The following is a 57,671-nucleotide window of genomic DNA, read 5'->3' on the forward strand; positions in this document are numbered from 1 at the left end:
TCGCGCCGCCGGTCGTGGAGCTGGGCCGCCGCGCGGACTGGACGCCGCTGCCCCTGTCGGTGCGCGACGCCCGCCGCGCCGCCGCCCCGCTGCGCACCCGCCTCACCGGGGCGCCGATCCCGTCCGCCCGGCCGCCCGTTCCCTCGGCCGGGCAGCCCCGGCTGCTCGACGCGCACGGCGTGAGCGTCCGCTACCGGGGGCAGGCCGTGCCCGCCGTGCGGGAGGCCGACGTGGAGCTGCGCGGCGGCGAGACCACCGCGCTGATGGGGCGCAACGGCTCCGGCAAGTCGTCGCTGCTGTGGGCGCTGCAGGGGTCGGGGGCGCGTACGGACGGGACGGTGCGGGTGGTGCCGTGGGGTGCGGCGGGTGCGGGGGCGGCGAAGGGTTCCCGGGACCCGGGCGACGTGTCCGCCACCGAGGCGCGGCGCCTCGTCGGCCTCGTCCCGCAGACGCCGACGGACCTGCTCTACCTGGAGAGCGTGCGGCAGGAACTCGCCCAGGCCGACGCCGAGTCGGCCGTCGAGGGCGGCCCGCCCGCCCGCGAGATCCTGGACCGCCTCGCCCCCGGCATCGACGGCGCCACCCACCCCCGCGACCTCTCCGAGGGCCAGAAGCTCGCCCTGGTCCTCGCGATCCAGCTCGCCGCCGCGCCCGGCGTGGTCCTCCTCGACGAGCCGACCCGCGGCCTCGACTACCGCGCCAAGGCCCAACTGACCGCCATACTCGACGGGTTGGCCGCCGAGGGGCGCGCCGTCGTGGTGTCCACGCACGACGTGGAGTTCGTCGCCCGCACCGCCGACCGCGTGGTGGTGATGGCCGAGGGCGAGATCGTCGCGGACGGCCCGGCCGCCGATGTGATCGTGGCCTCACCGGTGTTCGCGCCGCAGGTCGCCAAGGTCCTCGCGCCGCTGCCGTATCTGACGGTGGAGCAGGCTTCGGAGGGGCTCGCGGCTGCGGGCACGGCGCTCGGGGTGGCGGCCGACGGGAGTGGTGGGCGGTGAGGTGGCGACCGACCGGGGACAGCGCGCGGCCGCAGGCCACTGCGCTCGCGCAGCCGCGCACCACCGCCATCCGGATCACTCCCCGCGCAGCGGTCGTGATCGCGATGGCCGCCTTCCTGGGCGTGGTGGCCTTCTTCTGGCCGTTCGTCGTCGCTCCCGGCACCTTCGGCTCCACGTACGCGCCGCTCTGCATCTTCGGCGTGCTGCTGGTGCTCGTCCTGTGCGTGGTGATCTCGGAGATCGCCGAGGGCGGCATCAACTCCAAGGCGCTCGCCATGCTCGGCGTGCTGTCCGCCGTGAACGCCGCGATCCGCCCGCTCGGCGCGGGCACGGCCGGCATCGAGACCGTCTTCTTCATCCTCGTGCTCGCCGGCCGGGTCTACGGGCCCGGCTTCGGGTTCACGCTCGGCTGTACGTCGCTGTTCGCCTCCGCCCTGATCACGGGCGGCGTGGGGCCGTGGATGCCCTACCAGATGTTCGGCTGCGCCTTCGTGGGCATGCTCGCGGGGCTCCTGCCGCGTGCCACCGGACGGCTCGAAGTGCTGATGCTCGCGGTGTACGGATCGCTGTCCGGCTATCTCTTCGGGTTCCTGCTGAACCTCTCCTTCTGGCCTTTCTCCCTCGACCCGAACAGCTCCCTCGCCTACCTCCCAGGGCTGCCCTTCACCGAGCAGTGGCAGCGCTACATCGCCTTCGACCTCGCCACGTCCCTGGGCTGGGACACGGGGCGGGCGGTCACGAACTTCGTGTGCGTCATGCTCGCGGGTCCCGCTGTGCTCACGGTCCTCAGGCGCGCGGCCCGCAAGGCCCGTTTCCAGGCGCCGGTCAGGTTCGCGGCGCCGCAGCCACGCCGTCCGGACGCGGGCGAGCCGGCCGACGATCGCTGAACGACCTCCTGGCTAAATAGAACGTTCGATCTACAGTCGAGGTATGCGCATCGTCTCCCTGCTCCCCGCGGCCACCGACATCGTGGCCGAACTCGGCCTGACGGCGGACCTGGTGGGCCGCACCCACGAGTGCGACTGGCCGCCCGCCGAGGTGGCCGCCGTGCCCGTGGTCACCTCGGCCGCCTTCACCTCGGACGCGCTCAGCAGCCGGGAGATCTCCGCGGCCGTCGGCGGCGGCACCCACAACGGGTCCTCGCTGTACGCCCTCGACGTCCCGGCGCTGTCCCGTCTCGCCCCCGACGTGGTGCTCACCCAGGACCTGTGCGACGTGTGCGCGGTGTCGTACGGCAGCGTCACGCGGGCCGTGCGCGTGCTGGACGGCGACGGGCCCCGGGTGCTCAGCCTGGAGCCGCGCCGCCTCGACGACGTACTGGACTGCCTCGTACGCGTGGGTGACCTGCTGGGCGTCGGCGCGGTCGCGCGCGAACGCCGGGAGGCGCTGCGGCGGCGGCTCGCGGCCGTACGACGGCTGACGGAGGGACGGCCGCGCCCCCGTACGGTCGCCATCGAATGGCTCGACCCGCTGTGGCCCGCCGGGCACTGGGTCCCCGAGCAGATCACCACAGCAGGCGGCGAACCCCTCCTCGCGGCCCCCGGCGAGCACACCGAGCCGATGGACTGGCAGGCCGTGCGCGCCGCCCGCCCGGACGTCGTGCTGCTGCTGCCGTGCGGCTTCGCCCCCGAACGCACCCTGCGCGAGCGCGACCTCCTCGAAGCGCTGCCCGGCTGGGCGGATCTGCCCGCTGTCCGCGCGGGACAGGTCTGGGTCCTGGACGGCCCGGCGTACTTCAACCGGCCGGGGCCGCGAGTCGTACGGGGCGCGGAGGTGCTCGCCCATGTCCTGCACGGGGTGACGGCGGGGGAGCCCGTACGGGACGGGGAGGCCCGCCGCCTCACCGCGCGGACGTAGCCGCCCTCAGGACGGCACGGGGCGCAGGCGCACCGGCAGTTCCGCGTGCCCGTTGGAGATGAAGGACGCCAGGGGGCGGAGTTCGTCGGCGGGGACGGCGAGTTCGAGCGCGGGGAAGCGGTCGAAGAGGGCGCGTACGGCCGTGGCGACTTCGAGGCGGGCCAGGGCGGAGCCCAGGCAGAAGTGCGCGCCGTGACCGAACGCCAGGTGGTCCTTGAGCGTGCGCGTGACGTCGAAGGTGTCGGCGGTCGGGCCGTGCCAGTCGGGGTGGCGGTTGGCGGCGGCGTAGGAGGCGAGGACGGCTTCCCCGGCGGCGATGGTGACGCCGCCCGGCAGCTTGATGTCGGTGAGGGCGTACCGCAGGGGGAGATGGGCGACGGCCGGCTCGTGCCGCAGGGTCTCCTCGACGAGGTCGGACCAGTCGGCGCGCCCGGCGCGGACGTGGTCGAGCTGGCCGGGCTGGGTGAGCAGGGCGGTGACGGCCTGGTCGATGACGTTGACCGTGGTCTCGTAGCCCGCGCTGATCATCAGCAGCAGGGTGTCGCGGAGTTCGGTGGCGGACAGGCGGCTGCCGTCGCCCTCCTCGTCGCGGGCGGCGATGAGCAGCGAGGTCATGTCGTCGCCGGGCTCGGCCCGCTTCGTCGCGATCAGCTCGCCCAGGGCCTCGTAGAGCCTGCCCGTGTTGGCGTTTGCCTCCTCGCCGGTGAGGGTGGTGTCGAAGACGGCGTCGACCAGGGCGCGCAAACCGGCGCGCTGCGGCGCGGGGACGCCCATGAGGTGGCCGATGACCGCGATCGGCAGCGGGTAGGCGAGGCGCTCGCGCAGATCGACGACCGCGCCTTCGGGCACCGTCGCCAGCTCGTCCATGAAGCCGGTGACGATGTCCTCGACGACCGGCTTCAGGTCGTTCACCCGGCGGGCGCTGAAGGCGGGCGCGACCATGCGCCGCAGCCGCCGGTGCTCGGCGCCGTACGCGGTGAACATGTTCTCCACCGCGACCCACAGCGCGAGCGGCCAGACCGGCACTTTCTTGTCGAACTCGGGCCAGTGGGCGCGGGCGTCCTTGGACACGTCGGGGCTGCCCAGGAGCTGCTTGAGCACGACGGGGTCCGTCACGGCCCACGCGGTCACGCCGAGTATGTCGACGAGGACCGCCGGTCCGTGGTCGCGCAGCCGCCGGTCCTCGTCGTGGCGCCGGACACCGCTGGGATCGAGCACGATCGGCCGGGATGTCATGCCGGTCTCCTTGAGTCGAGTCGAGTCGAGGGAAACGGGTGGTGCTGGGCATGGCAGAGCGGGGTGGTCCTGGTTCGCCGTACAACCTTTCGGTATCAGCGAGGGTCAAGTGACATGAAACGACGGTGAATTCCAGTGGGACATTCAGCCGTCGCCCTCCCTGAGCGAAGGAACCACGGAAGTCTATGTCGCGTGCAAGCCGTCGAGTCCGTCTCACCGCACCTCTGTTCGCCACCTTCCTGCTGACGGGCGGGTTCACCGCCTGGTCGCTCGGGCAGGGCCAGGCCGAGGCCGCCACCCCCGCCGCCCCTGAGGCCGCCGCGAAGGCGACCGACGACTTCAACGGCGACGGCTACGCCGACCTGGTCGCAGGAGCCCCCGGAGGCACCGTCTCCGGCAAGAAGAAGGCCGGGTACGTGGCCGTGACGTACGGCTCCAAGAACGGCCTCGACCCCGCCCGGAAGAAGATCGTCAGCCGCTCCACCAGCGGCGTGCCCGGCGCGGCCACCACCAAGCAGGAGTTCGGCCGCTGGGTCACCAAGGGCGACCTGGACAAGGACGGCTACACCGACCTCGTCATCGGCTCCGACGGCGTGGTCGAGCCCGGCGGCTCGGTGATCCTGTGGGGTTCCAAGGACGGCCTCACCGGCGGCACCAAGATCTCCACCTTCGGCTTCGCGCCGCAGGCCGGGGACTTCGACGGCGACGGCACCACCGACCTGGCCCTGTTCGCCAAGGTGCGCTATCACGGCGACGACCCGGTCGACCAGCAGGCCCGCCTGTGGAAGGGCCCCATCTCCCGCACCGGCAAGCCCACCGACACCCTCGACTTCATGGACAAGTCGCAGTGGTGGAGCTACAGCAGCGACGAGCGCCCCGACCTCAACTGCTCGCCGCTGCCGGACCTCCCCGAGAGCTGCATCGACGGCCCGCGCTCCGTGAAGGGCCCGGTCGTGCCGCAGGCCGTCGGCGACATCAACGGCGACGGCCGCGCCGACATCGCCATGAACGACTACTCCGGCGACGGCTCGTGGGGCAACAGCGTCCTGTACGGCTCGCCCACCGGCTTCAAGCGCGGCGACGCCCAGGGCGACGGCTCCATGGCCCTCGGTGACGTCAACGGCGACCACTACGACGACCTCGTCGTCGGCGACAGCGAGGACGAGTCCCGGGTCACGGTCTCCTACGGCTCGAAGGACGGCCTGAAGCTGGGCGAGGGCGAGGTCCAGAAGTTCAACCAGGACCTGCCCGGCGTGCCCGGCGCCGACGAGGAAGGCGACGGCTTCGGCGCGTCCGTGGCCGTGGGCGACGTGAACCGCGACGGCTTCGCGGACATCGCGGTCGGCGCCCCCGGCGAGGACGTGGGCAGCGTCGCCGACGCGGGCTCCGTCACCCTCGTCCGCGGCAGCGCGTCCGGCGTGACCGGCACCGGCGCGCAGGTCTTCCACCAGAACACGGCGGACGTTCCCGGAGTCGCCGAGAAGGGCGACCAGTTCGGGGCCGCGGCGGCGCTGCTCGATGTCACCGGTGACGGCCGCCGCGACCTCGCGGTCTCCTCCGTCCACGAGAACGCCGACGCGGGCGCCCTGTGGTCGCTGCGCGGCACCTCCACGGGCCTGACCGCCAAGGACTCCGTGGCCTTCGGCCCGAAGGACCTCGGGGCGCCGAACACGGCGGCGCTGTTCGGCAGCACGCTGCGCTAGTCGCTAGTCGCTAGTCGCTAGTCGCTAGTCGCTGGGCGCTGGTCGGCGCTGGGCGCCCGGCGCCGGGCCAGTACGGGGCGAGGACGGATCGCGCGGCGCACGCCGCCCGCCGATCCGTCCTCGCCCCGCGACCTCATTGACGTGTGCCCGCCAGCTCCTTAGCGTGCTGTCCCCCGGTCGGCGACGGACCAGGAGCGGACAGCTTGAGTCTCATCGAACAGGAACAACCCCTGCTCGACGCGTTACGGGCGCAGGACCGAGCGGCCCTCCTCGCGCTGGGCGTCCGGCGTGACTACGAGGGCGGCGACGTGCTCCTGCCCGAACGCGCCACCACTTCGTACGTCGTCGCGATCCTCCGTGGCTGGGCGGTGGTCTCCGTGGAGACCGAGCGCGGCCAGCGCCTCATCCTCGCCCTGCGCGGCGCCGGAGAACTGGTCGGCGAACTCGCGGCCGTGGACCGCAGGCCCCGCAGCGCCACGGTGACGGCCCTCGGACCCGTGGCCGCCGTGGTGATCCCCGGCGACCGCTTCCGCGGATTCCTCGGGTCCAACCCCGCGGCCAGCGCGCTTGTGCTCAAGCAGCTCAGCTCCCGGCTGCGCAGCTCCGACGGCGAACGCCGCTCGCTGGCCTCGGAGAACGTACTGCAACGCCTCGCGGCTCGCCTCGTGGAACTGGCCGACCGCACCGGCCGCCGCAACCCCGACGGCAGCGTGACCATCGACCTTCCGCTGCCCCAGCACGACCTCGCCGCCTCCGTCGGATCGACCCGCGAGGCCGTCGCCAAGGCCCTGCGGCTCCTGCGCGAGCAGGGCATCGTGCGCACCGCCACCAAACGCCTCGTCGTCACCGACGCGGAGCCGCTGCGCCTGCTCGCGGGAGACGGTCCCGCGACCGCGCGGCCGGGTGTGTAAACGGCTACATACGCCGCGGCCTTACGAGGCCATCCTGGGTATGGCGCAACGACGTTCAGGGGGTTGGAGTGAGCAGTCACGAGGCCGTCCACCGGCTGGTGGTGAGCGCGGACGTCAAGGGGTCGGGGCGCCTGGGGCACCAGGCCAAGCTCCGGTCGCGCAGGGGCATGTACGGCATCTTCGAGTCGGCCTTCGACGCGGTGGCGGTGGGCGGCGGCCAGGTGCACCTGGAGGACCGGGGCGACGGCGTGCTCGCCGCGCTCGCCCCGGAAGTGCCGCCGGTGGACCTGGTGGGGCTGTGGCTCGAAGAGGTCTACCAAGGCGTGCGCGCCCACAACACGGGACTGAGCGACCGGCTGCGGTTACGGATCGCCATGCACGCGGGCCCCGTCAGCCACGACGGCAGGGGCCTGGTGGGCCGGGCGGTCGACCTGACGTGCCGGCTGTGCGACAGCCGGGAGGCCAAGGAGATCCTCGCGGCGGACGACGCCATCGACCTGGTCTTCGTGGTCTCCGACGGCCTCTACCGGTCGGTGGTCGTCGAGGGCGGCAGGTTCGTGGAGCCCGAGCACTACCGGCCGATTCCCGTACAGGCCAAGGAGACCGACGAGGTCGCGTGGTTCCACGTGCCCCGCCGCACCCAGCCGCCCGTGCCCCGGCCCAGACCTCCGGCACGCCCCACGGGGGTGGGCGTGCCGGAGCCCCCGGCCACCGCCGCCACGGGGGCGACCGGAGCGGAACCCCGCGGCCCGTGGACGACGAAGTACTCCATCAACGTCAACGGCATCAACCAGATCGTGGACGGCGCGGAGGTGCACGGCGACATCGTGGGTTCCCGCGGCACGCCCGACCTGCCGGATGACGACGGCGTGGAAGGGGCGGGGCCGCGGTGAGCGACGACGGAGGGGGCAAGGGCGCGGGGGGTGGAGGGGGCGGCGGTCAAGGTCCGCAGGGCGGTGGCGGCGGTAAGGCGGGGGGCGACGGAGGAGGAGGCAAGGCGGGCGCCGGCGGGCCGGGCCGTGGGGGCGGCGCGGGCGCCGGGGCGGCAGGCGGACCCGACGACGGCCGCAGGCACGACACGGCGCGCACCGGACCGATCGACGGCCAGTCGGCGGCCGGCGGACACGACGCGGCACAACAGGCGCGCGCCAACTTCGTCGTCAACGGCCGCAACGTCATCCTCGACGGCACCCAGGGCGATGTGGACCTGGGCGACCACCACCACTACCACGGAGCCCGTGCGGGCGTACCCCGCCTGGTGTCCGGCACCGTGCCCCACGAGGAACTGCAGCGGCTGCGGCTGGTCTTCGAAAAGCCTCCCGGTTACGCGGAACTGCTCGGCCTCCTGAAGCGGCAACGGCTGATCGCGCTGTGCGGCGACCCGGGCACCGGGCGCGGCTACGCGGCCCTGTCGCTGCTCGACGAGGTCACGCACGGGGAGGTCGAGCGGATGGACCCGCGTACGGAACTGGACCGGATCGACGAGTCGGACCTGGAGGAGGGCCACGGCTATCTGGTGAAGATCAGCGGTGCGGAGCTGATCAGCAGGGGGCGGCGTCCGAGGCACGACGAGCGGGACAGCGAGGACCGCGAGGAGTGGGACCGGAGGTGGGCCGCCGAGCCGCCCGCGGAGCTGCATCTCGACCGGCTCGGCACGCTGCTCGACCGACGTGGCGCGTACGCGATCCTCGTGGTCGGGGGCGGCGGATTCGCCGACGAACTGCTGCGCGGGCGCTACGGTCAGCTCTTCAGCATGCCCTCGGCCGACGGCGTACTGAACAAGCACCTCGAGGATCTGCTGGACCACAGCGAACGCCACCTGGTCGACCGGGCGCGCACCCTGGCGCGACGGCCGGACGTGGCGGCGGCCATGGGGCTCGACCCGCTGCGCCCCCACGAAGTGGAGTCGCTCGCCCGCCTCGTCGTCGGGCGCGTCAAGGACGAGAACTCCGAGGACGAACTCCTCGCCGAACTGGGGACCTTCGCCCATTCGCAGGCCGACCGGTGGTTCGCCACCACCGGGCGGGCCGCGCCGCGCAACCGGGACGCGCTGACGGCGGCGCTGCGCCAGGCGGCCTTCCGCACGGCGATGGCGGTCTACAACGGCTCGCCCTACAGCGTGGCCGTCGAGGCCGCGGAGCAACTGGCCTGGGAGTTCGGGCAGTCCACGGACCCCGGCCGGGAGCCGGGGCGGCTGCTGTTCAGCGACCACCGCCCCGCTCGGCTCGCGGCCGCGCGCGCCGAACTGTTCACCGGCGAGGTCACGTTCAACACGCGCAAGCTCGAGACCCGCAAGGTGCGCCTTCAGGGCAGCGCGCTCGCCCGGGCCGTCCTGGCGCGCGTCTGGGAGGACCACAACGCGCGGGGGCCGCTGTGCCAGTGGCTGCGCACCCAGTGCGAAAACGGCGTGCCGATGGTGTGGGTGCCGGCCGCCATCACGGCCGCCGCGCTGTGCACGCTCGACTACGCCTACGCCGAGGATGCGATCGTCGCCCCGATGGCGTTCAGCGACTCCCTCCAGCAGCGCCTGGCAGCCGCGACGGTCCTCGCCCAGGCGGCGGGTCTCAGCGAGTCGGTCCGCCCGATCGTGCGGGACACGGTCCGGGAATGGGCCCGTGAAGGCGACGAGATGGAGACCAGTACAGCGGCCTTGGTGCACGGCTTCGGCACCGTGGAGCGGTCGGTCGCCGCCTCCCTCGACGAACTGGGCCGACTGGCGGGACGCAAGGAGCGGGAGAAGCGGGAGGAGTGGCGCGAGGCGGACTGGGACCTGCTGGTGTACGCCTCCTTCAGTGCGGCGCGGCTGATCACCGGGGCCGAGCCGGAGACCGTGCTGCGGCGGGTGGGTGCCTGGATGGGCGACCGGCGCACCAGGCACCGCGATCTGGCGCTGCTCACCGTGAACCGGCTGATCTGGCAGCGCCCCACGCACCTGTGGGGCCTGGAGGAGGTGCCCGCGCTCAAGGACCACATGAACTGGCCGATCGCGGCAGCGCTCCTCGCGGGCACTCCCCAGTACACCGGGCTCCTTGCGGACCTGGTGTGGTGCGGCCTGGACACCGGCAGATGGCGGGAGGACGTGCAGGACTCGCTCGGCGACTGGATCCGCCGGGGCGAGCACGATCCGGAACTCCTCGACGTCCTCTGTGACTTCCTTCCCCGCCTCGTCAGCGGTGTCGCCGAAGCCGACCGGCTGCACAACCTCGTACGCCGCCTGCAACGCGACCCCGACGAACCCGTGACGCCCGCCACCGCACAGCGACTGCGCGACGCGATCGACGGGCACCGGACCGTCGTCGTCCAGCCGGAGACACCGGCCCACCGGACCAAGAACACGGACGGAGCGAGATGAACATCCAGCACCCGCCGCGCGCCCTCCCATCGGCCCCCGCGGCACTGCCCGCCATGTCGCCCGGTCCCGGACATCCACTCCCGCGGTCGCCCTGGACGCCCGCCCCGAGTACGCCGACGACTCCGGCCGAACGCCCGGCGGCCGCACAGGAGTTGGCCGGTCCCTTCCTGCGCGAGTACCGGCCGGCCTGGCCGTACCGGCACCGCAGTGCCCAGGTCGCGGCCGTGCTGTACTACCGCAGCCGACCGCCCAGGGCAGTGGGCCCCGAGGGCGAGGAGGGGTTCCTGCTGCGCTGGCTCGCCCGCCCCTACACCGCGTTCGAGCTGCAACTCGGCTGGCACACCGTGTCGTTCAAGGTGGAGCTCCCGGCCGCGGAGAACGGCAGGTCCTTCCCCACCGACGTCCGCGTGCGCTGGCAGGTGAGCGACCCCTGTCTGGTCGCGCGGAGCCAGGTCACCGATGTCGCCGCGCTGCTCGTCCCGGAACTGGAGCAGCGACTGCGCGACGTCTCGCGCGGCTACTCCATCAACCGCGCGGAGGAGGTCCGCGACGCGGTGCACGAGGCGCTGAAGGACCAGCGCCTGGGCAGCCGATTCGGCCTGGAACTGGACCTCTTCGTGACGATCTCCTGGGACAAGCTCATCCAGGACCACGGCACGAGTCTGGGCCAGGTGCTGCACCAGACGGACCTCGAGAGGCTCAACCACGAGCTGCGGCGGCTGAAGGACGACAACCAGCGACAGCTCATCAGCCACTGGGCCGCCGACTTCCAACGAGCCATCGAGAGGGGCAACCACGCCGTGATGGCGCAGATGATGGCGCGCAACCCCAAGGATCTGGGCGAGATCCGGGAGATGTTCCGCAAGGAGCAGCGCGAAGAGCGCCAGGACGGCATGGAGTTGATGTCCCGGCTGATCGAGGGCGGACTCCTGGAGCGCTGGGAACTGGGCGACCAGGCCATGGTGGTCGTGGAGTTCCTGAGGTCGAGCGCGCGCCACGTGCTGTCCGAATCGTCGGAGGCGCCGACGGGCGGTGCGACGCAGTCCGGGCGCACTCCCTTCTGGGAGAAGAAGGACGACAGCGCGGACACCACCGACGCCTCCGAGGCGGGCGGCGACGCTTACGACCAGCAGTCGCCCGGTCGACCGGGCGACTGAAAGGACCGGGGGAGACAAGGACATGACGGTCACAGGAACTCCACCGCACCGCAGGCCCGCCGTCCCCGGCACCGCCGTGTCGCCCCTGTCCGAGCCGGGCTGCCGGTTCGTGTCGGAGCGGCTGCTCACGGCGGTACGGGAGGAGGTCACGCGGGCCGACACCAAGGCGTCGATCCTGCTGTCGGGCAGCGTGGCCCTGCCCGCCCTTGCCGCATCGGCCGCACAGGGACGCGTCGGCTCCGGACCGCTGGGCGTGGCCGGTGCGGTGCTGTGGCTGGCGGGGATCGTGATGCTCGCCATGGTGGTACTGCCGCGTACGAAGCCGGACAGCGGGAACCGGCGCGCCGACGGGGGCCGGACGTCCGCCGCCGATCCCGGCCCGTCGGTGGCCGCCCTCCACCGCGGGGCCGGATCGGAGGAGGTGGCGGCGGCCGTGCTTGCCGCGGGGCGTGACCCCGGCCGCTGGGTCCTGGAACAGTCGTGCGCCCTCGGTACCATCCTGGCCATCAAGTACCGCTGGATGCGGTGGGCGGTGGGGTGCCTGGTGGCGGGCGGGGCGGCCGTGGCGGTGACCGCGCTGGGGTGAGGGGGCAGGGTGCCGGTGAGCGGAGGGCCGCGGGCGTGGGTGGTCGGGGCGCTGACGGGGGTCGCCGCTTCGGTGGCGATGTGTGGGCTCGCCGTGGTCACGGTGGTGCTCGTGCCCGCGTGGTGGCCGCACCCGGTGGTGGTCGTGGTGGCGGGGTTCGTGCTCTTCGCCGTCGGCTTCGCGCTGATCGCGGTGTGCTTCATCCACCTGAGCCCCTGGCACTTCGGCGTGGCCGCGATCGCCGAGGCCCTGCTGGCCGTCGGCCTGCTGGCGTTCCTCGACCAGGCGGTGCTCGATGTGTGGGGCGAGCCGGTGGACACCGTCGTCACGGAAGCCGTCCGGCACGAGCGGAACTCGCCGACGGGCAAGGTCACCGGAGCCTGGTGGGAGTGCTCCCTGGAGCGGCTCGACGGCACGGAACTCGAACGGAGCCTCAGGGAGTCGGAGTTCGCGCCGGTCGGCGACGCGTGCCCGGCCCATGCGAAGCCGGGGGACCGGCTCGTGGTCCACGCGGCGCCCGGAGGGTACGCGGCACCGCAGACGAACGCCCCGGTGGGCGGCGTGTGGCTGGTCGTCCCGCTGGCCGTCGCCGCCACGGCGGTGGCGGCGACGTTCACGGCTGTCGGGATGTCACGCGCGGGTGCGCCGGACGTGGGGCGGATCCTGCGTCTCGTACGGCGCCGGGCGGGCGTTCCGCCGCCCCGCACGTGAGACGCGGTGCCCGCGCCTACCGCCGTCCCCCCACGTTCCGCGGATGCTCCCGCGCCGACCGTTCGTTGCCGCGCCGGTAGTTGCCCGTCCAGCGGGCCATCACCAACTGGGCGTCGCCGGACGTGACTTCCTCCAGGAAGCGTTTGGCCCGCCCGTCGCGCAGTTGCGCCGCCTGCCGGCCGTGATGCCACACCACCACGGATCCGTCGCGCCGTTCCTCGTACGTGAACCCGTTGGCACCCGACACCGTCCACCCCCTGTGCTGATCTGTTCGGACGCCTCATCGTGAGCGATCAGCCGTCCGATGGCGATCCATTTACCGGTGGAGCGGCTGCCGGGGCACCGGGGATCCGGTCGTGGACGTTCCTGATCAGGTTCAGCATCGCCAGGCGGAAGACCTCGGCCTGATGCTCGCCGAGGAACGAGGTGTGCCCGAACACCTCCAGGACGACGTGGCCGTGCATGTGCCCCCACGCGCTGAGGAGCAGTGACGTCGCGGGCGGCGGCAGCGTGCCCAGGCCGTCCAGCGGCAGGTTGTCCAGGAACGCGTGGAGCGACGGCGAGAGCGCGGGGGTGTCGGCTGCGGCCAGTTGTTCGTGCGTGAATCCTGCGAACATCTCGCGCTCGAAGATCGCGCTCATCCGGCGCACCGCCTGGGTGGTCGGGCCGTCGACGGGCGCCGCGTAGTACCGCAGCGGCGTGCCGTACAGAAGCTGGAACCGCTCGGGGTGGGCGATGCCCCAGCGGCGGTAGCCCTCGGCCGCGACCACCAGGCCCGGCAGGTCCGGGTCGTCCGCGCCCGCCTCGACGGCGGCGCCCACGGCGTCGGCCAGATCGTCGTACGCCTTGGTGACGAGCACCGTGACGAGGGCGTCCCGGCTCGGGAAGTAGTGGTACAGCGCCTGCACGGTCATGTCGAGGCTGCGGGCGACCGCGCGCAGGGACAGGGCCGCGGGGCCCTGCTCGGCGATCTGCGCCTCGGCGGCGTCCAGGATCTCCCGGGTGGCCGCGGCCCGGCGCCGCTCGCGCAAGGAGGGCCGGGCTGTGGTGCGTTCGTCCGTTGCCGTCATGCCCCGACCGTACGACGTCGGCCTTGGCGGCGTAAGAGGGCTTTATAGGGTGTGAGGAAAATCTAACACTGCCAAATCTTTCTCCCTCTCCATAACGTCGTCCTGCGGCGACGAACAGTGCGACCGCAGGAACGCAAAGGAGAGAGTGCGTGTTCGAACGCATAGCCGAGCTGGCGATTCGCCGGTCGAGGCTGGTACTCATCGTCGCCGCCGTGGTCGTGGTCCTCATGGGCGCCTTGGGCGCCGGTGCCTTCGGGAAGCTGCTGGGGGGCGGTTTCGACGACCCGTCCTCCCAGTCCTCGCGGGCCAGGGAGGTCATCGACGACAAGTTCGGCGGAGAGACGAACCTGGTGCTGCTGGTCCGCGCCCCCGAGGGCCGTATCGACGCCCCGGCGGCCAAGCGCAGCGGCCAGGCCCTGGTGTCCGACCTCAAGGGGGAGCGGGACCTCGCCAACGTGGTCTCGTACTGGGACACCGACAACCCCGACCTGCGCTCCAAGGACGGCCGCGAGGCCATCGTGCTCGCCCGCGTGAAGGGCAAGGACGCCGAGCTGCAGGAGAACGCCAAGGCCGTCATCGACGACTACGCCGGAACCTACGAGGACACGCTCACGGTCAAGGCCGGAGGCAGTGCCGGCGTGAGCAACGAGATGGGGCCGCAGACCACGGAGGACCTCATCCTGGCCGAGAGCATCGCCGTGCCGCTGATCCTGCTGCTGCTCCTGGTCGTCTTCGGCACCGTGGTCTCCGCGCTGCTGCCGCTCGCCATCGCGCTCGTCGCCATCGTCGGGGTGTTCGCACAGCTCTTCGTCGTCGGCAGCGTCACCGACGTCTCCATCTTCGCGATCAACCTCACCACGGCGCTCGGGCTCGGCCTCGGCGTCGACTACGCCCTGCTGATGATCAGCCGGTTCCGGGAGCAGCTCGCGTCGGGGGCGAGCGTGGACGACGCCGTCCGCACGACGATGAGCACCGCGGGCCGCACCGTCGCTTTCTCCGCCGCCACCGTGGCGGCGGCGCTCGCGGCGCTCATGGTGTTCCCGCAGTACTTCCTCCGCTCGTTCGGCTACTCCGGTGTCGGCGTCGTCGTCATCGCGGCCCTCGCCACCCTGTTCGTGATGCCCGCGCTGCTCAACGTCCTGGGGCACCGGGTCAACAGCGGGCGGATGCCGTGGTCGAAGCCGGGGCGGCGCTCCGCGTCCGGCGTGCCCCTGTGGGGACGCCTCGCCCGCACCGTCATGCGGCGGCCCGCGCTCACCGCGCTGCCCGTGCTCGCGGTGCTGCTCCTCGCGGCGAGCCCGCTCCTCGGCATCACCTTCGGCACGCCGGACGAACGCGTCCTCCCCGAGAACGCCGAGAGCCGCCAGGTCTCGACGGCACTGCGGGAGAACTTCAAGGGCAACGACGCCGCGGCCCTGCACGTCGTCATCGACAAGGCCGTGGACAAGGCCCCGCTGGAGTCGTACGCGGCCGAACTCTCCGGGCTCGAAGGGGTCGTCCGCGTCGAGGCGAGCACCGGCGTCTACGCCGACGGACAGTCCAAGGCGAGCGGCCCCGGCAACCCCGCGCTCGGCCGCCCCGCCACCCAGCAGCTCAACGTGGTGAGCGACCTGACACCGAAGTCGGACGACGCCAAGAACCTGGTCGAGGAAGTCAGGACGGCCGCCCCGCCCTCCGGGACGAACCCGCTGGTGAGCGGAGTCGACGCCGAACTGGTCGACTCCAACGACTCCATCGCCGGCAAGCTCCCGCTCGCCATCGGCCTGATCGCCGTCAGCACCTTCATCCTGCTCTTCCTGTTCACCGGCAGCATCGTGCAGCCGCTGCGCGCGCTCGTCCTCAACCTGATCAGCCTGGGGGCGACCATCGGCGTCATGACCTGGATCTTCCAGGACGGCAATCTCTCCGGCCTGCTCGGCTTCACCGCGCAGCCGATGGAGACGTCGATGACCGTCCTGATGTTCTGCGTCGCCTTCGGCCTCTCGATGGACTACGAGGTGTTCGTCACCAGCCGCATCAAGGAACTCCACGAGCAGGGCGAGGACAACGAGTCCGCCGTGACCAACGGCCTCGGGCACACCGGACGCATCGTCAGCGCGGCGGCCGTCCTGCTCGCGGTGAGCTTCTTCGCCTTCGGCACGGCCAAGATCAGCTTCCTGCAGCTGTTCGGCCTCGGCAGCGGCCTCGCCATCCTCATCGACGCCATCGCCGTACGCGGTGTCCTCGTGCCCGCCGCGATGCGCCTGCTCGGCCGCTCGGCCTGGTACGCGCCCGCCTTCCTGAAGAAGTTCCACGGACGGTTCGGGCTCAGCGAGGGCGGGCCCGCGCCCGTGGAGCCCGAGGCGGCGCCGAAGGTGGTGAGCCAGACGGGGGCCTGACCACGCTCCCGTCCCGCTGGTGCCCGCCTCCCGCATCGCCCCGGGGGCGGGCACCGTCGGCTCTGGGCAGCGGGCTACCTGCGGGCGGCGGTGTCGGAGGGCAGCTCGGCGAAGCGGTCGCGGTACTCGGCGGCGAACCGGCCGAGGTGGGCGACGCCCCACCGGTAGGCGATCGCGCCGATGGGGTCCGTGGAGGCGAGGATGTCCGCGCGGATCCGGTCGAGTCGCAGATTGCGTACGTACGCCATGGGGGACAGGCCGAGCCGGTCGCGGAACGCCGAACTGATCGTCCGGGGGCTGCAGTGGGCCGCGTGGGCGATGTCGCCGAGGCCGATGCGCTCGGTGAGGTTGGCCTCGACGAACGCGAGGGCGGCGCGCAGGGAGCGCGGGTGGCCGGGCCGGGGGCCGTCCCGCAGCTCGCCGGTGTGCGAGTGGGGCTGGGCCAGGAGCAGGGCGGTGACGATGCACCGCAGCTGGCTGCGCTGCAGCTCCGGGCGCTGGAACAAGGGGTCCCCGCAGTCCAGTTGCTCCAGGAGGGAACGGACGAGGAGCCGCACGGCCCGGCCCTTGGGCTCGGCCAGGTCGAGGGCGAAGTCGAAGCGCACGGTGGACACGGGCGGGTGCCCGGTCAGCGCGGTGAACTCCTGGTCGACCAGGGCGGCGTCGATCCGCAGCCCCAGGAACCGCGTCCGCCCGCCGCGCAGGGGTCGCAGTTCCTGGGTGTCACCGGGGTTGACGACCCCTGCCGTCGCCGCGTCGAGGGTCGCCCGTCGGCCGCCGCACGATGCCGAGATCGCCCCGGAGACACCGATGTTGACGAAGTAGGAGCCGCGTCCCTCGGTCGACGCGACGCGCACGTCGAGCGGTGAGGCGAAGCAGCCCACCGCGAAGTCGTGAGCGGCGACACCACGCAGTTCGTGATCCCCGCCGCACAGCTCGTCCAGGGGTGAGGTGGTGATCGCGCCGCCGAACAGGCGGGTGGCGGCGTTGAGCAGGTCGGCGGGGTTGTGGGAGCGGGTGATGAGGTGGTTGCGCAGGGGGGTCGGCACGGTTGTCGGGTCCACCTCCCCTTGGGACGCGTCGTACGGGCTGCTCGGTCGGCTCCCCGGCCGGCTACGCGGGCTCGGCCATCAGTCGGTGACAGGTTTCGGTCAGCGGGTACGCGTCGTGGTGGCGCTGCTCCCGCTCCAGGCCGACGATGGTCACCGAGGTCTCCACGAGTGTGCCGCACCGCTGCGCGCGCCGGGCCACGAACGCGTCGAGTCCCGCGCCGACCGACTCGTGCCGCCCGAGCTCCTTGGCCAGGACGAGTCCGTCCTCGATGGCCAGGGCCGCGCCGCTGGCCATCTGCGGTGCGGGCGCGTGTGCGGCGTCGCCGATGACGACGGCGTTGCCGCGGTTCCAGGCGCCCTCCAGGAGCGTCGTCCGCACCGGGCGCCGCACCACCGATTCCGCCCCGGTCACCAGAGGGCGGATCTCCGCCACCCGGCCGGGGAAGGGCTCCAGCAACTGCCGCAGCCGTGGGGCGAGTTCGGCCTCCGGCAGGACGCTTTGCGCCACGCCGTTCTCCGTCAGGAACACGTACGCCTGGCTGTCCGAGATCGGTACGAGGCCCGCCGTGTCGGCCTTCCCGGCGAAGTGATGGATCCCGGTGGCCCATGGCGGGCGGGGTACCACGGCTCGCCAGACCATCTGGTCGTGGTGGTCGAGGGCGGTGGTGAGGCCGAGCAGGTCCCGTGTCGAGGAGCGGATCCCGTCCGCGCCGACCAGCAGCGCGACCTGCCGGGCCGTCCCGTCGGACAGCCGCACGCGGACCGGTTCTCCGTCCTGGTCCGTGGACCCGCCCTGGTCCACGGCCACGACGGTCAGCCCGTGGCGCACCACCACCCCGCACCGCTCGGCCTCCGCGTGCAGGATGCGGTGCAGTACGGGGCGGGCGATGCCGACCATGCCAGGCCGCCCCGCGCCGATCAGGCGCGGCAACTGGACCTCGCCCGCGAGCTCGCCCCGTACGTCGACGTGCGTGATCCCGGTCATGCCGTAGCCCTCGGCCAGGCAGGCGTCCGCGAGCCCCAGCTCGTCCAGCGCGCGAAGCGCAGGGCCGGTCAGGCACAACCCCCACCCGGACGTCGCCCTCACCGGGCTGACCTCGGCGATCTCCACCTGCCACCCCGCGCGCGCCAGGGCCGTGGCCGCCGTCAGACCGGCGACACCCGCACCCACGACGACGGCCGTCCGCGCACCGCGACTGCTGTCCATGCGCTCCTCCAGAGCTTGAGTTCTCCGGAACCGTAGGATCCGTCGGCGCCCGGCCCTGTCCGAATCCGGCGGCGGACATCCGCTGTCGGCAACCGGCCTCCGCGCGCGGGGGCCACTGGAGCCGGCGGGTGAGCCGCGTCTCACCTCCCCGGTGCCGCTTGTCTATGCAACGAGTTGCATAGAAGGATCGGGGCATGGCGCTCGAGCACGCGATTCTCGTCTCCCTCCTTGAGAAGCCGGGCTCCGGCTATGAGCTGGCCCGGCGGTTCGACCGGTCCATCGGCTACTTCTGGGCCGCCACGCACCAGCAGATCTACCGCGTCCTCAAGCGCATGGAGGGCGACGGCCTGATCGACGCCCGCGAGGTGGCGCAGCAGGACCGGCCGGACAAGCGGGAGTACTCCGTCGCCGCCCCCGGCCGCGAAGCGCTCTCCCAGTGGCTGCACGAGCCGATCGAGCCCGAGAGCGTCCGGCACGAGCTCGCCGTGAAGATCCGCGGCGCGGCCTTCGACGACCCGGCCGCGCTGATCCACGAGGTGGAGCGACACCGCAAGGCACACGCCGACCGGCTCGCGCACTACCTCGCGGGGGAGCGGCGCGACTTCACCGGGCCCGAGGCGCCCCGAGCCCTCGACGCCGGACGCGAACTCCAGCACGTCGTGCTGCGCGGCGGCATCGCGTACGAACGCATGACGCTCGACTGGCTCGACGACGTGATCGCCACCCTCGAACGGCTCGCGCCGCCGCACGCCGGAGCCGCGCGCTGATCCCTCGGTCCGGAGCCGAGCGCCGCCCCATCTCTTGCCCGACCTTCCCCAACTCCCGAGCCGGAAAGGCGAAAAGCCATGGCCGACCCGCTGCTGTTCAACCCGAACACCTACGACCCGACGCACTTCGACCCCGAGACCCGCAGGCTGCTGCGCGCGACCGTCGACTGGTTCGAGGCGCGCGGCAAGCGGCAGCTGATCGAGGACTACCGCTCCCGCGCCTGGCTGGCGGACTTCCTCGCGTTCTCCGCCAAGGAGGGTCTTTTCGCGACCTTCCTGACGCCGTCCGCCGACGCCGACGGAGCCGCGGACAAGCGCTGGGACACCGCCCGGATCGCCGCCCTCAACGAGATCTTCGGCTTCTACGGGCTCGACTACTGGTACGCCTGGCAGGTCACCATCCTGGGGCTCGGCCCGGTCTGGCAGAGCGACAACGCCGCCGCCCGCGCCCGCGCGGCCGAACTCCTCGCCCAGGGTGAGGTGTTCGCGTTCGGCCTGTCCGAGAAGTCCCACGGCGCGGACATCTACTCCACCGACATGCTTCTTGAGCCCGACGGCGACGGAGGCTTCCGGGCCAGCGGCTCCAAGTACTACATCGGCAACGGCAACGCCGCGGGTCTCGTCTCCGTCTTCGGCCGCCGCACCGACATCGAGGGCCCCGACGGCTACGTCTTCTTCGCCGCCGACAGCCGCCACGACGCGTACCACCTGGTCAAGAACGTCGTCGACTCGTCGAAGTACGTCAGCGAGTTCCGCCTGGAGAACTACCCGGTGGCCGCCGCCGACGTCCTGCACACCGGCCGTGCCGCCTTCGACGCCGCGCTCAACACCGTCAACGTCGGCAAGTTCAACCTCTGCACCGGCGCGATCGGCATCTGCGAGCACGCCATGTACGAGGCCGTCACCCACGCCACGGGCCGCATCCTCTACGGCCGTCCCGTCACCGCGTTCCCGCACGTGCGCCGCGAGCTGACCGACGCCTACGTACGCCTCGTCGGGATGAAGCTGTTCAGCGATCGCGCCGTCGACTACTTCCGCTCGGCCGGTCCCGACGACCGCCGCTACCTCCTCTTCAACCCCATGACGAAGATGAAGGTGACCACGGAGGGCGAGAAGGTCATCGACCTGATGTGGGACGTCATCGCGGCCAAGGGCTTCGAGAAGGACACCTACTTCGCGCAGGCCGCCACCGAGATCCGCGGCCTGCCGAAGCTGGAGGGCACGGTCCACGTCAACCTCGCCCTGATCCTGAAGTTCATGGGCAACCACCTCCTGAACCCGGCCGAGTACGCGCCCGTGCCCACCCGCCTGGACGCGACCGACGACGACTTCCTCTTCCGGCAGGGACCGGCCCGCGGCCTCGGCGCCATCCGCTTCCACGACTGGCGCACCGCCTACGACGCGTACGCCGAGGTGCCCAACGTCGCCCGCTTCCGCGAACAGGCCGACGCGCTCTGCGACTTCGTCACCACCGCGGCCCCCGACGAGGAGCAGAGCCGCGACCTCGACCTGCTCCTCGCCGTCGGCCAGCTCTTCGCCCTGGTCGTGCACGGCCAGCTCATCCTGGAGCAGGCCCGCCTGACCGGCCTGGACGAGGACGTCCTCGACGAGCTCTTCGCCGTTCTCGTACGGGACTTCTCCGCGCACGCCGTCGAGCTGCACGGCAAGGACTCCGCCACCGAGGCGCAGCAGGCGTGGGCCCTGGGCGCGGTCCGGCGCCCGGTCGTCGACGAGGCCCGCGCGGCGCGCGTGTGGGACCGCGTCGAGGCGCTGGCCGGGACGTACGAGATGGCGCCGTAGCCGACCCTCGTGTCACATGTGTGAGGGCTTCTTCGGGTTGAAGAGCCAGGTGTCGAAGACACCCGACAGGTCCTTGCCGGACTGCTTCTCGCAGAGGGCGATGAACTGCCGGGTGTCGGCGTTCTTGTGCCGGTGCTGCTTCGTCCAGGCCCGGAGGATGGCGAAGAACGTCTTGTCGCCGACCGCCTCGCGCAACTTGTGCGCCACCATGGCGCCGCGCCCGTACACCGGGGAATCGGAGACGCGCGCGGCGCTCGGCGGGTCGGCGGGGGCGAAGTCCCAGATGCCGTCGCTCTCCTCGTCGGGGTCGGTGCCCTTGTAGAAGGACTCGAAGGTCTCCTGGGCGGTCCTGCCGCCCTGGTCCTCCTCCCAGAGCCACTCCGCGTAGGTGGCGAAGCCCTCGTTGAGCCACATGTCCTTCCACGCGCGCGGCGTGACCGAGTTGCCGAACCACTGGTGCGCCAGCTCGTGCACCACCAGGGAATCCTCGGGCGCGGAGTCGAAGTACGGCTTGGTCTGGGTCTCCAGGGCGTAGCCGAGGTCGGGCAGATGGTCGACGATCGCGCCCGTGGAGGAGAAGGGGTACGGACCGAAGCGCTCGCTCGCCCAGTCGGTGACCTTTGGGACCAGGTCCGCCACGTCTTCCGCGTCCTTCGACTCGTCCGGGTCGACGGCGACGTACACGGGCAGACCGCCGGAGGTCCTGCCCTTGGTGATCTCGAACCAGCCGACGGAGACGTTGGCGACATAGCTCGCCATGGGCTCCTTGGTGCGCCAGTGCCGGGTGACGCGGTCGCCCTTGTCCTCCTCCTTCACCAGGTCCCCGTTGCCGATGACGTCGTAGGGGTCGCCGTCCTCGTCCTTCGGGACGGTGACCGTCATGTCGTACGTGGCCTTGTCCGAGGGATGGTGGTTGCCGGGGAACCAGGTCATGGAGCCGGCCGGCTCGCCCAGGGCCGTCGAGCCGTCGTCGGTCTCGATCCAGCCCTCCATCCCTTCGTCGGAGTTCCCGATCATCTTCGGGGTGCCCTCGTACGTGACGGTGGCCTTGAAGGTCTCGCCGTCCCCGACCGCCTTCGCGGGCGTCAGCGTCAGCTCGTTCTTCGCGCGTACGAAACGGGCGTCGGCGCCGTTCACCGTGGCGCCGCGCACCTTCATCCCGGCGAGGTCGAGGTTGAGGCGGCTCAGGCCCTGGGTGGCGCGTGCCGTGATGACCGCGGTGCCCTTGAGGTGGTTGGTCTCGGGGACGTAGTGCAGGGTCAGGCCGTAGTGCGTCACGTCGTAGCCGCCGTTGCCGAGCGCGGGGAAGAGCCGGTCGCCCACGCCCGCCGCGCCCGGACGCGCGGCCGACGCGCCCGCGGAATGCGGCGTGGAGCCGGTGCAGGCGGTGCTCACGGCCACGAGAAACGCCGTGACCGGGACCCACCGGGCCGAGCGGGAGAAGCGTGCTGCGTGCGGTGCGAGGGCGGGGCGGGGAAAGATGACGGTCTCCTTCGCGGTGGTACGGCCGCGATACGGCGTGCGGTTCACGACGAGAGGGAAGAGCCCGCACGATCCCCTTTGGTTGCCCATGGGGTGATTCGGGTTTCTTTACGCGTCTGTGTCTACGTGCCCATCCTTACGCGTCTGTCCTTATGCGTCGGCCAGGGCGTCGAGGAGCGAGAAGTGCGCCTCGCCGACCGTGAGGGGCTCCCCGGTGACGTCCCGGACATGGCGCCAGTAGCGGTGCATGCTCGGGCTCCGGTCAAGCGCCGCGGTCCGGGCCAGCGTGCGCCGGAACGACGGGGTGTCGGTCGCGCCCTGCGTGCTCGCGTGCACGGCCACGTACGCGTCGAGCAGCTCGGCGGGCTCCGTACCCGCCCGGATGGCCTCGCAGAGCACGCCGATCTCGCCGCGCAGCAGCGTGTTCTGGTACGTGGCGACCTCGTCGGCACGCAGCCGCGTGAACGCCAGCCGGCGCACCGCGGGTTCGGAGACGACGCCGACCATGCCCGCGTACGCCACCACCTGCTCCGGAGTGGGATCCGGCGGCGGCGCGGGCACCCCGACCGACAGGAACATCGCGAGGGCGTCCGCGGGAACCGCCGGCGCGAACGCGCGGCTCCAGAACGCCTCCAGCGTGCCGCGCGCCATGGAGCCGTCGCTCACCGCGGCGAGCAGCTCCAGGCGTGCGGCGCGTTCCTCGGCGGAGGCGGCCTCGATCGCGCGCAGCGACGCCCGCCGCCAGGCCAGGGCAGCCAGGGACACATCGAGCGCGGCGCGTTCCGCGGCGACCGCCTCGGCGACGGACCGCTCGCCCGCGAGCACCGCGACGATCGCGGGCAGGCCGAGGCCGAGCGCCCGCAACCGCCGCACCAGCGTGAGCCGTTCCACCGCCGACGCGTCGAACCGCCGGTGCCCGCCCGCGCTGCGCACCGACGCGAGCACGCCCTCGTCGCAGTAGAAGCGGACCGTCCGCACCGGCACACCGGCGCGGCGCGCCAGCTCACCGATGCTCAACGTGGTGTTCCTCACCTTGAACCTCCACCCGGGTGGAGCTCCTACGGTACGGCGCATGGAGCACACCATGGATCACCTGGACACCGACCGACTCGCGACCGCCCTCGTCGAGCAGACCGACGCGTTCGTGCGGGCCGTCGCGGACGCCGACTGGGACGCGCACCTGCCGACATGCCCGGAGTGGCGGCTGCGGGTGCTCGTCGGACACATCGGGCAGGAGCACCGCTGGATCACCAGCATCGTCTGGAACCGGCAGGCCGATGGCATCCCCGACCCGCACGACGCGACGCCGCCCGCCGACTGGCAGCAGTGGCTGCGCCGTGGTGCCGAGGACCTGGTCGGGGCCGTGCGCGCGACCGGCCCCGACACACCGGTCAGGACGTTCGACGAACCGCGCCCCGCGAAGTTCTGGCTGCGCCGCGCGACCCACGACACGACCGTGCACCGCGTCGACGCCGCCCTGCACGCCGGGGTGCCGTACGACATCGCACCCGACCTCGCGGCCGATGCGATCACCGAACTCCTGGAGTTCCTCGCGCTGCCCGTCGCCGAGGCACTGCGGCCGGCCGTGACGAAGCTGCGCGGCGACGGCGAGACGATGCGGATCACCACCACCGACGCCGACGGACCTGCCTGGCTCGTCATCCGCACACCCGACGGCGTCAGGTGGCAGCCGGGCAGGGGCCCGGCGGACGTCGAGCTGACGGGCTCGGCGCAGGACCTTCTCCTTGTGCTCACCCGCCGCCTTGAGCCCACGCGGGTCGCGGTCCACGGCGAGAGCGCGCTGCTCGCCCACTGGCTGGAGCACGCGTCGCTCTAGCCAAGCCTGGTCAGCTGCCTGGTGTCAGGACGCTGCCTGCGCGGCGTAGGCCCGGACGTCCGCGTCGGTGTCGCCGGTGGCGGCGGCGAGGGCGGTGCGGGCGTCGGGGTCGGCCAGGTGGGCGAGCAGCGACAGGACGGCGGCCTTGCGGACGTCCGCGTTGACGTCGGCCGACGCCTTGGCGAGGGCGGGAACGGCCGGTCCCGGCGCGGCCGTTCGCAGGGCTGTCGCCGCGCCCGCCCGGACCTGCCAGGCGGGATCACCGAGCGCGGCCACGGCCCGCTCGGCGTACCCGGGCGGGCAGCCCGTCGCGGCGAGCGCGGTCAGCGCGGCCGCCCTGACCAGCGCGTCGGGGTCGTCGAGGAGCGGGTCGAGCGGGGCCGCCGCCGGATCGCGCACCGCCGCGAGCCCGCGCGCCACCGCGACCCTGACCTCACGGTCCTGGTCGGCCGTCGCCGCCGCCAGGTCCACGGCCGCGTCCACCGAGACCAGGCCCCGGACGGCGTGGATGCGGACGTCGATGTCGGTGTCCGCGAGCGCGGCGGCGTACACCGCGGCGTCGCCGAGCCGCAGCGCCCGCAGGACATGCAGCGCGGCACCCCGCACCACCGGGTCGGCCACGCCGAGAGCAGTCCGCAGTCCTGCCCTCAACTCGGCCTCCGCGGGCAGCACTTCGACCAGCTCGCACAGGGCGCCGACGGCGGCCGACCGCACCTGGGGCGCGGTGTCGAGCAGCCGTGCGGCGAGCGCGGGACCAGCCCCGACGGGCACCGTCTCGGCGAGCACGGCGGCGGCGGCGCGCACGGCCGGGTCGGCGTCCGCGAGGTAGGGGGAGAGGGCGGCCAGGTCGGGGGGGCCTCGGCGAGGGCGAGGAGGGTGAGGAGGGCGGGGCTCGATGGGGTGACCGGGGGCGGGGTGACGGATGCGGGCTGTTCCACGTCGAGTGCGCCCGGCGCTGCGGGGCGGGCGGCCGGGGCGACGTCCCGCGGCCCCGCCGTCGCCACCGGCACCGGAGCGGCCTCGCCCAGCGCCCGCTGCGGACCTGCGAGCGGGTCGAACTCGCGCGCTCGGCCGGGCGCGGCAGCCAGGACGTGGCGCGGCGGCCGAGGAACTCCACCGCCGTGGAGGCGGTGACCGCGCCGGCGGGACACCGGGCCGCGCACGGGCCGCAGTACCAGCACTCGTCGACGTGCATGTACGCCTTGCCGTTGTCCTCGCGGATCGCGAGCGAGTCGAGCGGACACATGTCGACGCAGAGCGTGCAGCCGTCGATGCACAGGGACTCGTCGACGGTCACGGGCGCGTCGGCGCGCTGCGGGACGACAGGCATGGCTGTCTCCAGGAAGGGGTGAGCGAGAAATGAGTGGGGTCAGACGGACCGGTGCAGGACGCCGCTCATGGTGATGCGGTCGCCGCGGAAGCGGATGAACTCCAGGTCCACGGGCCGCCCGTCGGGCAGATGAGTGAGCCGCTCCAGCATCAGAACGGCACTCCCGCGCGGCGCCTGCAGCACCGCCGCGGAGTGGACGTCGGCGTTCACGGCTTCGAGAGTGATTTCGGCATGCCCCAGCGGGCCACCGGTCAGCGTCTCCAGGAGCCGGAACACGTCCGTGTTCTCCAGGTCGCAGCCGAGCAGTTCCCCGCCGACGTCCATGGGCAGATAGGACAGGTCGAGAGAGAGCGGCAGCCCGTTGAGGCGCGCAGCCGCTCGATACAGAGCACGTCGGTGTGGTCGGGCAGGCCGAGCCGGTGCGCCACCGGGCCGGGGGCGCTGACGGGTCCGACGGCGCGGACCTCGTTGGTGACCCGGCCGTGCTCGTGCAGGGTCTCGGCCAGACCCTGGAGCCGGTCGAGTCCGTGCGGATACTTCTCGCACACCACGACGGTGCCGACGCCGGCCTTCCGCTCCACGAGTTGCTCGCCGCGCAGCAGGTCCAGGGTCTGCCGGACGGTGTTGCGGCTGGCCCGGTAGTCGGCGGCGATGACGTCCTCCAGGGGGAGGACACCGCGGGGGAAGCCGCCCGCCAGGATCTGGTGGCGCAGCAGATCGGCGAGTTGCCGTGCCTGGTCCGCACGCAGCCGCCGACGCCGCGCGGCGGCGACGGGCAGGGAGGCGGGGATGCGTTCGGCCGGCATGGCAGGAAACGTACCGGCGCGGTGGCGTGGGTGGCGTTGCGGCAGCGATGCGCCACCTGGCCGCTTGGGTGCGTGGCTCTGACCTGGTACGTCGCGAGGCGGGGGCGAAGATCCGCCACCCCCGGACGCGGTCAGTCGCGGGCCGTGATGCCGGCCCAGCCGTGTTCGAGGAGGTCGAAGGCGCGGGTGACCACGGTGCGGGCGTCGGACCTGCCGTGTGCGACCCGCGTGGCTTCGAGGGTGAAGTGCGCCAGCGCGGCGCAGTCCGGGTCGTCGGCGGGCCTGTTCGTCTCGTCGGCGATGACGTGGGCGAGCGAGGCTTCATGGCGCAGCCACATGTTCTGGGCGTAGTCGCGCAGCGCCGGGGTGTTCTCGATCAGCTCGAAGAAGGCGGCGAAGCCTTCCTCGTCGTCCTCGGACCTGACCCGGTGGAGCAGCGCATGCTCGCGCAGGGCTGCGGGAATGGACTGGCCTTCGGCCCGCTCGCGTACGGCGGCGAGCAGCTTGGCCTCCTGATCGGCGTCCTCGTCGAAGACGAGTGCTTCCTTGACGGGGAAGTGCTTGAACAGCGTGGTGGTGGACACGTCGGCGGCGTCCGCGATGTCCCGGATCCCGACCGCGTCGTAGCCGTGCTGGAGGAAGAGGTTCAGGGCCGCGTCCGCCAGCGCCTGGCGGGTGGCGGCCTTCTTGCGCTCCCGGCGGCCCACGGGTGCCGACGCCGATTGTGTCGTCTCGCTCATGCCGGCACTCTACCTCTTGGTGCATCAACTATAAAAGTTGAGCTGTTGCACTTATTGAGTCGGTGTGCTCTTCTGTTGGTGTCGGCCGTGAGACGACCTCCGGCCTTCCATCACTCTGATCCTTCGCTCTGATCCTTGTTTCCTTCGCCTGAAAGGCGTGATCAGCCATGCCCGCGTCCGCGCCCCCATCCCCTTCCGCCGCAGGCCCGGCGGCACCCGCCGTCGTACCGAAGAACGTGCGCTGGGTCCTGCTCGGCATCATGCTCGCGATGCTTCTCGCGATGCTCGACAACATGGTCGTGGGCACCGCGATGCCCACGATCGTCAGCGATCTGAGCGGCATGGAGCACATCTCGTGGGTGGTGACGGCGTACACCCTGGCCACCGCCGTGACGACCCCGATCTGGGGCAAGTTCGGCGACCTCATCGGCCGCAAGCCCATGTATCTCGCCTCGATCGCGGTGTTCATCGCGGGTTCCGCGCTGTGCGGCGCCTCCCAGTCGATGACCCAACTGATCGTGTTCCGCGCCCTGCAGGGAGTCGGTGCCGGGGGCATCGGCGCGGGTGCCTTCGCGCTGATCGCGGCCCTCGTACCACCGCGTGAGCGCGGCAAGTACCAAGGAATGACCGCCTCGGTCATGGCGATCGGGACCATCGGCGGCCCGCTGCTCGGCGGGTTCATCACCGGGCACTTCGGCTGGCGTTGGGCCTTCTACGTCAACCTGCCGGTCGGCCTGCTCGGGTTGGTGTGGCTGTCGCTGACGCTGCGCGTGCCCGCCAAGCGCATCAAGGCGAGGGTCGACTGGAGCGGTATCGCCCTCCTGACGCTCACGATCAGCGCGATCGTGCTCGCCGCGACCTGGGCCGGGACGAGCTACGCGTGGGGCTCCTGGCAGATCCTCGCCCTGGGCGCCGTCGCCGCGGCCGGGCTGGCCGCGTTCGTCGCGGTGGAGAAGCGGGTCGCGGAGCCGGTGGTACCGCTGAGCGTGTTCACCGGTCACCGGAACTTCCCGCTCGCCATGGTCCTGGTCCTGGCCGCGGGTGTGGTCATGTTCGGCGCCGGGCTCTATCTGCCGCTGTTCCAGCAGACCGTGCAGGGGGCATCGGCCGCCAACTCCGGTCTGCTGATGCTGCCGATGATGATTCCCGTCGTGATCGTGTCCACCATCGCGGGCAAGGTCATGTCCGCCACTGGGAAGTACCGGATCTTCCCGATCGTGGGCACCGCCTTCCTCGCCGTGGGGCTGGGGCTGCTCGCCACCATGGACACCTCGACCTCACGCGTGACGACCTGCGCGTACATGGTGCTGGTCGGCATCGGGCTCGGCTGCGTCCTGCAGATGGCCACCACCATCGCGCAGAACAGCGTCTCCTTGCGGGACATGGGCGCTGCGATGAGCTCGGCCATGCTCTTCCGTACGCTCGGGGGGTCGCTCGGCGTGGCCCTCTTCGGCTCGATGTTCACGCGTGCTGTCGGGTCCCGCCTGCCCGGCGGGGGCAGCGGTACGGGGGCTGACGCCCAGGCTCCGGCCGAGGTGCCGGCCGGGGCCAGGGACGCTTACCTCGCGGCGGTTGCCGACGGGACCCAACAGATCGTTCTGTTCGCGGCGATTCTGTGCGCGGTGGCGTTCGTCGCTGCTGTGTTCGTTGTGGAAGTCCCCTTGCGGAAGCCGGGGGCGCCTGCGGTTCCTGCCCCGTCCGACGAGGACGGCAAGGTGCCGGTCAGGCCTGCGAGTTGACCAAGCGGGGGGCTTGGCGCCTCACCCCCTCGCGCGCTCCGCGAGCCACCCCGACATCGCGCGTACGCCGACGCCGATGGCCCGCACGTCGGGGTCGAAGTCGCCGTAGTGCGGGTAGCCCTCCGTGATGACGGTCCCCGGCGTACGTACGCCCAGGAAGGTGTAGGTGCCGGGGATCTTCTTCAGGAACAGCGCGAAGTCCTCGCCGTTGAACGGGAACGCGGCGTGCATCACGGTCACGGCGTCCGGACCGAGGACGCGGCGCAGATGGCGCCGCAGGGTCAGGGCATCCTTCTCCGGGCACACCATGGCCGGGAACGGATTCTCGCGGAAGCGCACCACGACACCGCCATAAGGCTTCGCCAGCCGCCGGATCGCCTCACGCACCTCGACGTAACGCTCCTCGGGCCAGCAGCGGTACGACACGGAGATCGTGGCCTGCCCCTTCTCCGCGTCCGGCGTGGCGTTCGCCCGGACGACGACGAACTCGGCCAGCGGCCCGTTCGGCGTCTGGACGTCCGCGACCATCTTCTCCAGGTCGGCGGGCGTCCGCGGGGGAGCCACAGTGGCGAGCCCCTTGATCTCCTCGGCGAGCCGCTCGGCACGCGTGAGCGCGTCCGGGCCGGTCACCGTGACGGTGGCCTCGTCCTGCCCCGGCAGCCCGCTCCCGGGCGTCACGGCGAACTGCCCCACCGGAAACGGCCCGCAGTGCAGAGCGTGGATCTCCTCGGGCGCGTCCTTCAGCGCACCGCCCTTGATCATCGCCTCGGCGCCCTCCAAGGTCTCCTCACCCGGCTGGAAGACGAAGACCACGGTGCCGCTGAGCCGATGCCTCAGCTGCGCGAGAGTCTGTGCGACGCCGACGCCCACGGTGGTGTGGAGGTCGTGCCCGCAGACGTGGGCGGGCTTGGTGGGCTTGGTGGGATTGGTACCTGCGGGAATGATCCCGTTCGGCGGTACGGCGTCCATGTCGGCGCGGTAGGCGACGGTACGCCCGGGTCGCGCCCCCTTCAGTACGCCGACGACCCCCAGCCCGCCGACGTGGGTCCGCACCTCGAGCCCGGCGGCGCGCAGCAGATGCCCCACGATCCTGGAGGTCGCGACCTCCCCTTCCCCGACCCCGTCCTTCTTCGCCGCCTCCGGGTGGTCGTGGAGATCCCGCCGAAGCGCGATCAGATTGCCCTCGATCCGAAGGGCGACGGCATCGATCGCGGCCTGGTCCAAGGGGCGGCCGTACCGACTGCCGCCATCGGCCGCGGCGGCGGAACCCCCCGACGACACCACGGCACCGACTCCGGCAGCCGCGGTACCTCCGAGCAGGGCACGGCGCTTGAGAACGGGCTTGTCCGGACGAGTCATTCTTCCCCCAGGTTCACGGTGCGGGGGCGGACTGGGTTGCCCGTCCCCCGTTCAGCTCGCCGCAAGTCAATCAAGGCCACGTTCGGCCGACTCAACTACCCCTGTACGGACGGGAGCTGAGGGCCTCCCAGGCATGGCCCGAAATCACCCTTGACCGTGGACTGCCAAAGTCTATGGTCCAGACTAATCGGCCGCCGAGCACATCTGGCCACACCGTGCGGCCCAACCGCCCGCAACACTCCACCCCCACACACCCCCACTCCCCCCAACCCCCCACAAGAGCACTTCACGTCCCCCCATGAAGCAACGCCGTGAAGGAGTACGCATGGACAGGAAGCGGAAGATAGCCGCCGCGATCGGTGCTGGTCTGGCGCCGGTCCTCGCCCTCACCCTGCCGACCGGTTCGGCCAGTGCGCACGGATACGTCAACGCGCCCGCGAGCCGCCAGGCGCAGTGCGCCCAGGGCACGGTGTCGTGCGGCGAGATCAAGTGGGAACCGCAGAGCGTCGAGGGCCCCAAGGGCCTGCGCAGCTGCAGCGGCGGCAACGCCAGGTTCGCGGAGCTCAACGACGACAGCAAGGGCTGGCGGGTCAGCGACGTCAGCAGGACGCAGACCTTCACCTGGACGTTCACCGCTCGGCACCGCACCGCGAACTACGAGTACTTCGTCGACGGCACCAAGGTCGCCACCATCGACGGCGGCAACCAGCAGCCACCGGCGACCGTCTCGCACCAGATCAACCTCGGCAACGCCACCGGCAGGCACAAGGTCCTCGCGGTCTGGAACATCGGCGACACGGCCAACGCCTTCTACGCGTGCATCGACGTCAACATCCGCTGAGCGGAGCCCGGCCTCGACCTGGGCGGGCCGAGCTGAGGGCGCCTGACCGGTGCTGTACGTGGAGTACGTGAGTACGCGGCGTACCAGGTCAGGCGCCTTGTCGTGCGCCCCTGGAAGAAGCCCAGCCTCGATGTCATCCCGCCTGGGGAGCCGGGAGTGCGGGTGAGCTGTCCGTCCAGGCCGCGTCGAACTGCTGCAGGGCGATGGAGTACAGGAGTCCGGGAGCCCGTGCGTAAAGGCACGGGGAGTTCCTGCCGTGAGCGGAGTCGCTGTAGAAGGTGAGGTAGGCCACCCGGTCCGTTGCGATCACGCGGCAGGTGTTGGGCAGGTTGAAGCTGCGGAGCGCGAAGTTGCGTTGTGTGCGGGCCCTGCGGGCCAGGTAGTCCATGTTCGTCCGGACCTGACTCCTGAGCAGCTCCGGGGTGAATCCGGGATCGAACCGGCGCACGTCGTGGGAGCGCCGGTCGAGCCAGGAGTCTCCTCGGGTGTGCGGGTCGGGCAGCAGGACCTCCACGGACTCCGGGGACAGCGCACCCGACCACAGAGGGGAGAAGACCTCACGGGTGAGCACGTTTCCTCGTCCTGCCAGGACCTTGATCCAGCGCGCCCGGCTCAGGTCGCGTGCGATGTCCTGCTCGGCGGACGACTGATGACGGTACACACGGCCGAGCCCTGTGCCGGTGAACCATGAGCAGGCGGCGACCAGCCACCACACGGGGCGCGAGCCGCGCAGGAGGCCGAGGACGAGCACGATCGCGCTGGCTGCCAGAGAGCTGAGCACCCCGAACAGAAAAGCAGTCATGCGAGCCATCTCCCTATGTCTGGGTGATCTCGATTCTCGGCCTCTTGGCCGGCAGAGCTGGCGCAGGATGCTTGGTCAGCAGAGATAGGGGAGGAGGCGCCGCAGGACGTGTGCGGCGTTGCGGGCCGCGAGGTCGTGGTAGCCGTGGCCCTTTTCCTCATCGGCGTTGTCGGAGACGCCTCGGATGACGATCCAACCGGGATTGACTCCGCCGTGGACGGAATTCTCCTGCCAGTACTGGCTCAGCCCTCCGGCTTCCATGTCCACTGCCAGGACCTTCTCGTGATAGTCCGTGAGATAGCTGCGGATGTCGCTCTCGCGATCGGCGATGACGGCTTCGCCGGACCCGATCACGCCCGGATAGACCTCGAACTCCTTCGAGGCGTGCGGGGAGAGCTGATCGTGTACGCGTGCGGGGGTTCCGTGATCGGCGAAGAAGGCGTTCACCGCATGGACGACCGGTGCCGGCGCCTGCCGGTGCTCGCCGCGGCGACGAACGTCACCACGCGGGTTGATCTTGCGATTCTCGTAGTACACGACGTCGGTGGCGACGATGACGTTGCCGATGCGGGCGTGCTCGTCATGGATACCACCGCCCACGCCGACCAGGGCCCACAAGCGCGGTTCGTAGTGACGACGCAGGTTTTCCAGTGCGGCCATCGTCGACCGTTGCCCCTGGCTCTGGCTCTGGGTGGCCACGATGCGAACGGTCGCTTCCGGCGTGGTGTGCCGGCCCCGGTAGAAGTACAGTCCGTTGGGCTCCTTGTGGCGCCTTAAGTCCAACTCGTCGACTACCGAACGCAGTTCCTCGCTCAGGATCGTGACCACTCCCACGTCCCACACGGTGGTCGGTTCGTCGGCGCGACCGTTGTCGGCAGGGGTGCCGGTGTCGTGGGAGGGCGTGGTCACGGTGACCTGGGCGTGTTCTCCGACGGCGTTGTTGCTGAAGCTGTTGTTGTTGCCGTGGCTGACGATTCCTCGATTGCCGCTCACTGACTTCCTCCACTGCTGTTGTTGGTGCCTGTCGGCTGGTTCGCGGAGGCGTTGACCTGAGCCGCGTCACCCACCGCGTTGTTGCTGAAGGAGTTGTTGTCGCCGAAGTTGAAGATGCCGCTGTTGATGATTTGGAGTGCGCGGTCGTTGAATTCGGATATGTCGACGTCCTTGGAGGACAGGAAATCGCTGGCCGCCCGGAGCAACCTCCGCTCGATTGTCTTCATCCGGCCCAGGATGTCGCTCTTCTCCAGCTGAATCTTGGACCAAGCCTGGGCCGACCTTTCCCGTATGCTCACCCGGCTGCCGATCAGGACATTGCGGATCGGTGCGGAGGTGAGATCACGGGGGAGTACGACTGCCTTGCTCACGGCGAAGAGGTAGGGAGCGATCCGCCAGGCACGCTGGATCTCCGAAGGCAAGGCGGCCAGTTCGCGAAATGCCGCCCAGACGACAGCGGCGGCTCCATGGTGCCCGAACTCCTCGGTGCGCTGGAAGGACCGTGGCGTGTGGGCGAGGACGCACGCCACCGTGGAGATGCTCAAGGTGCGCCCCTGCAGACTGATGTGCAGCAGGACGGTCGCGACGAACTCCGATCCCTCCGCGGGCGTGGTGACTTCGAGGAAGTGGTGCTGCTTGGACCCGGGGGTGTTGATGATGTCGTGCAGATCGTCCGCCGCCAACTCCTGCGGAAGCAGGGAATGGTCCACCGCCACATCGGTCTCGGCGATGTAGACGCGGTCGCGGACCTGTGCGGGAAGGCGGACGTCCTGGCTGTCGGTGTCCAGTTGTTGAACCGCCTTGCGCAGGTTCTCCACCAGTTCGTGTGCCTTGAACGGTGGTACGGGGTGTTCTCGTTCATTCAGCGGTGCGTCCTTATCGCCGCCGGGGCGCAGCAACTGGATGCTCATCGGTGGGTTCCACTGGTAGACGATTTCACCGGCACCGATGAAAGGTGATTCGTCCCCGAAGAGCGTGAATATGGTGAGGTCGTCCTCGTCGTCGTCCTCGCTGTGGCGAGGGCGGCGGTACACGGCGCAGACGTGCCCCTGCTGTGCGTCCGCGGCCCGTTGTCGGCCGGACAGGCGCGCGGGCCTGAGAGCCGGCGCACGCAGGATGTGGTTGAGCATCAGTTGACGTGTGGCTCCGACGCCGAGGCACGTGAGCGTGATCCCCGCGGCCACGTAGAGGGCGATCGCGGCGTGGCCCGGATGGGTAAGCGCGACGAGTAAGCCGGTCAGTGCCAAGGAGAGTGCCGCGACACCGATGCGTTTCAGCGCGTGTGACCTCTCCGGGTACCTCCGTGGGGAGAGCAGTCTGGAGAGCCGCTGATCGACACGCTTCGGCCCCAGGCCGCGGCGTTTGGCCTTCCGCCTGGGCCTTGGCTCCCGGTCCGTGTCCCGGAGCAGCATCGCGCGGTGCAGCAGCCACAGGAGGCTGAGGCCGCAGGTGATGAGGATGGCGGTGGGTAGGGCACCCGCGAAGACCGGGATGGCCACCGCCCCTGCCAACGTCAGGCGGAGGAACGCGCTCAGTGCGGCAGCCCGCCACGCGTGGTGCATCACGGGAACGACGTCGAACCCGTAGGACGGGGCGACCCTTCGGTGGGGCGCGGTGCACACCTCGTTGATCACGAGGTCGCGGAAGCGCTCGTCGACGTACACGCCGGTGCATAAGTGGCGGGTGGCGGCGGTTGGTTCATGGATCGCTTCCTTGGCCGGTGGCGCATGGGAAGTGAGCATGATCTGCCTTTGCCTCGTAGGGTTAAGGTTAATGAGACCATAAGTAGCGACCGTGTTTAAGTCAATATGACCTTTAGGGGTTCTGGGTGGATGACTGGCTGAAGGACTCTGTGGAGGTCGAGGCGTCATGGGTGACCGTGGACCTGGCGATCTTCACCATCAGAGACGATCGGTTGATGGTGCTCCTGATCGAGCGTGGGGTGGAGCCCTTCCTCGGCCGGCCCGCGCTGCCCGGCGGCTACGTCCAGAAGAACGAGACCTTGCGCGACGGGGCGCTGCGTGAGCTCTGGGAGGAGGCCGGGATCGACGGCGGGCGACTGCACCTGGAACAGCTCGGCGCCTATGGAGACCCTCAGCGTGACCCGAGGGGCAGGGTGGTCACGATCGCCTATCTCGCACTGGGACCGGACCTTCCTGCTCCGGTCGGCGGTACCGATGCCAGGCGCGCCTACTGGGCTTCTGTCTCACAACTGATGGCCGAGGCGAAGGGGTTGGCGTTCGACCATCTGGCCATCCTTTCGGATGCCCTGGAGGAGGTCCGCAGAAAGATCGAGTACACCGCTGCCGCCACGGCCTTCTGCGGGGAGTCGTTCACCTTGAGCGAGCTGCGTACGGTCTACGAAGTGATCTGGGGCGAGGGCCTGGACCCGAGCAACTTCCGCCGCAAAGTGCTCAACACCGTCGGCTTCGTGGAGTCCACGGGGGAGCGGTGGCATCCCCCGACCGGGCGTCCGGCCGGCCTCTACCGTCGGGGGAGCGCATGGCTGCTCAGCCCGCCTCTGCTGCGCGGCACCGGGAACGGCGCGTAGCCCGCCTCGCGAACGCCGGCCGGGCTCAGGCCGTGCAGCTCACCGTCGCCTCGGCGCGGAACACGTGGCCGAAGTTCGGATCGTTGAAGCTCTCGAACACGAGGGGCTCGCCGGCGAGCGTGCAGGTGTAGAGCTGCTCGGCGCCGGCCGACGACTCCGCGTCCCCGACCGCACTCTGAATCGCCACAGCCGCAGTCGGCCCGCGACCGCCGCCCGTGAAGAACTTGGCCTGGGCGCTCGAGTCGGCCACAGCCAGTGGCGAGCCCACCACGAGGACGGACAGGACGACTCCTGCGACAGCCAGTGGGCCCGCGGTGCGCACCTTCATCGCCTTCATCCCTTTCACTGATCGCTCACCTCGCTCACCGAATCGGGGTACTTGACACAGTACTGAACGAGGCCGTATTGAACGAGGCCGTACTCAACAGCGCCCCGACCGCCTCACCAGGTCTTGCCGGCCTGCTCCCGGACCGTGCGGTTGATCCGGTTGAAGAAGTTGGTCAGCGCGATCTCCAGGGTGATCGCACCGAGTTGCTCCTGGGTGAAGTGGTCGGCGGCGGTGTCCCAGATGTCGTCGGTGACACCCGGTGCGCCGTCCTGGATCCGGGTGGCGGCCTCGGTCAGGGCGAGGGCTGCCCGCTCCTGCTCGGTGTAGAAGGGTGTCTCGCGCCACGCGACCACGTTGTGCAGCCGCTCCTCCGTCTCACCGGCCTTCTTCGCCGGCTGGACCGTGGCGAATACGCAGGGGCTGCAGCCGTTGATCTGGCTGGCACGCAGGTGGACCAGCGACAGCAGCCGCTGGTCGACGCCTCCGGCGTGAATCGCCTTGTAGAGGTGCTGGATTGCCGTGATCACATCGGGATTGGCCGGGCTTGTCATGCGTGCTTCCATCGGGACTGCTCCTTCATCGGTTACCTGAGCCCGTGCGGGCCCGTCATCCCCATGACGGAGCAGTCCCGAGGAAGGTAACAACATGTCCGAGACAAGGCCGACGGACCCGATGGCCGAGGCGTTCGAGGCCCAGCGCGACCGGCTCCGCGCGGTCGCCCACCGGATGCTCGGATCACACGCGGATGCCGAGGACGTGGTCCAGGAGGCCTGGTTGCGGCTTTCCCGCCAGGACGCGGCGGCCATCCGCAACCTCGCCGGCTGGCTGACCACGGTGGTCGGCCGGATCAGCCTCGATGTCCTGCGATCGCGTCAGGCCCGCCCGGAGGCCTCCTACGGCGACGGCCTGCCCGAGTTCGTGGTGACGCTCGACGACGGTCCCGCTCCTGAGGAAGACGCGGTGCTCGCCGACTCGGTCGGGCTCGCGCTCCTCGTCGTCCTGGAGTCGCTCCGGCCCAGCGAGCGGCTGGCGTTCGTGCTGCACGATCTGTTCGCGGTGCCGTTCGACGAGATCGCCCAGATCCTCGGCAGGTCCACCGCCGCCACCAAGATGCTCGCCAGCCGCGCCCGCAGGAAGGTGCAGGCGGCCCAGCGGCCGGCCGACGCCGGACGGGAGCAGCGAGAGGTGGTCCAGGCCTTCCTGGCGGCGGCTCGGCGCGGCGACTTCGAGGAGTTGCTGCGGGTCCTCGACCCCGAGGTGAAACTGACCGTCGACACCCCGTCCGGCGTGGTCGTCGCCCTTGGCGCCACCAAAGTCGCAGCCGGCGCGCAACTGTCCGCCGACGCGGCCACACACGGGCGGGCGGCGCTCGTCAACGGCCTCCCGGGGGTCATGTCCTGGCGCGAGGACGGCACCCCGCTCTCGGTCCTCGCGTTCACCGTCGTCGACGGCCGGATCACCGGCATCACGGCCGTGATCGACCCGGCCAAGCTCGCGCTGATGGACCTGCCGGATCCGGCGTGAGCCCCTGCTGCGCTTGTCACAGGCACTTGAGGGCATGAACACCAATCGCCGGACGGGCTCGACTCAATGAGCCCGTCCGGCGATTGAGGACGGCGAAGGCGACGCCCGGGTCACTCCTCCAAGGTCAGTCCCTTACGGAGCTTGACGAGGGTGCGCGACAGGAGTCGCGACACGTGCCCCTGGAAGAAGCCCAGCTTCTGCGGCGAGCGCGACACCAAGAGGTTCTTGGCCTGCTGGTGGTGCAGGAGCCGCACGCCGACTGATCTGTGCGTTCGGGACACGCCGGGGCGCAAGCGGGGACTGGCCGTCGACGTACTGGGGCTGATCATCGGCGTCATCATCCACGGCGCCCTGCTGGACATCACCGTCGAGGTCGTTCGCCGCAACCCGCGGACGATCAGGGCAAGGGCTTCGTCCCGCAGCTGAAGCGGTGGGTAGTAGAGCAGGTCAACGGCACCCTGATGCTGGACCGGCGAGGTGTCCGGCGGGGCCGCGGTCGTCGTGGCGATCTGCTCGGCCGAGTCCGCCCTGCCCTCGCCGACGTTGCCCCGCACCTCATCGGCCTTGCCCTGCGCCTCTTCGTCGCGAACTCCGGGTCCGCCCAGCGCGAGAGCCTTCGGTGGTGGCATCGGACGGACCCCCCTCCCACGCATGTCGGTGCCGACAGGAACGCGGCAGCCGGAGCCGGCGTACCCGGGGTCGGGGAGAGGTGGAGCCGCCACGCGTTCGGACGTCGCGGTGAGTGCACTCGCGCGCAGGGGTCAACAGCTCCCGCCTTTTGTCTAAGGAATTTCACAGAACGCGCCCGCAGAGTCCTTTTGGTGAGTTATCGGGTCGACGGCGAAGCTAACATCGAGTTCGAGCCAGCCGGTGTAGCCGCCGACGACCTCGATGCATGGACTGTGAATCGATGGAGGAGTCTTGGTCGACGCCCTGCACCCCCCTGTGTCGCTGCCTACCAAGCGGAGCTGCCCCTTCGATCCTCCGGATGGCTACACCCCGCTGCGTGAGCAGGAGCGAATAACGCGCATGAGTTATCCGGGCGGCACGCCCGGGTGGCTCATCACCCGCCATGCTGAAGCAAAGGAACTTTTCACCCATAAGAGCTTCAGCGCGCGCCAGGAAGGGCTGATCGCCCCCGTCCCCACGGAGCTGGCGTACGAGGGTCCGGCCGATCCGGGTGCTTTTGCGAAGACGGACGACCCGGTCCACAGCAAGTATCGCAAGCTGGTCACCGGCTTTTTCACGGTCCGGCGCACGCGTCAACTCACCCCCATGATCGAGCGAATCGTGCACGAGCAGCTCGACGATCTGGAAAAGGCCGGGCCGGGCGCCGACCTGGTGGAGGTCTTCACCGAATCCGTTTCCTCCCGGGTGATGTGCGAGATGATCGGCGTCCCCGAATCGGAGCGGAAGAGCCTCCAGTGTCATGTGGAGACACTCGGCCGGCTCTCCTCCACCGTCCCCGAGGCGCTCGCCGCCGTGTCCGGGATGAGCGGGTTCCTGGCCCGCTTCGTCCCCAGCAGGATGGGCGACCCCCGGGACGACATCCTCGGGGACCTCATCCGCGGCGGGCAGCTCACCGAGCAAGAACTCATGGGCATGACCGCCACGTTGATCACCGGGGCCTTCGACACCACGGGCAACATGCTCGCCATGGGCGTCTACACCCTGCTCGAGCACCCCGATCAACTGGTCAAGCTCCAGGAGGACCCGGAGCTCATGGGGGCCGCCGTCGAAGAGCTCCTCCGCTTCCTCACCATCTCTCACCTCGGGGCCAGCCGGTGGGCGCTCGAAGATGTCGAGTTCGCCGGTCGGACCATCAAGAAGGGCGAGGTGGTCACTGTCGCCCTCCCCGCCGTCAACCGCGACCCCGAGCGCTACGAGAACCCCGATCAGCTGGACATCGGCCGTACGGATCACGGGCACCTGGGGCTCGGCCACGGCGTCCACCAGTGTCTCGGCCAGCATCTCGCCCGGACGATCCTGCGCGTCGGCTACGAGGCCCTGTTCGACAGGTTCCCCACGCTGCGACTGGCCGTACCGGCCGATGAGGTCCCGATGCGGGACGACTGCGTGCACTACGGCCCCAGGTCGCTTCGCGTCACCTGGGACGACTGATCGAGACGTACAAGCGGTGAATGCGACGGACGGTGGGACGTTCTCCCACCGTCCGTCACCGTCATGCAAGAGGGCCCACAAGACGCAGACATGTCGGCCCATCTCGAACAACAAGGTAGGACTGAGACCCGATGAGGATCACCGCCGACCGTGAGGTGTGCTGTTCGGCCGGCCAGTGCGCGTTGATCGCGCCTGACCTGTTCGACCAGAGCGACGAGGACGGCTCCGTCGTTCTGCTCGACGCACAGCCCGACACCGGACGGCTGGACGTTCTGCGCGAGGTCGTATCCCGTTGCCCGAGCGGTGCGATCCGCCTCGAAGAAGACCCTGGCGCGTGAAAACAGGGCCTGAGATTTCGGGGGCACGAATGCTGGCGGAGAACGCGACCGTGGCAAGGATCACACTGTTGGTGAAGCGCCGCTGAAACCAAATCCCCGGGAAACACGTCCGAGGCGTCAACCATGCCTGAGTGGGTTTCTAGGGTTTCCCTTACGGAACCAGAGCTAATGTGGCCGGTGTCCGTCTGGCAATGCGTGTTTTCGTAACTTTCAGGTCCGTTGCGCTCTTCCAGCGAACGACGCGTCAAGTGTGGAGTTTCTGATGCCTGCTGCATCCAACCAGAACAAAGCCGTTGAAGCGCTGCGCAAGTCGTTCAAGGAAATCGAGCGGCTCCGGCGTCAGAACCGCCAGCTGGTCAGTTCGGCCACCGAGCCCATTGCCATCATCGGTATGGCCTGCCGATTTCCGGGTGGAGTGAATTCCCCCGAGGCGCTGTGGCGCCTGGTCGCCGATGGATCGGACGCCATCTCGCCCTTCCCGACAAACCGCGGCTGGGACGTGGAGGGGATCTACAATCCGGATCCGGAGCATCCGGGTACCAGTTACGTTCGCGAAGGCGGCTTCCTCCACGACGCGGATCAATTCGACTCCGCGTTCTTCGGCATCCCGCCCCGCGAGGCCCTGGCCATGGACCCGCAGCAGCGGCTGCTCCTTGAGACGTCGTGGGAGGTCATGGAGCGGGCGGGCATCGACCCCGCGTCGTTGCGTGGCAGCCAGACAGGCGTCTTCACCGGCGCCATGCACACCACTTACGCTTCCGAGGCCGCGCAGATTCCGGACGAGATCGAGCCGTACCTCCACAACGGCGCCACCACCAGCATCGCCTCGGGCCGTGTCTCCTACACCTTCGGTTTCGAAGGCCCCGCGCTGACGGTGGACACCGCCTGCTCATCGGCGCTGGTCGCCCTGCACCTGGCCGCGCAGGCGCTGCGGCAGGGCGAGTGTTCCATGGCGCTGGTCGGCGGTGCGACGGTCATGGTGAGCCCCAAGGGCTTCGTCACCTTCAGCCGCCAGCGCGGACTGGCCGCCGACGGCCGGTGCAAGGCGTTCGCCGACGCTGCCGACGGCACCACATGGTCCGAGGGCATCGGTGTGCTGCTGGTGGAACGGCTGTCCGACGCGCGGCGCAACGGGCACCAGATCCTGGCGGTGGTGCGCGGCTCCGCCGTGAACCAGGACGGCGCGAGCAACGGTCTTACGGCCCCCAACGGCCCCTCTCAGCGCCGCGTGATCCGGCAGGCCCTCGAGAACTGCGAGTTGACCACCAGCCAGATTGACGCGGTCGAGGCGCACGGTACGGGCACGACGCTGGGTGACCCGATCGAGGCGCAGGCGCTGCTGGCCACCTACGGGCAGGACCGGCCGGAGGGACGGCCGCTGTGGTTGGGCTCGCTGAAGTCGAACCTCGGTCACGCACAGGCCGCTGCCGGTGTGGCCGGCGTCATCAAGATGGTGATGGCGATGCGGCACGGCGTGCTGCCGAAGACACTGCATGTCGACGCCCCGTCGAGCCACGTGGACTGGTCCGAGGGCGAGATCGAGCTGCTGACCGAGTCCAGGCCGTGGCCGGAAACGGGCGAGCCGCGCAGGGTCGGTGTGTCCTCGTTCGGCGTGAGCGGGACGAACGCGCATGTGATCCTGGAGCAGGCTCCGGAGGTTGAGGCGGCCGAAGCCGAGGCTGCCGAGGAGCCTGCCGACGGCGGCGTCGCGGGTCCGGTGGCCTGGGTGGTGTCGGGCAAGAGCGACACCGCGTTGCGGGCGCAGGCAGGCCGGCTGCGGGAGTTCGTGGCGGAGCGTCCGGAGCTGGGCGCCGCCGATGTGGCGCTCTCCCTGGCGACGACCAGGTTCGCGTTCGAGCAGCGCGCCGTGGTGACCGGGACCAGCCGTGAGGAGCTCCTCGAGCGCCTGGAGGCGGTGGCCGAGGGGGCGAAGCTCCCCGGTGTGGTCTGGGGGAAGGACGCCGAAACACCTGGTCGTTCGGTGTTTGTGTTCCCGGGTCAGGGGGCGCAGTGGCTCGGTATGGCGGTGGAGCTGCTGGAGTCCTCGCCGGTGTTCGCGGAGGCGATTGGCGAGTGTGAGTCGGCTCTGTCGGCTTACGTGGACTGGTCGTTGACGGACGTGCTGCGCGGGGCTGACGGTGCGCCTGGTTTTGACCGGGTGGATGTGGTGCAGCCGGTGTTGTTCGCGGTGATGGTGTCGCTGGCGAAGCTGTGGCGTTCGGTGGGGGTCGAGCCGGACGCGGTGATGGGTCACAGCCAGGGTGAGATCGCGGCGGCCTGCGTTGCGGGTGCGCTCTCGCTGGAGGACGCGGCGAAGGTGGTGACCCTGCGTTCGCAGGCGATCGCCGCCGGTCTGGCGGGTCGTGGTGGCATGGTCTCGGTCGGGCTTCCCGTCGACCAGGCCAGGGAGCGTATCGCCGCCTGGAACGGTGCGATATCCGTTGCTGCGGTCAACGGCCCGGGTTCGGTTGTGGTGTCCGGTGACGCGGGTGCGCTGGACGAGATGGTCACCCAACTTGAGGGTGAGGAGATCCGCGTCCGCCGTGTCCCGGTGGACTATGCCTCGCACTCCGCCCATGTGGAGGAGATCCGCGAGGAGTTGCTGAAGGTACTGGCGGACATCGCGCCGCGCTCATCGGAGGTGCCGTTCTATTCGACGGTGTCCGGTGAGCTGGTGGATACGGCCGATCTGGACGCGGGGTACTGGTACCGGAATCTGCGGCAGACGGTGGAGCTGGAGTCCACGACTCGCCTCCTGCTCGATGAGGGCCACACCGTGTTCATCGAGGTGAGCCCGCATCCGGTATTGACCCTGCCGGTGCAGCAGACCGTGGAGGCCGCCGAGGCGCAGGCCGTGGTCGTCGGCACGCTGCGGCGGGACGAGGGCGGACCCGAGCGGTTCCTGACCTCCGCAGCTGAGCTTTACGTCAGCGGAGCAAGCGTTGACTGGCGGAAGGTGTTCGCCGGACACGGTGCTCGCCAGATCGACCTGCCGACCTACGCCTTCCAGCGGGAGCGCTTCTGGCTTGATGCCCCCGCGGGTGTGGGCGATGTGGGCTCGGTGGGGTTGGGTTCGCTGGGGCACCCGTTGTTGGGTGCGGTGGTGTCGTTGGCCAGTGGTGGCGGGGTGCTGCTGAGCGGACGGTTGTCGCTGGCCACGCATGAGTGGCTGGCGGATCACGCCGTCCACGGGGTGGTGCTGCTGCCCGGGACGGCGTTCGTGGAGCTGGTGGTACTGGCGGGCGATCAGGTCGGCTGTGGTCGGGTTGAGGAACTGATCCTGGAAGCGCCGCTGATCGTGCCCGAGAAGGGCGGGGTGCACCTTCAGGTTGAGGTGGAGGAGGCGGATGCTTCTGGCTTCCGCGAGGTGAGTGTGTTCTCGCGGGAGGAGGCGGAGGGTGAGGGTGCCGCCTGGACGCGGCATGCCCACGGTCTGCTGGGTTCGGCCGCGCCCGGCTCCGAGGCCCGGTTCGACTTCGGTGTGTGGCCGCCGGTGGGGGCTGAGTTGGTTGATGTGTCGGGTGAGTATGCGCGGGCGGCGGAGAACGGGTTGGAGTATGGGCCTGTTTTCCAGGGGTTGAGGCGTGCGTGGCGGCGTGATGGTGAGGTGTTCGCGGAGGTCGGGCTCCCGGAGGGTGAGCGGGAGCGGGCGGGCCTGTTCGGCTTGCATCCGGCGTTGTTCGATGCCGCGTTGCATGCGATGGGTGTGAGTGAAGGTCTGGCGGGTGGTTCGGGGAGTTTGCTGCCGTTCTCCTGGCGTGGGTTTGCTCTGGAGGCGGTGGGTGCGACCTCGCTGCGGGTGCGGTTGGCGTCGGCGGGCGCTGGGTCGGATGCGGTGTCGGTGCTGGTGGCTGACGAGTCGGGGCGTGGGGTGGCGTCGGTCGAGTCGCTGGTGCTGCGTCCGGTTGACGCGGATCAGCTTAATGCCGCGGGCGGGGTGGCGCGGGATGCGCTGTTCCAGGTGGAGTGGGTGGATGCGCCCGGGGTTGTCGTGGCGGGTGAGGTGGCGCCGCGGACTGAGGTCGTGCGGGTGGTCTCCGGTGGTTCGGATGTGGTGAGTGAGGTGTACGGGCGGGTCCTTGAGGTCCTGGAGCGGGTGCAGGCGTGGGTGGCGGACGAGGATCTCGCGGGTGAGCGGCTGGTGGTGGTGACCCGGGGCGCTGTCGACGCGGGCGATGGTGTGCGGGACATGGCCGGGGCTGCGGTGTGGGGTCTGGTGCGGTCCGCGCAGTCGGAGAATCCTGGGCGTCTGGTGCTGGTGGACACCGATGACGTGGACGGTGTCGACGGTCTGCTTCCCGGGGTACTGGCTCTGGGCGAGGAGCAGGTGGTGGTGCGGTCGGGTGCGGTGCGGGTGCCGCGCCTGGGCCGGTCGCTGCCTTCGGGTGACGCTCCGGAGTCGGGGGTGTTCGGCGCTGGCGCGGTGCTCGTGACCGGTGGCACGGGTGTTCTGGGTGGTTTGGTGGCCCGGCATCTGGTGGCCCGGCATGACGTCAGGAAGCTGGTGCTGCTGTCTCGCCGTGGTGCGGAGGCCGAGGGCGCGACGGAGCTGCGGGCGGAGCTGGAAGCGTCTGGCGCCGAGGTGGTGATCGCGGCGTGTGACGCAGCGGATCGCCAGGCTTTGGCTGGGGTGTTGTCGGGGTTGCCGGCGGGCTTCGCGTTGAGTGGTGTGGTGCACGCGGCGGGTGTGCTGGATGACGGGCTGCTGACGTCGTTGACCCGTGAGCGGGTTGAGCCGGTGTTGCGGGCGAAGGTGGACGCGGCGTGGAACCTGCATGAGCTGACCGAAGGGTTGGACCTGTCGGCCTTCGTGTTGTTCTCTTCGGCCACTGGTGTGCTGGGCGGCGCGGGGCAGAGCAATTACGCGGCGGCGAATGTGTTCCTGGACGGCCTGGCGTCCTGGCGCCGGACTCAGGGGTTGCCTGGTGTGTCGATGGCGTGGGGTCTGTGGGCCGAGGCCAGCGGCATGACCGGACACCTCGGCGAGGACGACGTCCAGCGGATATCCCGCTCGGGCCTGGTACCACTGGCCACGAACGAGGGGCTTGAGCTGTTCGACGCGGCTCTGATCTCGGCTGCGGTTGTTCCGGTTCTCTTCCGGCTGGACATCCCGGCGCTGCGTGCGCAGGGCGCCGAACTCCCCGCCCTCTTCCGCAACGTCGTGCCGGGGATGACGGTCCGGCGCGTCGTGGGCGCCGGAGCCGCGGACGTGGACGACATCGCCGCCCGTCTGCGGCGGCGACTGGCCGGCATGTCCGAGGCGGATCAGGAGCAGTTCCTGCTCGAGGAGCTGATCCGCGTCCAGGCGGCCGCCGCCTTGGGACACGCGAAGTCGGACACTGTCGAGGTGGGACGGCCCTTCAAGGAACTGGGCTTCGACTCGCTCACCGCCGTGGAACTGCGGAACCGTCTGAGTGCGGAAACGGGTCTGCGCCTCCCGGCCACGCTTGTCTTCGACTACCCGAACCCGACCGTACTGGCGGGCTATCTGCGCTCGGAGATCCTCGGGGCGCAGGAGACGGCCATCGCGGCGCCGACGGCGGACGGATCCGCCAACACCCCGGCACACACGGACGACGACCCGATCGCGATCGTCGCCATGAGCTGCCGTTTCCCCGGTGGGGTGCGGACGCCCGAGGAACTCTGGCACCTGGTGATGGGTGGTACCGACGCCACCGCCTCGCTCCCGTCCAACCGCGGCTGGGACCTCGAGACGACGTACGACCCGGACCCCGCGCGCGAGGGCACGTACTACGCCCGCAACGGTGGCTTCCTCTACGACGCGGACCAGTTCGACCCGGCGTTCTTCGGGATCTCGCCGCGTGAGGCGCTCTCGATGGACCCGCAGCAGCGGCTCCTGCTGGAAACCTCGTGGGAGGCGTTCGAGCGGGCTGGTATCGACCCCGAGTCGGCGAAGGGAAGCCGGACCGGAGTCTTCGTCGGCGTTGTGTACAACGACTACGGCACCCGGCTGCAAGGGAACGCCCCCGAAGGCTTTGAGGGCTATCTCGGCACCGGCAGCGCGGGCAGCGTGGCCTCGGGCCGGATCTCCTACACCCTGGGCCTGGAAGGGCCCGCCGTGACGGTGGACACCGCGTGTTCGTCGTCGCTGGTCGCGCTGCACCTCGCGGTCCAGGCGCTGCGCCAGGGCGAATGCGACTTGGCGCTCGCCGGTGGTGCGACGGTGATGTCCACACAGGCCGGGCTGGTGGACTTCAGCCGTCAGCGCGCGCTGTCCGCCGATGGCAAGTGCAAGGCGTTCAGCAATGGCGCAGACGGATTCGGATTCGCCGAAGGCGTCGGGCTGCTGCTCGTCGAGCGGCTGTCGGACGCCCGGCGCAACGGCCACGAGGTGCTGGCCCTCGTCCGGGGCTCGGCTGTCAACCAGGACGGTGCGTCCAACGGCCTGACCGCCCCGAACGGACCGTCGCAGCAGCGGGTGATCCGCGCGGCGCTCAAGACCGCCCGTCTGTCGGGCGCCGAGGTCGACGTGGTGGAGGCGCACGGTACGGGTACGTCGCTGGGTGACCCGATCGAGGCGCAGGCGCTGCTGGCCACGTACGGCCAGGACCGGCCCGCGGAACAGCCGCTGTGGCTCGGATCGGTGAAGTCGAACATCGGCCATTCGCAAGCGGCGGCCGGTGTGGCCGGCGTCATCAAGATGGTGATGGCGATGCGGCACGGCGTGTTGCCGAAGTCGCTGCACATCGACGAGCCGTCACAACACGTGGATTGGTCAGCGGGCGACATCGCGCTGCTCACCGAGGCCACAGCCTGGCCGGAGTCGGGCCACCCGCGCCGCGCCGGCGTGTCGTCCTTCGGCGTGAGCGGTACCAACTCGCACGCGATCCTGGAGGAGGCGCCGGAGGCCGAGGCGGCCGACGACGCTGAGGCCGAGGTCGCCGATGGTCCGGTGGCGTGGCTGGTGTCGGGCCGTAGCCAGGAGGGGCTGCGGGCGCAGGCGGGGCGGCTGCGGGAGTTCGTGGCCGGGCGTCCGGAACTGGACGCCGCTGATGTGGCGTTGTCGTTGGTGTCGTCGCGTTCGGTGTTCGAGCACCGTGGGGTGGTGACGGGTGCCGGCCGTGAGGAGCTTTTGGCGCGGTTGGGTGTGTTGGCCGGGGACGAGGTGGCCTCGGGTGTGACTCGTGGTGTTGCTGATGTGCGTGGTCGTTCGGTGTTTGTGTTCCCGGGTCAGGGGGCGCAGTGGGCGGGTATGGCGGTGGAGCTGCTGGAGTCTTCGCCGGTGTTCGCGGAGGCGGTCGGTGAGTGTGAGACGGCTCTGTCGGCTTACGTGGACTGGTCGTTGACGGATGTGCTGCGTGGTGCCGAGGGTGCGCCTGGTTTTGACCGGGTGGATGTGGTGCAGCCGGTGTTGTTCGCGGTGATGGTCTCCCTGGCGAAGTTGTGGCGTTCGGTGGGTGTGGAGCCGGATGCGGTGATGGGTCACAGCCAGGGTGAGATTGCCGCGGCGTGTGTCGCGGGTGCGCTCTCGCTGGAGGACGCGGCGAAGGTGGTGGCCCTGCGTTCGCAGGCGATCGCCGTCGGTCTTGCGGGTCGTGGTGGCATGGTGTCGGTCGGGCTTCCGGTGGACCAGGCGCGGGAGCGTATTGCCGCTTGGGGCGGTGCGATATCCGTTGCTGCGGTCAACGGCCCCGGTTCCGTCGTGGTGTCGGGTGACGCGGGTGCGCTGGATGAGATGGTCGCCCAGCTGGAGGGTGAGGAGATACGCGTCCGCCGTGTCCCGGTGGATTACGCCTCGCACTCCGCGCACGTGGAGGAGATCCGGGACGAGCTGTTGAGGGTTCTGGCGGACCTGAGGCCCCGTACGTCCGAAGTGCCGTTCTACTCGACGGTGTTCGGCGAGCTGGTGGACACGGCCGCTCTGGACGCCGAGTACTGGTACCGCAACCTGCGCCAGACGGTTGAGCTGGAGGCCACCACCCGCACCCTGCTCGGCACCGGGCATGGTGTGTTCATCGAGGTGAGCCCGCATCCGGTGCTGACCCTTCCTGTTCAGCAGACGGTCGAGGCCGCCGAGGCCCAGGCTGTGGTTGTGGGGACCCTGCGCCGCGACGAGGGCGGGGCCGAGCGGTTCCTGACCTCGGTCGCCGAGCTCCATGTCAATGGGGGCGCGGTTGACTGGCGGAAGGTGTTCGCCGGACACCGTGCCCGCCGCGTAGAGCTGCCGACGTACGCCTTCCAGCGGCAGCGGTACTGGCTGGACGCCGTCTCGGCTGCTGAGGTGGCGGCCGCCGGTGACGGCTTGAGCGCCGATGCGGTGGACACGCGTTTCTGGGAGGCGGTGGAGCGCGAGGATCTGGAGGCGCTGGCGCGGACGCTGGAGGTGGAGGACGAGGAGCAGCAGTCGTCGTTGACGGCGCTGCTTCCCGCGCTGTCGTCGTGGCGTCGTCAGCGGCGTGAGCAGAACACGGTCGGCAGCTGGCGTTACAAGGCGGTCTGGAAGCCACTGGCATCCGCGTCCGAGTCGACGCTCTCGGGCACCTGGCTCGTGGTCGTTTCGGAAGCCTGTGGTGACGAGACTCTGGCTGCCGCCGTGCTGGATGGATTGACCGGCCGTGGTGCGCATGTCGTCTCCGTGGTCGTCGGGGCGGCGGATGACCGCGAGGTGGTCGCGGAGCGGCTGCGTGGGGCGCTCGACGGGGCTGGGGTGGAGTCGTCGGGTGTGGCGGGTGTGTTCTCGCTGCTGGCGCTGGACGAGGCCGGGCATCCGACGTTCGGTGTGGTGCCGGGCGGTCTGGCCGCGTTGGTGGGGCTGGTCCAGGGGCTGGGTGATGCGGGTGTGGTGGCTCCGCTGTGGTGTGGCACTCGGGGTGCGGTGTCGGTGGGTCGTTCCGACCGGCTGGTGAGCCCGGTGCAGTCGATGGTGTGGGGCCTGGGCCGGATCGTAGGGGCGGAGTATCCCCAGCGCTGGGGCGGTGTTGTGGACCTGCCCGAGACGCTCGACGAGCGGGCCGTATCGCGACTGGCCGGGGTGCTGGCGGGTGCGGAGGGCGAGGACCAGGTCGCGGTGCGCGGCTCCGGTGTGTTCGCCAAGCGCATGGTGCGGGCCGCGGCGGCTGAGGACGCGGAGGGCCGCGGGCCTTGGCAGAGCCGGGGTTCGGTGTTGGTGACGGGTGGTACGGGTGCGCTGGGTGGCCATGTGGCTCGGTGGTTGGCGCGTACGGGTGCTGAGCATCTGGTGTTGACCAGTCGTCGGGGGATGGAGGCTGGGGGCGCCGTCGAGTTGAAGGCGGAGCTTGAGGGTCTGGGTGCCCGGGTGACGGTGGCGGCGTGTGATGCGGCGGACCGTGAGGCTTTGGCGGCGGTGCTGGACGCGATTCCGAGCGAGTTCCCGCTGACCGGTGTGGTGCATACGGCGGGTGTGTTGGACGACGGTGTTGTGGACGCTCTGACGGTGGAGCGGGCGGCTGGGGTGTTGCGTCCGAAGGTGGACGCGGCACGGAATCTGCATGAACTGACCGCCGGGATGGACCTGTCGGCCTTCGTGTTGTTCTCCTCGGCGGCGGGCACGTTGGGTGGTCCGGGTCAGGGGAGTTACGCGGCGGGTAACGCGTATCTCGACGCGTTGGCGTTGCAGCGGCGTGCGGATGGCCTTCCCGCGACCTCGATCGCCTGGGGCGCCTGGGCCGGGAGTGGTATGGCGGTTGCCGGGGAGCTCGAAGAGCAGATGAGCCGCTCGGGGATGCTGGCCATGTCCCCCGAGCTGGCGATTTCGGCGCTGCACCAGGCGTTGGACCACGATGAGACGTTCCTCGCCGTCGCGGACATCGACTGGACACGTTTCGAAGCGGACTCTTTCGACACCCCCCTCTTCCGCGAGTTGCGCAGCGCGCGGACCACGGCCACGGGGAAGCAGTCCACGCCGGGCAGCGCCGACCGTGGGCGGGCGGAACTTCACGACCGGCTGGAAGCTCTGCCCCGGGAGAAGCGCGAAGCCGCGCTGCGCGATCTGGTGCGTGCCCAGGCCGCCGATGTCCTCGCTCACGACAGCGCGGACGCGGTCGCCTCGGACCGTGCCTTCCGCGACCTCGGATTCGACTCGCTGACCGCCGTTGAACTGCGCAATCGGATCGGCGCGGCGACCGGGCTGCGGCTGCCGGTCAGTCTGGTCTTCGACTACCCCACGCCCACGGTGCTGGCGCGGTTCCTGAACGGCGAGATGTTCGGTGCCGAGGAAGGTGGCGCCGCCGAGATCACGCCGACCCGATCGGACTCGTTCGACGAGCCCATCGCGATCGTGGCGATGAGCTGCCGCTTCCCTGGCGGCGTGCGGAACCCCGAGCAGCTGTGGGATGTGGTGAACGCCGGAGCCGACACGATCTCCGGATTCCCCGACGACCGTGGCTGGGACCTCGACGGGCTCTACGACCCCGACCCCGACAAGCCGGGCAAGACCTACGCGCTCACCGGCGGATTCCTGGACAACATCTCCGACTTCGACCCGGAATTCTTCGGTATCTCACCGCGTGAGGCCCTGGCCATGGACCCCCAGCAGCGGCTGCTCCTTGAGACGTCCTGGGAGGCGTTCGAGCGGGCCGGCATCGACCCGGCGGCGTTGCGCGGCAGCCAGGCCGGTGTCTTCATCGGCTCGAACTATCAGGACTACAGCGGCCGGGCGATCAGCGCGCCGGACGGTGTGCAGGGCTATCTTGGACTCGGCAGCGCGTCCAGCGTCGCCTCCGGCCGTCTCTCCTACACCTTCGGCTTCGAGGGCCCGGCCGTGACGGTGGACACCGCGTGTTCGTCGTCGCTGGTCGCCCTGCACCTGGCCTGCCAGTCGCTGCGCCAGGGCGAGTGCGACATGGCGCTGGCCGGCGGTGTGACGATCATGGCCACGCCGGGCACGTTCGTCGAGTTCAGCGCCCAGCGTGTGCTGTCGCCGGACGGACGGTGCAAGGCGTTCTCCGCCGAGGCCGATGGCACCGGCTGGTCCGAGGGTGTGGGCCTGCTCCTTGTGGAGCGGCTGTCGGACGCCCGGCGCCGCGGCCACAAGGTGCTGGCCGTCGTCCGGGGTTCGGCGATCAACCAGGACGGTGCTTCCAACGGTCTTACGGCGCCGAACGGCCCGTCGCAGCAGCGTGTGATCGGCAAGGCTCTTGAGAACGCGGGTCTGTCGGCCGCCGATGTGGACGCGGTCGAGGCCCATGGCACGGGCACCTCGCTGGGTGACCCGATCGAGGCGCAGGCGCTGCTGGCCACCTACGGCAAGGAGAAGTCCGAGGACCAGCCGCTGTGGCTGGGTTCCATCAAGTCGAACATCGGGCACACGCAGGCCGCCGCCGGTGTCGCGGGTGTCATCAAGATGGTGATGGCCATGCGCGAGGGCGTCCTTCCCAAGACCCTCCACGCGGACGAGCCCTCCCCGCATATCGACTGGACCAGCGGCGCCGTGTCGCTGCTGAACGAGGCGACCGCGTGGCCGGAGACGGACCGCCCGCGCCGGGCGGCCGTGTCGTCCTTCGGGATCAGCGGCACCAACGCGCACACGATCATCGAGGCGGCCGACCCCGTTGAGTCGCCGTCGCCGGAGACGGGTGGCGATGCCACCGGTTCGCCGGCCGGTATCACGGTGGTTCCCTGGCTGCTCTCCGGCAGCAACGCCGATGCGCTGAGCGCTCAGGCCGGGCGGCTGCGCGAGTTCGACGGTGTGCGCACCGCGGACGCCGGTGACGTCGCCGACATCGGCTATTCACTGGCGACCGCCCGTTCCGCCCTGCCCTACCGCGCCGCTGTGGTCGCGGAGGACCCGGCGCAGTTCCGCTCCGGGCTCGAAGCGCTGGCGGAGAGCAGGAACGCGGCCACGCTGATCCAGGGCGTGGCACGGGCCGAGCACAAGACGGCGTTCCTGTTCTCGGGCCAGGGTGCGCAGCGGCTCGGCATGGGCCGGGAGCTGTACGACGCCTTCCCGGTGTTCGCCCAGGCGCTGGACGAGGTGTGCGCGTATCTCGATATGCTGCTCGACCGTCCGCTGACCGAGGTGATGTTCGCGGCCGAGGGCAGTGCCGACGCCGAACTGCTGAACCAGACGGCGTTCACCCAGCCCGCGCTCTTCGCCATCGAAGTGGCGCTCTACCGGCTCCTGGAGCACTGGGGCATCACCCCGGATGTGCTGATCGGCCACTCCATCGGTGAGATCGCCGCCGCCCACGTGGCCGGGGTGTTCTCCCTGGAGGACGCGTGCGCCCTGGTGGCGGCCCGTGGCCGGCTGATGCAGGCGCTGCCCGAAGGCGGCGCGATGGTGGCCGTCCAGGCGCCCGAGGAGGAGGTCGCCGCGTCGCTGGCCGGTCGTGAGGCCGAGGTGAGCATCGCGGCCGTCAACGGCCCCACGGCCGTGGTCATCGCGGGCGACGAGCCCGCCGTGCTGGAGATCGCCGGACAGTGGGAGCGAGAGGGCCGCAAGACACGCCGCCTGCGGGTCAGCCACGCCTTCCACTCCCCGCGCATGGACGGTGTGCTCGGTGACTTCCGGAAGGTCGTCGAGGGGCTGTTGTTCGCCCCGCCGACCATCTCCCTGGTCTCCAATGTCACCGGTACCCCGGCCGACGCTGACGAGGTGTGCTCGCCGGAGTACTGGGTCCGGCATGTGCGCGAGGCCGTGCGGTTCGCGGACGGGGTGCGGACCCTGGAGAACCTGGGCGTGACCTCGTTCGTCGAGGTGGGCCCGGACGGTGTGCTCACCGCGATGGCGCAGGACTGCCTGACGGCCGCAGAATCCGATGGCGCGGTCGCTCCCGCCCTCGTACCCGTGCTGCGCAAGGACCGGCCCGAGCTCCATTCGCTGACCATGGCGCTGGCCGAACTCCACGTCCACGGCGCCACGGTGAAGTGGGACGCGGTGTTCGCCGGGCATGGCGCCCGGCGGGTGGAACTGCCCACCTACGCGTTCCAGCGGCAGCGCTACTGGCTCGAAGCCGCGCCGACCACCAGTGGAGATGTGACATCGGCCGGCCTGGACTCGCCCGACCATCCGCTCCTCGGCGCCGCCGTCGCCGTGGCCGAAACCGACACCTACCTGTTCACCGGGCGCCTGTCGGTCGCCACTCAGCCGTGGCTGGCCGACCACGCCTTCGCGGACACCGTTCTCTTCCCCGGCACGGCCTTCGTGGAACTGGCCCTGCGCGCGGCCGAGCAGGTGGGCTGCGAGCGGGTGGAGGAACTGACCATCGAAATGCCGTTGGTCCTGCCCGTGCGCGGCGCGGTCCAGATCCAGCTCGCCGTGGGCGAGCCCGACGAGTCCGGAGCCCGCTCGCTCAACCTGTACTCCAGGCCCGAGGACGCCCAGCCGGACGACCCCTGGACACGTCATACGACCGGCCTGCTCAGCAGGGACCCGTCCACCACGGCACCGGAGTCCGTGGCCGCCGACTTCGCCGTGTGGCCGCCTGTGGAGGCGAAGGCCATCGACGTGGCGGATCTCTACGACCGGTTCATCGACGTCGGCTTCGCCTACGGCCCGGCCTTCCAGGGGCTGCGCGCCGCCTGGCGCCGTGGCGACGAGATCTTCGCCGAGGTCGACCTGCCCGAGGCGCAGAACGGTGAGGCCGCGCGCTACGGTCTCCACCCGGCGCTGCTCGACGCGTCTCTGCACACCGTGGCGTTCAAGCCGTCCGGCAGCGACGGCAGCACCCTCCCGTTCTCATGGAACGGCGTGACCCTCCACGCAAGCGGCGCGTCCGCGCTGCGCGTACGGCTGACGAGCGTCGGCGAGGACACGGTCTCCCTGCATGTCACCGACACCTCCGGCGCGCTCGTCGCCTCGGTCGACTCCCTCGTACTGCGGCCCGTGGCCCCGGAGCAGGTCAACTCCGCCCAGCCGCACGAGTCGCTGTACCAGGTCGAATGGGTGCCGACCGCCCCGGAGACGAGCGGCGCGGCCACCGGGCGCTGGGCGCTCGTCGGACCCGACCAGGCCGAGCTGACCGGCGTCCTCGGATCGGCCGATGTCACCATGGACACCTACCCGGACTTCGCGGCCCTGGCCGAGGCCATCGACGCGGGCGCGACCTCGCCCGACGTCGTACTCGCCACGAACGTGTCCCGCACCGGCCGGACACGGGAACTGGCACAGGCGGTACGGGAAGCCGGCCACCACGCCCTCGACCTGCTCAAGAGCTGGCTGGCCGACAACCGCCTCGGCGCCTCCCGGCTGGTGTTCCTCACCCAGGGGGCCATCGTCGCGGGCGACGACACCGATGTGGCCGACCCCGCCAGTGCGGCCGTCTGGGGCCTGGTGCGCTCGGCCCAGTCCGAGAATCCCGGCCGGTTCGTCCTGGCCGACCTGGACGACCAGGAAGGCTCGCGCCGGATCCTCCCCGCGGCGCTCACCACCGACGAACCACAGATCGTGGTCCGGAACGGCACGGTCCTGGCCGGCAGGCTGGCCCGGGTAGCGGCGCGCGACAGCGCGTCCGAGCAGGGCGGCGCGCGGTCGGCCACGACCGGCGTCACCTGGGACCCGCAGGGCACCGTCCTGGTCACCGGGGCGGCATCCGGCCTCGGCGGCCTGGTCGCCAAGCACCTCGTCGGCGAGCACGGCGTCCGCCACCTCGTGCTGGTCAGCCGCCGCGGCCTCGCCGCGGACGGCGCGGCCGAACTGCGGACGGAGCTCACGGACCTCGGCGCCCATGCTGTGGTCGCCGCCTGTGACACCGCCGACCGCGACTCCCTCGCCGCGCTCCTGGCCTCCCTGCCGGACGAACACCCGCTCACCGCCGTGGTGCACACCGCCGGAGTGCTGGACGATGGCGTCGTCGAAGCCCTCACCCCCGGGCGGGTCGACCGTGTGCTGCGGCCCAAGGTGGACGCGGTGCTCAATCTGCATGAGCTGACCGCCGGTCTCGACCTGTCCGCGTTCGTGCTCTTCTCCTCGCTCTCCGGGACCCTCGGCGGCACCGGCCAGGCCAACTACGCGGCCGCCAACGCCTTCCTGGACGCGTTCGCCCACCGGCGCAGGGCCGAGGGCCTTCCCGCCCAGTCGCTCGCCTGGGGCCTGTGGGAGGAGCGCAGCGGCATGACCGGCAAGCTGGACGAGGCCCATATGCGGCGCCTCGCCCGCGAAGGCGTGACCCCGATGTCCTCCGAGGAGGCCCTGGCCCTGTTCGACACCGCTTGCGGTATCGACGCGGCCACCCTGGTCCCGGCACGGCTCAACGCCGCGGCGTGGCGAGCCCAGGACGGGCCGATCCCGGCGCTGCTGCGGGGCATCATCCGGACCACGGCTCGACGCGGCGCCGCGAAGGCGTCCACGGGCGGCTCCGGTGCCAACCCCGCCGACCTGCGTCGCCGTATCGGCTCGATGAACCCCGCCGCCCGGCAGCAGGCGCTCCTCGAACTGGTCACGGAGCACGCGGCCATGGCACTGGGCCACGACAGCCCGCGCATGATCGCCCCTGACCGTGGCTTCCTCGAGCTCGGCTTCGACTCGCTGACCGCGGTCGGACTGCGCAACCAGCTGGGCACGGTGACCGGCCTGCGGCTCCCCGCCACCCTGCTGTTCGACTACACGACGTCCAGGGCGCTGGCCGGCTACCTGGCACAGGTGCTTGTCGCGGAAGAGCCGGACGCATCGCTGGTGCTGCCGGTTCTGTCGGAGCTGGAGAAGTTGGAGAGCTCAATCGCCGAGGTGGTGGCGGACGAAGCCGCCACGGCACGTCTCACCTCGCGCTTGCAGCAGGTCCTGGCGAAGCTGACCGCGGGGCAGCAGGCGGAGACGGCGAATGGTGGGGTCGCCGCCGCCGACACGTTCGAGTCGGCGACCGACGACGAGATCTTCGACTTCCTCGACGAGGAGCTCTCGTGACGCGGACGCCCCCGTCCCCGGAAGTTACCGGCCGAAGGCTTTCCACCCCTGTCCGGGGTGCTCAGAGGAGTGACAAGAAACGGTGAGCGAGACCAAGCTGCGCGACTACCTCAAGCGCGCGACGGCCAGCCTGCACGAAACTCGTCAAGAGCTGAAGGAACTCAAGGACAGGGACCGGGAGCCCATCGCGATCGTCGGCATGGGGTGCAGATATCCCGGCGGGGTGGAGTCGCCCGAAGACCTGTGGGAGCTGGTCGCCTCGGGCACCGACGCGGTCTCCACCTTCCCCGTGGACCGGGGGTGGGACGAAGACCTGTACGACCCCGACCCGGAGAAGCCGGGCAAGAGCTACACGCGTGAGGGCGGGTTCCTGCACGACGCGAACGGCTTCGACGCCTCCTTCTTCGGTATGAGCCCGCGTGAGGCGCTGGCGACCGACCCGCAGCAGCGGCTGCTCCTTGAGACCTCGTGGGAGGCGCTCGAGCGGGCGGGCATCGACCCGGCGTCCGCGCGTGGCAGCCGAACCGGCGTGTTCGTCGGCGTGATGTACAACGACTACGGCTCCCGCATCCAGGACATACCGGAGGGCCTCGAAGGCCACCTCGGCAACGGCAGCGCCGGAAGTGTCGCCTCCGGCCGCATCTCCTACACCTTCGGCTTCGAAGGCCCCGCCGTGACCGTGGACACCGCGTGCTCCTCGTCGCTCGTGGCACTCCAACTGGCCGTCCAGGCGCTCCGCAAGGGCGACTGCTCGCTCGCGCTCGCCGGTGGTGTGGCCATGATGGCGACACCAGGGGTGTTCATCGAGTTCAGCCGGTTGCGCGGACTCGCCGTGGACGGACGCTGCAAGTCGTTCTCGAACGACGCCGACGGCACCGGATGGTCCGAGGGCGCCGGTGTGCTGCTGCTGGAGCGGCTGTCCGACGCCCGGCGCAACGGACACCAGGTGCTGGCCGTCGTACGGGGCGCCGCCGTGAACCAGGACGGGGCGAGCAGCCGGCTGACGGCGCCCAACGGCCCCTCGCAGCAGCGGGTGATCCGCGACGCGCTGCGCAACGCCGGCCTGTCCGCGGCCGATGTGGACGCGGTGGAGGCACACGGCACCGGAACACCACTGGGCGACCCCATCGAGGCACAAGCGCTGCTGGCCACCTACGGCAAGGAGCGCTCCGGAGCCGACCGGCCGTTGTGGCTGGGCTCGTTCAAGTCGAACGTGGGGCACACACAGGCGGCCGCGGGCGTGGGTGGCGTCATCAAAATGGTGATGGCGATGCGGCACGGTGTGTTGCCCAAGACCCTGCATGTGGAGGAGCCGTCGGAGCATGTGGACTGGTCGGCGGGGGCGGTATCGCTGCTGACCGAGTCGACCCCGTGGCCGGAGACGGGTGAGCGGCGCAGGGTCGGTGTGTCCTCGTTCGGTGTGAGCGGGACGAACGCGCATGTGATCCTGGAGCAGGCGCCGGAGGCCGAGGCGACCGACGACGCTGAGGCCGGGGTCGCCGATGGTCCGGTGGCGTGGCTGGTGTCGGGCCGTAGCCAGGAGGGGCTGCGGGCGCAGGCCGGGCGGCTGCGGGAGTTCGTGGCCGAGCGTCCGGAACTGGGCGCCGCCGATGTGGCGCGATCGCTGGTCATGACTCGGTCGGTGCTGGAGCACCGCGCGGTGCTGGTGGGCCGGGACCGGGACGAGTTGCTGTCCGGCCTGGGCGCCGTCACGGAGAAGTCCGCTCTTCCGGGCGTGGTGGTGGGCGAGAGCGCGCCTCCCGGCCGTTCGGTGTTTGTGTTCCCGGGTCAGGGGGCGCAGTGGGTGGGTATGGCGGTGGAGCTGCTGGAGTCCTCGCCGGTGTTCGCGGAGGCGATCGGCGAGTGTGAGACGGCTCTGTCGGCTTACGTGGACTGGTCGTTGACGGACGTACTGCGCGGGGCTGACGGTGCGCCTGGGTTCGACCGGGTGGATGTCGTTCAGCCGGTGTTGTTCGCGGTGATGGTCTCCCTGGCGAAGCTGTGGCGTTCGGTGGGTGTGGAGCCGGACGCGGTGATGGGTCACAGCCAGGGTGAGATTGCCGCGGCGTGTGTGGCGGGTGCGCTGTCGCTGGAGGACGCGGCGAAGGTGGTGGCCTTGCGCTCGCAGGCGATCGCGGTGGGTCTTGCGGGTCGTGGTGGCATGGTGTCGGTCGGGCTGCCGGTCGACCGGGCGCGGGAGCGTATCGCCGCTTGGAACGGTGCGATATCCGTCGCGGCGGTCAACGGCCCCGGTTCCGTCGTGGTGTCCGGT

Annotated in this window: 36 protein-coding genes and 4 pseudogenes (2 of these 40 cut by a window edge); 23 read left to right on the forward strand and 17 right to left on the reverse strand. The window is 70.7% G+C overall.

Annotation, left to right across the window (positions count from 1 at the left end; all coding sequences use genetic code 11):
- From IEY91_RS21175 to IEY91_RS21185, 3 genes are all read left to right on the forward strand, one after another.
- On the forward strand, window positions 1-1,001 hold the 3' portion of the coding sequence (locus tag IEY91_RS21175; RefSeq protein WP_189175230.1) for an ABC transporter ATP-binding protein. Its footprint begins 703 nt before the window's first position; only the last 1,001 of its 1,704 coding nucleotides appear in the window; the start codon falls outside the window, past its left edge; the stop codon is at window positions 999-1,001.
- 104 nt (window positions 1,002-1,105) lie between these two features.
- Window positions 1,106-1,888: an ECF transporter S component gene (locus tag IEY91_RS21180; RefSeq protein ID WP_229697141.1), complete on the forward strand. Its 783-nt coding sequence runs from the start codon at window positions 1,106-1,108 to the stop codon at window positions 1,886-1,888.
- A 43-nt stretch (window positions 1,889-1,931) separates the two neighbouring features.
- Window positions 1,932-2,858 carry an ABC transporter substrate-binding protein gene (locus IEY91_RS21185; RefSeq protein ID WP_189175231.1) on the forward strand — a complete coding sequence of 309 codons (927 nt, stop codon included), beginning with the start codon at window positions 1,932-1,934 and terminating at the stop codon, window positions 2,856-2,858.
- A 6-nt stretch (window positions 2,859-2,864) separates the two neighbouring features.
- Here the strand turns inward: IEY91_RS21185 and IEY91_RS21190 are convergent, their stop codons facing one another.
- Window positions 2,865-4,094 (reverse strand): cytochrome P450 family protein, encoded by a 1,230-nt coding sequence (locus IEY91_RS21190; protein ID WP_164317686.1) that lies wholly within the window; start codon window positions 4,092-4,094, stop codon window positions 2,865-2,867.
- Window positions 4,095-4,279: 185 nt separating this feature from the next.
- On the opposite strand from IEY91_RS21190, the gene IEY91_RS21195 reads away from it, so the two are divergent.
- The 7 genes from IEY91_RS21195 (at window position 4,280) to IEY91_RS21225 (ending at window position 12,514) form a co-directional block, all read left to right on the forward strand.
- On the forward strand, window positions 4,280-5,797 hold the full coding sequence (locus IEY91_RS21195) for an FG-GAP-like repeat-containing protein (protein ID WP_189175232.1): 1,518 nt from the start codon (window positions 4,280-4,282) through the stop codon (window positions 5,795-5,797).
- Between the two features lie 203 nt (window positions 5,798-6,000).
- Window positions 6,001-6,708: a Crp/Fnr family transcriptional regulator gene (locus tag IEY91_RS21200; RefSeq protein WP_189175233.1), complete on the forward strand. Its 708-nt coding sequence runs from the start codon at window positions 6,001-6,003 to the stop codon at window positions 6,706-6,708.
- A 68-nt stretch (window positions 6,709-6,776) separates the two neighbouring features.
- Window positions 6,777-7,601, forward strand: a complete 825-nt coding sequence (locus IEY91_RS21205; RefSeq protein ID WP_189175234.1) for a hypothetical protein — start codon at window positions 6,777-6,779, stop codon at window positions 7,599-7,601.
- Complete coding sequence (locus IEY91_RS21210; protein WP_189175235.1) at window positions 7,598-10,060, forward strand: hypothetical protein; 2,463 nt, start codon at window positions 7,598-7,600, stop codon at window positions 10,058-10,060. The genes IEY91_RS21205 and IEY91_RS21210 overlap by 4 nt, the downstream gene beginning before the upstream one ends.
- Window positions 10,057-11,217 (forward strand): hypothetical protein, encoded by a 1,161-nt coding sequence (locus tag IEY91_RS21215; RefSeq protein WP_189175236.1) that lies wholly within the window; start codon window positions 10,057-10,059, stop codon window positions 11,215-11,217. The genes IEY91_RS21210 and IEY91_RS21215 overlap by 4 nt, the downstream gene beginning before the upstream one ends.
- Window positions 11,218-11,239: 22 nt before the next feature.
- Window positions 11,240-11,803, forward strand: a complete 564-nt coding sequence (locus IEY91_RS21220; protein WP_229697126.1) for a Pycsar system effector family protein — start codon at window positions 11,240-11,242, stop codon at window positions 11,801-11,803.
- 15 nt (window positions 11,804-11,818) lie between these two features.
- Complete coding sequence (locus tag IEY91_RS21225) at window positions 11,819-12,514, forward strand: hypothetical protein (RefSeq protein WP_189175237.1); 696 nt, start codon at window positions 11,819-11,821, stop codon at window positions 12,512-12,514.
- 16 nt (window positions 12,515-12,530) lie between these two features.
- Here the strand turns inward: IEY91_RS21225 and IEY91_RS21230 are convergent, their stop codons facing one another.
- Both IEY91_RS21230 and IEY91_RS21235 read right to left on the reverse strand, forming a co-directional pair.
- Window positions 12,531-12,761 (reverse strand): hypothetical protein, encoded by a 231-nt coding sequence (locus IEY91_RS21230; protein ID WP_164317672.1) that lies wholly within the window; start codon window positions 12,759-12,761, stop codon window positions 12,531-12,533.
- A 46-nt stretch (window positions 12,762-12,807) separates the two neighbouring features.
- On the reverse strand, window positions 12,808-13,584 hold the full coding sequence (locus IEY91_RS21235) for a TetR/AcrR family transcriptional regulator (protein WP_189175238.1): 777 nt from the start codon (window positions 13,582-13,584) through the stop codon (window positions 12,808-12,810).
- Between the two features lie 149 nt (window positions 13,585-13,733).
- Here IEY91_RS21235 and IEY91_RS21240 point away from each other — a divergent pair, with 149 nt between their 5' ends.
- Window positions 13,734-15,962, forward strand: coding sequence for an MMPL family transporter (locus IEY91_RS21240; RefSeq protein ID WP_189175239.1), 2,229 nt, complete (start codon window positions 13,734-13,736; stop codon window positions 15,960-15,962).
- 74 nt (window positions 15,963-16,036) lie between these two features.
- On the opposite strand, the gene IEY91_RS21245 is transcribed toward IEY91_RS21240, so the two are convergent.
- Window positions 16,037-17,011 (reverse strand): helix-turn-helix transcriptional regulator, encoded by a 975-nt coding sequence (locus IEY91_RS21245; protein WP_189175240.1) that lies wholly within the window; start codon window positions 17,009-17,011, stop codon window positions 16,037-16,039.
- Window positions 17,012-17,075: 64 nt separating this feature from the next.
- Window positions 17,076-18,221: an FAD-dependent monooxygenase gene (locus tag IEY91_RS21250; RefSeq protein WP_189175241.1), complete on the reverse strand. Its 1,146-nt coding sequence runs from the start codon at window positions 18,219-18,221 to the stop codon at window positions 17,076-17,078.
- A gap of 194 nt (window positions 18,222-18,415) precedes the next feature.
- On the opposite strand from IEY91_RS21250, the gene IEY91_RS21255 reads away from it, so the two are divergent.
- Together IEY91_RS21255 and IEY91_RS21260 are read left to right on the forward strand one after the other, a co-directional pair.
- The gene (locus IEY91_RS21255) at window positions 18,416-18,988 is read left to right on the forward strand and encodes a PadR family transcriptional regulator (RefSeq protein ID WP_164317661.1); all 573 of its coding nucleotides are present in this window, start codon (window positions 18,416-18,418) and stop codon (window positions 18,986-18,988) included.
- Between the two features lie 78 nt (window positions 18,989-19,066).
- Window positions 19,067-20,788 carry an acyl-CoA dehydrogenase family protein gene (locus IEY91_RS21260; RefSeq protein WP_164317658.1) on the forward strand — a complete coding sequence of 574 codons (1,722 nt, stop codon included), beginning with the start codon at window positions 19,067-19,069 and terminating at the stop codon, window positions 20,786-20,788.
- A 12-nt stretch (window positions 20,789-20,800) separates the two neighbouring features.
- Here IEY91_RS21260 and IEY91_RS21265 read toward each other — a convergent pair whose 3' ends face one another.
- Complete coding sequence (locus IEY91_RS21265) at window positions 20,801-22,318, reverse strand: M1 family metallopeptidase (protein WP_306309907.1); 1,518 nt, start codon at window positions 22,316-22,318, stop codon at window positions 20,801-20,803.
- Window positions 22,319-22,420: 102 nt separating this feature from the next.
- Entirely contained in the window at window positions 22,421-23,302 is an 882-nt protein-coding gene (locus IEY91_RS21270) for a MerR family transcriptional regulator (RefSeq protein WP_229697127.1), read from the reverse strand.
- A gap of 40 nt (window positions 23,303-23,342) precedes the next feature.
- Between IEY91_RS21270 and IEY91_RS21275 the strand changes: the two genes are divergently transcribed.
- Window positions 23,343-24,107 carry a maleylpyruvate isomerase family mycothiol-dependent enzyme gene (locus tag IEY91_RS21275; protein ID WP_189175243.1) on the forward strand — a complete coding sequence of 255 codons (765 nt, stop codon included), beginning with the start codon at window positions 23,343-23,345 and terminating at the stop codon, window positions 24,105-24,107.
- Window positions 24,108-24,131: 24 nt separating this feature from the next.
- Here IEY91_RS21275 and IEY91_RS21280 read toward each other — a convergent pair.
- The 4 genes and pseudogenes from IEY91_RS21280 to IEY91_RS21295 all read right to left on the reverse strand — a co-directional run.
- Window positions 24,132-25,168 (reverse strand): annotated as a pseudogene (locus IEY91_RS21280) (HEAT repeat domain-containing protein); the annotation flags it as partial.
- A 62-nt stretch (window positions 25,169-25,230) separates the two neighbouring features.
- A pseudogene (locus IEY91_RS21285) lies at window positions 25,231-25,437 on the reverse strand (4Fe-4S dicluster domain-containing protein); the annotation flags it as partial.
- 39 nt (window positions 25,438-25,476) lie between these two features.
- Window positions 25,477-26,243: pseudogene (locus IEY91_RS21290) on the reverse strand (GntR family transcriptional regulator).
- Between the two features lie 131 nt (window positions 26,244-26,374).
- The gene (locus IEY91_RS21295) at window positions 26,375-26,983 is read right to left on the reverse strand and encodes a TetR/AcrR family transcriptional regulator (RefSeq protein WP_164317652.1); all 609 of its coding nucleotides are present in this window, start codon (window positions 26,981-26,983) and stop codon (window positions 26,375-26,377) included.
- Window positions 26,984-27,150: 167 nt separating this feature from the next.
- Here IEY91_RS21295 and IEY91_RS21300 point away from each other — a divergent pair, with 167 nt between their 5' ends.
- A complete protein-coding gene (locus IEY91_RS21300; RefSeq protein WP_189175244.1) occupies window positions 27,151-28,722 on the forward strand; it encodes an MDR family MFS transporter in 1,572 nt (523 codons plus the stop codon).
- A gap of 21 nt (window positions 28,723-28,743) precedes the next feature.
- On the opposite strand, the gene IEY91_RS21305 is transcribed toward IEY91_RS21300, so the two are convergent.
- The gene (locus tag IEY91_RS21305; RefSeq protein ID WP_189175245.1) at window positions 28,744-30,081 is read right to left on the reverse strand and encodes a M20 metallopeptidase family protein; all 1,338 of its coding nucleotides are present in this window, start codon (window positions 30,079-30,081) and stop codon (window positions 28,744-28,746) included.
- Window positions 30,082-30,406: 325 nt separating this feature from the next.
- On the opposite strand from IEY91_RS21305, the gene IEY91_RS21310 reads away from it, so the two are divergent.
- Window positions 30,407-30,922 (forward strand): lytic polysaccharide monooxygenase auxiliary activity family 9 protein, encoded by a 516-nt coding sequence (locus IEY91_RS21310; RefSeq protein ID WP_189175246.1) that lies wholly within the window; start codon window positions 30,407-30,409, stop codon window positions 30,920-30,922.
- A gap of 133 nt (window positions 30,923-31,055) precedes the next feature.
- Here IEY91_RS21310 and IEY91_RS21315 read toward each other — a convergent pair whose 3' ends face one another.
- The 3 genes from IEY91_RS21315 to IEY91_RS21325 all read right to left on the reverse strand — a co-directional run bounded on the left by IEY91_RS21315 (window position 31,056) and on the right by IEY91_RS21325 (window position 34,459).
- Entirely contained in the window at window positions 31,056-31,724 is a 669-nt protein-coding gene (locus tag IEY91_RS21315) for a hypothetical protein (RefSeq protein ID WP_189175247.1), read from the reverse strand.
- A 75-nt stretch (window positions 31,725-31,799) separates the two neighbouring features.
- Window positions 31,800-32,717, reverse strand: a complete 918-nt coding sequence (locus IEY91_RS21320) for a 5'-methylthioadenosine/S-adenosylhomocysteine nucleosidase family protein (protein ID WP_189175248.1) — start codon at window positions 32,715-32,717, stop codon at window positions 31,800-31,802.
- Window positions 32,714-34,459 carry an AbeC-like domain-containing protein gene (locus tag IEY91_RS21325; RefSeq protein ID WP_189175249.1) on the reverse strand — a complete coding sequence of 582 codons (1,746 nt, stop codon included), beginning with the start codon at window positions 34,457-34,459 and terminating at the stop codon, window positions 32,714-32,716. Before IEY91_RS21325 ends, IEY91_RS21320 begins: the two co-directional genes overlap by 4 nt.
- A gap of 86 nt (window positions 34,460-34,545) precedes the next feature.
- On the opposite strand from IEY91_RS21325, the gene IEY91_RS21330 reads away from it, so the two are divergent.
- Window positions 34,546-35,268 carry an NUDIX hydrolase gene (locus IEY91_RS21330; protein ID WP_189175250.1) on the forward strand — a complete coding sequence of 241 codons (723 nt, stop codon included), beginning with the start codon at window positions 34,546-34,548 and terminating at the stop codon, window positions 35,266-35,268.
- Window positions 35,269-35,293: 25 nt separating this feature from the next.
- Here IEY91_RS21330 and IEY91_RS21335 read toward each other — a convergent pair whose 3' ends face one another.
- Window positions 35,294-35,614 (reverse strand): hypothetical protein, encoded by a 321-nt coding sequence (locus IEY91_RS21335; RefSeq protein ID WP_194492291.1) that lies wholly within the window; start codon window positions 35,612-35,614, stop codon window positions 35,294-35,296.
- Between the two features lie 95 nt (window positions 35,615-35,709).
- Window positions 35,710-36,159, reverse strand: a complete 450-nt coding sequence (locus IEY91_RS21340; protein WP_189175252.1) for a carboxymuconolactone decarboxylase family protein — start codon at window positions 36,157-36,159, stop codon at window positions 35,710-35,712.
- 82 nt (window positions 36,160-36,241) lie between these two features.
- On the opposite strand from IEY91_RS21340, the gene IEY91_RS21345 reads away from it, so the two are divergent.
- The 6 genes and pseudogenes from IEY91_RS21345 to IEY91_RS21370 form a co-directional block, all read left to right on the forward strand.
- Entirely contained in the window at window positions 36,242-37,120 is an 879-nt protein-coding gene (locus IEY91_RS21345) for a sigma-70 family RNA polymerase sigma factor (RefSeq protein WP_164317631.1), read from the forward strand.
- A 273-nt stretch (window positions 37,121-37,393) separates the two neighbouring features.
- Window positions 37,394-37,644, forward strand: a pseudogene (locus IEY91_RS42765) (IS5/IS1182 family transposase); the annotation flags it as partial.
- 505 nt (window positions 37,645-38,149) lie between these two features.
- Window positions 38,150-39,241: a cytochrome P450 gene (locus IEY91_RS21355; RefSeq protein ID WP_189175253.1), complete on the forward strand. Its 1,092-nt coding sequence runs from the start codon at window positions 38,150-38,152 to the stop codon at window positions 39,239-39,241.
- A gap of 131 nt (window positions 39,242-39,372) precedes the next feature.
- Window positions 39,373-39,579, forward strand: coding sequence for a ferredoxin (locus IEY91_RS21360; RefSeq protein ID WP_164317627.1), 207 nt, complete (start codon window positions 39,373-39,375; stop codon window positions 39,577-39,579).
- 262 nt (window positions 39,580-39,841) lie between these two features.
- Entirely contained in the window at window positions 39,842-55,399 is a 15,558-nt protein-coding gene (locus IEY91_RS21365) for a type I polyketide synthase (RefSeq protein WP_189175254.1), read from the forward strand.
- Between the two features lie 82 nt (window positions 55,400-55,481).
- Window positions 55,482-57,671, forward strand: partial view of a type I polyketide synthase gene (locus IEY91_RS21370; RefSeq protein ID WP_189175255.1) — the 5' end (the start) only. The gene runs 8,028 nt beyond the window's last position; the window shows 2,190 of its 10,218 coding nt (coding positions 1-2,190); the start codon lies at window positions 55,482-55,484; its stop codon lies off the right edge, out of view.

The sequence above is a fragment of the Streptomyces lasiicapitis genome (assembly GCF_014646335.1).
GTDB lineage: Bacteria > Actinomycetota > Actinomycetes > Streptomycetales > Streptomycetaceae > Streptomyces > Streptomyces lasiicapitis.

Excerpts from the sequence above, each read along its gene's own strand:
- IEY91_RS21340 (WP_189175252.1), bottom strand. The coding sequence starts at position 36,159 with ATGGAAGCACGCATGACAAGCCCGGCCAATCCCGATGTGATCACGGCA.
- IEY91_RS21255 (WP_164317661.1), top strand. The coding sequence starts at position 18,416 with ATGGCGCTCGAGCACGCGATTCTCGTCTCCCTCCTTGAGAAGCCGGGC.
- IEY91_RS21185 (WP_189175231.1), top strand. The coding sequence starts at position 1,932 with ATGCGCATCGTCTCCCTGCTCCCCGCGGCCACCGACATCGTGGCCGAA.
- IEY91_RS21235 (WP_189175238.1), bottom strand. The coding sequence starts at position 13,584 with ATGACGGCAACGGACGAACGCACCACAGCCCGGCCCTCCTTGCGCGAG.
- IEY91_RS21215 (WP_189175236.1), top strand. The coding sequence starts at position 10,057 with ATGAACATCCAGCACCCGCCGCGCGCCCTCCCATCGGCCCCCGCGGCA.
- IEY91_RS21260 (WP_164317658.1), top strand. The coding sequence starts at position 19,067 with ATGGCCGACCCGCTGCTGTTCAACCCGAACACCTACGACCCGACGCAC.
- IEY91_RS21325 (WP_189175249.1), bottom strand. The coding sequence starts at position 34,459 with ATGCTCACTTCCCATGCGCCACCGGCCAAGGAAGCGATCCATGAACCA.
- IEY91_RS21305 (WP_189175245.1), bottom strand. The coding sequence starts at position 30,081 with ATGACTCGTCCGGACAAGCCCGTTCTCAAGCGCCGTGCCCTGCTCGGA.
- IEY91_RS21190 (WP_164317686.1), bottom strand. The coding sequence starts at position 4,094 with ATGACATCCCGGCCGATCGTGCTCGATCCCAGCGGTGTCCGGCGCCAC.
- IEY91_RS21195 (WP_189175232.1), top strand. The coding sequence starts at position 4,280 with ATGTCGCGTGCAAGCCGTCGAGTCCGTCTCACCGCACCTCTGTTCGCC.
- IEY91_RS21180 (WP_229697141.1), top strand. The coding sequence starts at position 1,106 with ATGGCCGCCTTCCTGGGCGTGGTGGCCTTCTTCTGGCCGTTCGTCGTC.
- IEY91_RS21310 (WP_189175246.1), top strand. The coding sequence starts at position 30,407 with ATGGACAGGAAGCGGAAGATAGCCGCCGCGATCGGTGCTGGTCTGGCG.
- IEY91_RS21250 (WP_189175241.1), bottom strand. The coding sequence starts at position 18,221 with ATGGACAGCAGTCGCGGTGCGCGGACGGCCGTCGTCGTGGGTGCGGGT.
- IEY91_RS21275 (WP_189175243.1), top strand. The coding sequence starts at position 23,343 with ATGGAGCACACCATGGATCACCTGGACACCGACCGACTCGCGACCGCC.
- IEY91_RS21345 (WP_164317631.1), top strand. The coding sequence starts at position 36,242 with ATGTCCGAGACAAGGCCGACGGACCCGATGGCCGAGGCGTTCGAGGCC.
- IEY91_RS21295 (WP_164317652.1), bottom strand. The coding sequence starts at position 26,983 with ATGAGCGAGACGACACAATCGGCGTCGGCACCCGTGGGCCGCCGGGAG.
- IEY91_RS21315 (WP_189175247.1), bottom strand. The coding sequence starts at position 31,724 with ATGACTGCTTTTCTGTTCGGGGTGCTCAGCTCTCTGGCAGCCAGCGCG.
- IEY91_RS21355 (WP_189175253.1), top strand. The coding sequence starts at position 38,150 with ATGAGTTATCCGGGCGGCACGCCCGGGTGGCTCATCACCCGCCATGCT.
- IEY91_RS21360 (WP_164317627.1), top strand. The coding sequence starts at position 39,373 with ATGAGGATCACCGCCGACCGTGAGGTGTGCTGTTCGGCCGGCCAGTGC.
- IEY91_RS21220 (WP_229697126.1), top strand. The coding sequence starts at position 11,240 with ATGACGGTCACAGGAACTCCACCGCACCGCAGGCCCGCCGTCCCCGGC.
- IEY91_RS21300 (WP_189175244.1), top strand. The coding sequence starts at position 27,151 with ATGCCCGCGTCCGCGCCCCCATCCCCTTCCGCCGCAGGCCCGGCGGCA.
- IEY91_RS21365 (WP_189175254.1), top strand. The coding sequence starts at position 39,842 with ATGCCTGCTGCATCCAACCAGAACAAAGCCGTTGAAGCGCTGCGCAAG.